The 57,671-nt window shown below is 42.3% G+C and carries 53 protein-coding genes (2 of these 53 cut by a window edge); 33 read left to right on the top strand and 20 right to left on the bottom strand.

Annotated features, from left to right (window positions below):
* Window positions 1-3,212, top strand: partial view of a DUF8696 domain-containing protein gene (locus P2W73_RS07840; protein WP_276501455.1) — the 3' portion only. Its footprint begins 208 nt before the window's first position; the window shows 3,212 of its 3,420 coding nt (coding positions 209-3,420); its start codon lies beyond the left edge, outside the window; its stop codon occupies window positions 3,210-3,212.
* 102 nt (window positions 3,213-3,314) lie between these two features.
* On the opposite strand, the gene P2W73_RS07835 is transcribed toward P2W73_RS07840, so the two are convergent.
* Together P2W73_RS07835 and P2W73_RS07830 are read right to left on the bottom strand one after the other, a co-directional pair.
* A complete protein-coding gene (locus P2W73_RS07835; RefSeq protein ID WP_276501454.1) occupies window positions 3,315-3,698 on the bottom strand; it encodes a response regulator in 384 nt (127 codons plus the stop codon).
* A gap of 86 nt (window positions 3,699-3,784) precedes the next feature.
* Window positions 3,785-4,687 carry a dioxygenase family protein gene (locus P2W73_RS07830; protein ID WP_276501453.1) on the bottom strand — a complete coding sequence of 301 codons (903 nt, stop codon included), beginning with the start codon at window positions 4,685-4,687 and terminating at the stop codon, window positions 3,785-3,787.
* Window positions 4,688-4,982: 295 nt separating this feature from the next.
* On the opposite strand from P2W73_RS07830, the gene P2W73_RS07825 reads away from it, so the two are divergent.
* On the top strand, window positions 4,983-5,375 hold the full coding sequence (locus tag P2W73_RS07825) for a DoxX family protein (protein ID WP_276501452.1): 393 nt from the start codon (window positions 4,983-4,985) through the stop codon (window positions 5,373-5,375).
* A gap of 49 nt (window positions 5,376-5,424) precedes the next feature.
* Here the strand turns inward: P2W73_RS07825 and P2W73_RS07820 are convergent, their stop codons facing one another.
* Complete coding sequence (locus tag P2W73_RS07820; protein ID WP_276501451.1) at window positions 5,425-6,024, bottom strand: c-type cytochrome; 600 nt, start codon at window positions 6,022-6,024, stop codon at window positions 5,425-5,427.
* 232 nt (window positions 6,025-6,256) lie between these two features.
* Between P2W73_RS07820 and P2W73_RS07815 the strand changes: the two genes are divergently transcribed.
* Window positions 6,257-6,790, top strand: a complete 534-nt coding sequence (locus P2W73_RS07815) for a GNAT family N-acetyltransferase (RefSeq protein WP_276501450.1) — start codon at window positions 6,257-6,259, stop codon at window positions 6,788-6,790.
* A 423-nt stretch (window positions 6,791-7,213) separates the two neighbouring features.
* Window positions 7,214-7,762: a hypothetical protein gene (locus P2W73_RS07810; protein ID WP_276501449.1), complete on the top strand. Its 549-nt coding sequence runs from the start codon at window positions 7,214-7,216 to the stop codon at window positions 7,760-7,762.
* Window positions 7,763-7,844: 82 nt separating this feature from the next.
* On the opposite strand, the gene P2W73_RS07805 is transcribed toward P2W73_RS07810, so the two are convergent.
* Window positions 7,845-8,678, bottom strand: coding sequence for a hypothetical protein (locus P2W73_RS07805; RefSeq protein ID WP_276501448.1), 834 nt, complete (start codon window positions 8,676-8,678; stop codon window positions 7,845-7,847).
* Between the two features lie 246 nt (window positions 8,679-8,924).
* Between P2W73_RS07805 and P2W73_RS07800 the strand changes: the two genes are divergently transcribed.
* The 4 genes from P2W73_RS07800 (at window position 8,925) to P2W73_RS07785 (ending at window position 11,022) form a co-directional block, all read left to right on the top strand.
* Window positions 8,925-9,395 (top strand): Hsp20/alpha crystallin family protein, encoded by a 471-nt coding sequence (locus P2W73_RS07800; protein ID WP_276501447.1) that lies wholly within the window; start codon window positions 8,925-8,927, stop codon window positions 9,393-9,395.
* Window positions 9,396-9,463: 68 nt separating this feature from the next.
* On the top strand, window positions 9,464-9,751 hold the full coding sequence (locus P2W73_RS07795; RefSeq protein WP_276501446.1) for a hypothetical protein: 288 nt from the start codon (window positions 9,464-9,466) through the stop codon (window positions 9,749-9,751).
* A 26-nt stretch (window positions 9,752-9,777) separates the two neighbouring features.
* The gene (locus P2W73_RS07790; protein ID WP_276501445.1) at window positions 9,778-10,344 is read left to right on the top strand and encodes a Crp/Fnr family transcriptional regulator; all 567 of its coding nucleotides are present in this window, start codon (window positions 9,778-9,780) and stop codon (window positions 10,342-10,344) included.
* Between the two features lie 225 nt (window positions 10,345-10,569).
* A complete protein-coding gene (locus P2W73_RS07785) occupies window positions 10,570-11,022 on the top strand; it encodes a DoxX family protein (protein ID WP_276501444.1) in 453 nt (150 codons plus the stop codon).
* A gap of 202 nt (window positions 11,023-11,224) precedes the next feature.
* On the opposite strand, the gene P2W73_RS07780 is transcribed toward P2W73_RS07785, so the two are convergent.
* Window positions 11,225-11,776 (bottom strand): hypothetical protein, encoded by a 552-nt coding sequence (locus P2W73_RS07780; RefSeq protein WP_276501443.1) that lies wholly within the window; start codon window positions 11,774-11,776, stop codon window positions 11,225-11,227.
* A 17-nt stretch (window positions 11,777-11,793) separates the two neighbouring features.
* The gene (locus P2W73_RS07775; RefSeq protein WP_276501442.1) at window positions 11,794-12,207 is read right to left on the bottom strand and encodes a hypothetical protein; all 414 of its coding nucleotides are present in this window, start codon (window positions 12,205-12,207) and stop codon (window positions 11,794-11,796) included.
* Between the two features lie 443 nt (window positions 12,208-12,650).
* On the opposite strand from P2W73_RS07775, the gene P2W73_RS07770 reads away from it, so the two are divergent.
* The 6 genes from P2W73_RS07770 (at window position 12,651) to P2W73_RS07745 (ending at window position 21,277) form a co-directional block, all read left to right on the top strand.
* Window positions 12,651-13,382 (top strand): DUF1028 domain-containing protein, encoded by a 732-nt coding sequence (locus tag P2W73_RS07770; protein ID WP_276501441.1) that lies wholly within the window; start codon window positions 12,651-12,653, stop codon window positions 13,380-13,382.
* Window positions 13,383-13,933: 551 nt separating this feature from the next.
* Window positions 13,934-15,919, top strand: coding sequence for a PKD domain-containing protein (locus tag P2W73_RS07765; RefSeq protein WP_276501440.1), 1,986 nt, complete (start codon window positions 13,934-13,936; stop codon window positions 15,917-15,919).
* 28 nt (window positions 15,920-15,947) lie between these two features.
* Window positions 15,948-17,168 (top strand): hypothetical protein, encoded by a 1,221-nt coding sequence (locus P2W73_RS07760; protein WP_276501439.1) that lies wholly within the window; start codon window positions 15,948-15,950, stop codon window positions 17,166-17,168.
* A gap of 357 nt (window positions 17,169-17,525) precedes the next feature.
* Window positions 17,526-18,413, top strand: coding sequence for a subclass B3 metallo-beta-lactamase (gene bla / locus P2W73_RS07755; protein WP_276501438.1), 888 nt, complete (start codon window positions 17,526-17,528; stop codon window positions 18,411-18,413).
* Between the two features lie 250 nt (window positions 18,414-18,663).
* Window positions 18,664-19,113, top strand: coding sequence for a (2Fe-2S)-binding protein (locus P2W73_RS07750; protein WP_276501437.1), 450 nt, complete (start codon window positions 18,664-18,666; stop codon window positions 19,111-19,113).
* A gap of 10 nt (window positions 19,114-19,123) precedes the next feature.
* On the top strand, window positions 19,124-21,277 hold the full coding sequence (locus P2W73_RS07745) for a xanthine dehydrogenase family protein molybdopterin-binding subunit (protein WP_276501436.1): 2,154 nt from the start codon (window positions 19,124-19,126) through the stop codon (window positions 21,275-21,277).
* Between the two features lie 405 nt (window positions 21,278-21,682).
* Here P2W73_RS07745 and P2W73_RS07740 read toward each other — a convergent pair whose 3' ends face one another.
* The 5 genes from P2W73_RS07740 to P2W73_RS07720 form a co-directional block, all read right to left on the bottom strand.
* The gene (locus tag P2W73_RS07740; protein WP_276501435.1) at window positions 21,683-22,159 is read right to left on the bottom strand and encodes a YybH family protein; all 477 of its coding nucleotides are present in this window, start codon (window positions 22,157-22,159) and stop codon (window positions 21,683-21,685) included.
* Window positions 22,160-22,577: 418 nt separating this feature from the next.
* On the bottom strand, window positions 22,578-23,420 hold the full coding sequence (locus P2W73_RS07735; RefSeq protein ID WP_276501434.1) for a hypothetical protein: 843 nt from the start codon (window positions 23,418-23,420) through the stop codon (window positions 22,578-22,580).
* 247 nt (window positions 23,421-23,667) lie between these two features.
* Window positions 23,668-25,119: an alpha-L-fucosidase gene (locus P2W73_RS07730; RefSeq protein WP_276501433.1), complete on the bottom strand. Its 1,452-nt coding sequence runs from the start codon at window positions 25,117-25,119 to the stop codon at window positions 23,668-23,670.
* 188 nt (window positions 25,120-25,307) lie between these two features.
* Complete coding sequence (locus P2W73_RS07725; protein WP_276501432.1) at window positions 25,308-25,775, bottom strand: hypothetical protein; 468 nt, start codon at window positions 25,773-25,775, stop codon at window positions 25,308-25,310.
* A gap of 152 nt (window positions 25,776-25,927) precedes the next feature.
* Window positions 25,928-26,899: a S1C family serine protease gene (locus tag P2W73_RS07720; protein WP_276501431.1), complete on the bottom strand. Its 972-nt coding sequence runs from the start codon at window positions 26,897-26,899 to the stop codon at window positions 25,928-25,930.
* A 285-nt stretch (window positions 26,900-27,184) separates the two neighbouring features.
* On the opposite strand from P2W73_RS07720, the gene P2W73_RS07715 reads away from it, so the two are divergent.
* The 3 genes from P2W73_RS07715 (at window position 27,185) to P2W73_RS07705 (ending at window position 30,682) form a co-directional block, all read left to right on the top strand.
* A complete protein-coding gene (locus tag P2W73_RS07715; RefSeq protein WP_276501430.1) occupies window positions 27,185-27,379 on the top strand; it encodes a hypothetical protein in 195 nt (64 codons plus the stop codon).
* Window positions 27,380-27,782: 403 nt separating this feature from the next.
* The gene (locus P2W73_RS07710) at window positions 27,783-28,643 is read left to right on the top strand and encodes a hypothetical protein (RefSeq protein WP_276501429.1); all 861 of its coding nucleotides are present in this window, start codon (window positions 27,783-27,785) and stop codon (window positions 28,641-28,643) included.
* A 743-nt stretch (window positions 28,644-29,386) separates the two neighbouring features.
* Window positions 29,387-30,682: a hypothetical protein gene (locus P2W73_RS07705; protein WP_276501428.1), complete on the top strand. Its 1,296-nt coding sequence runs from the start codon at window positions 29,387-29,389 to the stop codon at window positions 30,680-30,682.
* A gap of 189 nt (window positions 30,683-30,871) precedes the next feature.
* Here P2W73_RS07705 and P2W73_RS07700 read toward each other — a convergent pair whose 3' ends face one another.
* The 4 genes from P2W73_RS07700 to P2W73_RS07685 all read right to left on the bottom strand — a co-directional run bounded on the left by P2W73_RS07700 (window position 30,872) and on the right by P2W73_RS07685 (window position 36,143).
* Entirely contained in the window at window positions 30,872-31,561 is a 690-nt protein-coding gene (locus P2W73_RS07700) for a LolA family protein (RefSeq protein WP_276501427.1), read from the bottom strand.
* A gap of 230 nt (window positions 31,562-31,791) precedes the next feature.
* Window positions 31,792-32,670, bottom strand: coding sequence for an ABC transporter permease (locus P2W73_RS07695; RefSeq protein ID WP_276501426.1), 879 nt, complete (start codon window positions 32,668-32,670; stop codon window positions 31,792-31,794).
* The gene (locus P2W73_RS07690; protein ID WP_276501425.1) at window positions 32,667-33,584 is read right to left on the bottom strand and encodes an ABC transporter ATP-binding protein; all 918 of its coding nucleotides are present in this window, start codon (window positions 33,582-33,584) and stop codon (window positions 32,667-32,669) included. Before P2W73_RS07690 ends, P2W73_RS07695 begins: the two co-directional genes overlap by 4 nt.
* A 171-nt stretch (window positions 33,585-33,755) precedes the next feature.
* Window positions 33,756-36,143 (bottom strand): serine hydrolase, encoded by a 2,388-nt coding sequence (locus P2W73_RS07685; protein WP_276501424.1) that lies wholly within the window; start codon window positions 36,141-36,143, stop codon window positions 33,756-33,758.
* 299 nt (window positions 36,144-36,442) lie between these two features.
* Here P2W73_RS07685 and P2W73_RS07680 point away from each other — a divergent pair, with 299 nt between their 5' ends.
* On the top strand, window positions 36,443-38,650 hold the full coding sequence (locus tag P2W73_RS07680) for a PAS domain-containing sensor histidine kinase (RefSeq protein WP_276501423.1): 2,208 nt from the start codon (window positions 36,443-36,445) through the stop codon (window positions 38,648-38,650).
* A gap of 109 nt (window positions 38,651-38,759) precedes the next feature.
* A complete protein-coding gene (locus P2W73_RS07675; protein WP_276501422.1) occupies window positions 38,760-39,020 on the top strand; it encodes a hypothetical protein in 261 nt (86 codons plus the stop codon).
* Between the two features lie 42 nt (window positions 39,021-39,062).
* Here P2W73_RS07675 and P2W73_RS07670 read toward each other — a convergent pair whose 3' ends face one another.
* A complete protein-coding gene (locus tag P2W73_RS07670) occupies window positions 39,063-39,293 on the bottom strand; it encodes a hypothetical protein (protein WP_276501421.1) in 231 nt (76 codons plus the stop codon).
* Between the two features lie 127 nt (window positions 39,294-39,420).
* Here P2W73_RS07670 and P2W73_RS07665 point away from each other — a divergent pair, with 127 nt between their 5' ends.
* From P2W73_RS07665 to P2W73_RS07625, 9 genes are all read left to right on the top strand, one after another.
* A complete protein-coding gene (locus tag P2W73_RS07665) occupies window positions 39,421-40,368 on the top strand; it encodes a bifunctional helix-turn-helix transcriptional regulator/GNAT family N-acetyltransferase (RefSeq protein WP_276501420.1) in 948 nt (315 codons plus the stop codon).
* 25 nt (window positions 40,369-40,393) lie between these two features.
* Window positions 40,394-40,717: a cupin domain-containing protein gene (locus tag P2W73_RS07660; RefSeq protein ID WP_276501419.1), complete on the top strand. Its 324-nt coding sequence runs from the start codon at window positions 40,394-40,396 to the stop codon at window positions 40,715-40,717.
* 100 nt (window positions 40,718-40,817) lie between these two features.
* Window positions 40,818-41,675: an AraC family transcriptional regulator gene (locus tag P2W73_RS07655; protein WP_276501418.1), complete on the top strand. Its 858-nt coding sequence runs from the start codon at window positions 40,818-40,820 to the stop codon at window positions 41,673-41,675.
* A gap of 208 nt (window positions 41,676-41,883) precedes the next feature.
* Window positions 41,884-42,108, top strand: a complete 225-nt coding sequence (locus tag P2W73_RS07650) for a putative antibiotic biosynthesis monooxygenase (RefSeq protein WP_276501417.1) — start codon at window positions 41,884-41,886, stop codon at window positions 42,106-42,108.
* A 47-nt stretch (window positions 42,109-42,155) separates the two neighbouring features.
* Window positions 42,156-42,779 carry a class I SAM-dependent methyltransferase gene (locus tag P2W73_RS07645; protein WP_276501416.1) on the top strand — a complete coding sequence of 208 codons (624 nt, stop codon included), beginning with the start codon at window positions 42,156-42,158 and terminating at the stop codon, window positions 42,777-42,779.
* Between the two features lie 93 nt (window positions 42,780-42,872).
* Window positions 42,873-43,217: a hypothetical protein gene (locus P2W73_RS07640; RefSeq protein ID WP_276501415.1), complete on the top strand. Its 345-nt coding sequence runs from the start codon at window positions 42,873-42,875 to the stop codon at window positions 43,215-43,217.
* A 495-nt stretch (window positions 43,218-43,712) separates the two neighbouring features.
* Window positions 43,713-46,319 (top strand): MGH1-like glycoside hydrolase domain-containing protein, encoded by a 2,607-nt coding sequence (locus P2W73_RS07635; RefSeq protein WP_276501414.1) that lies wholly within the window; start codon window positions 43,713-43,715, stop codon window positions 46,317-46,319.
* 97 nt (window positions 46,320-46,416) lie between these two features.
* The gene (locus P2W73_RS07630) at window positions 46,417-46,998 is read left to right on the top strand and encodes a DUF6794 domain-containing protein (RefSeq protein ID WP_276501413.1); all 582 of its coding nucleotides are present in this window, start codon (window positions 46,417-46,419) and stop codon (window positions 46,996-46,998) included.
* Between the two features lie 529 nt (window positions 46,999-47,527).
* Complete coding sequence (locus P2W73_RS07625; protein WP_276501412.1) at window positions 47,528-48,244, top strand: DUF4397 domain-containing protein; 717 nt, start codon at window positions 47,528-47,530, stop codon at window positions 48,242-48,244.
* Window positions 48,245-48,312: 68 nt separating this feature from the next.
* On the opposite strand, the gene P2W73_RS07620 is transcribed toward P2W73_RS07625, so the two are convergent.
* Together P2W73_RS07620 and P2W73_RS07615 are read right to left on the bottom strand one after the other, a co-directional pair.
* Complete coding sequence (locus P2W73_RS07620; protein ID WP_276501411.1) at window positions 48,313-49,674, bottom strand: phosphatase PAP2 family protein; 1,362 nt, start codon at window positions 49,672-49,674, stop codon at window positions 48,313-48,315.
* A 152-nt stretch (window positions 49,675-49,826) separates the two neighbouring features.
* Window positions 49,827-50,714, bottom strand: coding sequence for a helix-turn-helix domain-containing protein (locus P2W73_RS07615; RefSeq protein ID WP_276501410.1), 888 nt, complete (start codon window positions 50,712-50,714; stop codon window positions 49,827-49,829).
* Window positions 50,715-50,916: 202 nt separating this feature from the next.
* Between P2W73_RS07615 and P2W73_RS07610 the strand changes: the two genes are divergently transcribed.
* Both P2W73_RS07610 and P2W73_RS07605 read left to right on the top strand, forming a co-directional pair.
* Entirely contained in the window at window positions 50,917-51,402 is a 486-nt protein-coding gene (locus P2W73_RS07610) for an RNA polymerase sigma factor (RefSeq protein WP_276501409.1), read from the top strand.
* Between the two features lies 1 nt (window position 51,403).
* The gene (locus P2W73_RS07605) at window positions 51,404-52,051 is read left to right on the top strand and encodes a hypothetical protein (RefSeq protein WP_276501408.1); all 648 of its coding nucleotides are present in this window, start codon (window positions 51,404-51,406) and stop codon (window positions 52,049-52,051) included.
* On the opposite strand, the gene P2W73_RS07600 is transcribed toward P2W73_RS07605, so the two are convergent.
* Window positions 52,048-53,997, bottom strand: coding sequence for an adenylate/guanylate cyclase domain-containing protein (locus P2W73_RS07600; protein WP_276501407.1), 1,950 nt, complete (start codon window positions 53,995-53,997; stop codon window positions 52,048-52,050). The two genes, P2W73_RS07605 and P2W73_RS07600, sit on opposite strands and share 4 nt — an antisense overlap.
* 440 nt (window positions 53,998-54,437) lie before the next feature.
* Here P2W73_RS07600 and P2W73_RS07595 point away from each other — a divergent pair, with 440 nt between their 5' ends.
* Window positions 54,438-54,827: a hypothetical protein gene (locus P2W73_RS07595; RefSeq protein ID WP_276501406.1), complete on the top strand. Its 390-nt coding sequence runs from the start codon at window positions 54,438-54,440 to the stop codon at window positions 54,825-54,827.
* A 471-nt stretch (window positions 54,828-55,298) separates the two neighbouring features.
* A complete protein-coding gene (locus tag P2W73_RS07590) occupies window positions 55,299-56,372 on the top strand; it encodes a right-handed parallel beta-helix repeat-containing protein (RefSeq protein WP_276501405.1) in 1,074 nt (357 codons plus the stop codon).
* 12 nt (window positions 56,373-56,384) lie between these two features.
* Here P2W73_RS07590 and P2W73_RS07585 read toward each other — a convergent pair whose 3' ends face one another.
* Window positions 56,385-57,212 (bottom strand): ion transporter, encoded by an 828-nt coding sequence (locus tag P2W73_RS07585; RefSeq protein ID WP_276501404.1) that lies wholly within the window; start codon window positions 57,210-57,212, stop codon window positions 56,385-56,387.
* 331 nt (window positions 57,213-57,543) lie between these two features.
* Between P2W73_RS07585 and P2W73_RS07580 the strand changes: the two genes are divergently transcribed.
* On the top strand, window positions 57,544-57,671 hold the 5' end (the start) of the coding sequence (locus tag P2W73_RS07580; protein WP_276501403.1) for a hypothetical protein. It continues 544 nt past the right edge of the window; only the first 128 of its 672 coding nucleotides appear in the window; the start codon lies at window positions 57,544-57,546; the stop codon falls past the right edge of the window.

Below are 57,671 nucleotides of genomic sequence, written 5' to 3'. Positions count from 1 at the left end.
GGCCAGTTGGTTATGTTTATGCCTCGTACGCTGTTACACCGGGAGATGTAATTGGTATTTACCCGGGAGGAAAAGGAACAGACGGCGCAAACAATGTAACCAATACCGGCGGAGGCGCCGGCGGAGTTTCATCATATAATACCGCTTATAATGGGGGAGTTGGAGGAAATGCCGGGGCATCAGGTTCCTCAGGTGGCGGGGGCGGTGGTGGCGCTGCATCCATAGTTTCTGTTAACTCGGTAATCAAAGTCGTTGCAGGCGGTGGTGGTGGTGGGGGCGGTATGGCTAATTCTCCCAATTCCGGCAAAGCCGGTTCTTCCGCCACTTCTGCAAACGGAACCTCCAATACAGGTGGCAATGGTCAGCCAACTGTAGGTGATGGTGGCGGTGGTGGTGGGGGCGGCGGTGGTCAATATGGATCTGTTGGCGGAACTGTTTACACAGTTGGTGGCGAAAAGGCCGGAAATGGCGGTTACAGGGGCAATAATGATGTTACGGGGACAGCTATAACTTTTTACGATAGTTATGCAACATGGGCCAATGCCGGAAGAATTGAGATCACTTATTCAAGTGTAATCTTCGGCGGAACTACTTCATCTGATCAATCGTTGTGCGGTAGTCAGCAGCCTTCGGAGCTTAGCTTATCCGGGTTCTTCGGCAGTTCAATACAATGGCAATACTCAGATAATAACAGCACATGGAATAATATTTCCGGCGCCACTTATCCTATTCTCAGCACATCACAAATCGGCAGCCTTAGTGCTACACGTTATTATCGTGTATTGGTAGATGGTAGTACAACTTCTACTGTTACCACTATTGCAATAGTTAATCCGGCAGCAGGAATCGCTCCATCAGGTAGTGGAACTGTAGCGGATCCCTATCTCATTTCTTCAATGGGCAATCTCAACTGGATAACGGCTGATGCTTCACGATGGGATAAACATTATAAACAAACAGGTGATATTGACGCCTCCGTTACTTCAACGGCATGCTACAGTCCGGGTGCAGGATGGAGCCCCATTGGTAATGCTGCTACCAAATTTACAGGCTCTTATGATGGACAGGGTTATAGCATCACTGGCTTGTATATTAACAGGCAAACAAATGCCTATACCGGGTTATTTGGATTCTTATCAGGTGCAGAAATAGCTAACCTGGCTTTAGTTAATATCAATCTAAGAGGTGGTAAATATGTGGGAGCTTTATCAGGAGCGGCAGATGGGGCAACAAGTGTTACTAATGTAGATGTATCCGGGAACGTCAATGCAAATTTTTACGATTATGAAGCAGGAATTGGCGGGCTTATCGGATGGTTTTACGGCAACCAGGGCCTTGTTGACCAGTCTTCCTCATCCGCAAACATATCTTGTTATGATAATACCAGTATGGCTACCTGTTACGGAGGAGGGCTGCTTGGTGTATCAGAAGCAACGTGTCAAAATTCATTTTCCACGGGCAATATTACAATGGATGGGTCTTATGATGGAAATGTGAATGCAGGAGGTTTTGTTGGCAACAGCAGCGGACAGATCATGAATTGCTATGCAACCGGGTATGCCGAAATATGGAGTGCTTACAACGCATATTACACATCCATGGGAGGCTTTGCTGCAAAGAACAGTGGCACGATCGCTAATTGCTATGCGCTTGGCTACAGCACCAATTATGATAGCTACTCAGGAGATAGCTACGCTGCTGGTTTTACAGGCGATAACAGCGGACAGATTACAAATTGCTATTCTACCGGGTATGCTAATGCCAACTCAATGTCCGGTGGACTGGTAGCCAACAACAGTGGAACTATTACCAACAGTTTTTATGATATGGATGCTAGTATCGGTGATGATGGCTCAGGCACAGCAAAAACAAATTCTGAAATGATACAGTTGGCAACTTTCTTCAATGCAAGCTGGGATATGAAATGCGAAACATTAAATGGAATGAATGATGTATGGAGGATAAATTCTTCTTACAATAACGGTTACCCTACCCTGTCCTGGCAGAATTATTCAATGAACTGCCCCGAATGGGTGGGAACATCGAATACAACATTTGGAGAAAATAGTAACTGGGGTAATAACTTTACTCCGGCAGAAGGAATGGATATTGTAATAAGTGCTTCCGCAGTAAATAACCTTGATCTGCCACAAAACTGGTTAGCCGGAAATATTACTTTTAACGGGTCCGGTAAACTCATACAGACTGGAAATTACAACCTCACAATTGGTGGCACCGTTTCCGGCGCCAATGCGTCAAATTATATCCGTACAAACGGTAGCGGTCTGGTTCAAAAAAATATTCCGGTCGCAGGCTCCTTTAACTTTCCTGTTGGCAACAGCGATTATAACCCTGTTGCAATAACCAACAACAGCAGTAGCAGCGATGATTTTACCGTAGGTGTACTGGACGAAGTTTATGCCAATGGAAGCAATGGCGCTACCGTTACAGGCACAAGGGTACAGCGTACCTGGAATATTGGTAAAACGAATGCCAATGATGGAAGCGGGATCGACTTTGTATTTAACTGGAGCGGCGGAGAAACAACCGGCACATTGATAACGCCGTCGCTCTATCACTATGGCACTGCCTGGGATATACAAACCGGCACTACATCTTCTACAGCAACAAGCCTTACTTATACAGGCTACACCGGCTCCTTCTCGCCATTTTCTGTAATGGAAGGAAGTTCTATCCTTCCCGTTAGCTGGCTCAGCTTTACTGCACAAAAACAAACCAGCAGCGCATTGCTCAACTGGAGTACCGCTTTGGAGCAGGGAGCAGATAGTTATACCATACAGCACAGCACAGATGGCGTCAGTTGGAAAATGATTGGTCTAAAGCCTGCTGCCGGCAATAGCAGTACAATACAGCAGTATACATTTATCCATCCACATCCTGCTACAGGTATAAACTATTATCGTTTGCTGCAACGTGACATTGATGGCAAAGAAAATTACAGCAAAATCGTATCGCTTAGCTTTGACGATCTGGCAAAGCCGCTGACCATTTATCCCAATCCTGTTTCAAACGGGATGCTGATGGTAAAATTGATAAACCCAGCAACTATAAAAGTATTCAATAGTGTGGGGGCATTGATGCTGCAAAAGAATTTAATGGCAGGAGAAACTCAATTGAAACTTACGCATTTGTCAAAGGGAATTTATACCATTAAAGCAGGAGACGAAACAATCTCTTTTATTATACAATAGGAAAATCTTTTACGACTATTTCTGAACCGAATCACATGACGAAAAAAACCAGCCCTTCAACATGGCTGGTTTTTTCTTGCGTGTAACACAATGTTTTTTATCTCACCCTAAAAGCTTGTACACCCCCTCGTTAAATTCTTCCAGCGAAAAAGGTTTTTCAAAAAACAGGTCCGCCCCGTTTTCCAATGCCACATCACGGGCCGAACCAAAACCTGAAATCATAATGATCTTGAGAGAAGGATATTTTTTCTTGAGATAGCTGATAAAATCAACCCCATATCCATCAGGAAGTTTATTATCTAAAATGATAGCCAAAGGCTGATGTTTCTTAAGATATTCATCCGCGGACAAAAGGCTGTTGACATAATCCAATTCAAATTTGCTTTCACTGAGGATCATATCCAGCACTAAACCCATTTGGCCATCGTCATCAACAGCCAATATCTTGTTTGTTATATGCTGATTCTTCGAAGCTGCTTTTGCCATAAGTTTTTTTTGATCGGTGAGCACAACTACTCAAATTTAGGGCCGAAGTTTATCGCACAGCATCTTTATTATAAACCTCCTTCCACTTAATACTTAAATCGTTTGACACCTTCCAGCCTGCTGTCCTTTTCACTGAAACCATCATGATGATCTATGTTAACTTTTACTGATCCTCCTTCCTGCAGTTCGAACACCGCTTTCAGGTTATCCGTTCCCTCTGCTCCGCCGATAAACGTATTATTACCGCTGTACCGTAGCCCTTCTATAATCTGCCCGTTTCTTTTTACAAACAGCATGTCGCCATCTTTATAAAACTCTAACAGCGATTGGTCATCCATCCTATAAATACCACTGATCTTTCTATACACTTCCGGGGCCGGTTTAAATTCTTTTTGCATCACCACGTCGAACTCAACCATTTTTTCTTTTTTGCTGTTCTCCTTCACCTGCAGGATGCGGTTGATCGCATCGGGCGATTTGGATGAAGGATCTTTTTCGATATAGGGATCATTTTTGAAATAGACCTGGGTGATCAGGTCCTGTTGCCCCTCCCCTGAAATACGCATGTGAATATGGGCGGGACGATAGATGCCGTCTCCGCTAATGGGATAAGGCACAGGATGTGTAGTGACAAAATGATATTTGCCATTCTTACCTACCCGTTGTGATCCCCGGTAGCGGAAATCATCCGTGGTATTATCATATACTTTGTGTTCGTCGCATTGCCATATCTCTACCAGGCAATTCGGGAAAACAGTTTTGCCATCTGCTTTATATATCGTGCCGGAAAGATGGAACAGCGGCCCACTATAGCCTGCCGGATTGATATTTACCCGCAGCGGCGCATTGGGACGATAGAATGGTCCCAGCATATCCGTAGTGGTAGCGGTATCACCTATATACTTTTCATTGTCCCAGCTGATTGTTCCAAACACACCAACACCGAAAGCTACCATACCGGTATGCTGAATAAATTTTCTTCGTTGCATAAAACTGTTTTTGAAGTGAAGAATAACTTTTACTTTTCAGCTGGTACCGCCAATCAGTTTCATGGGGAAGAGCGGGAAAGAATATGCAGCGACTCGCCGGAAAAAAGAAAGCTTACTGAAAGTAATAAAAAATTAAAACTTGCTTTTATTTTTTTTTATTTCTCTGCTTGGTTCCTGAGTAAACTGAACCTGTCGGACGCTGAAACCCGGATTTACTATCAGGAATAATACAGCGGAGTACAACATCATAGCAGGAGTCAAAAAAGAAATAATTAAATTGATCATTAAAAAAACTATGACTTCAAAAACAACCAACCTGCTTTACTGGATCTTTACTATCCTGTTTGCAGGGCTTATGACATTCACAGCCGTGCCCAACCTGTTGAAATCGCCTGAATCCATACAGTTGATCCACGACAGTTTGGGATACCCAATTTATTTTATTCCCTATATCGGTTTGACCAAGTTATTAGGCAGCATTGCCATTTTAATTCCCGGATTGAAAAAAATAAAAGAGTGGGCCTATGCGGGTTTGTTTTTCGACCTGGTCAGCTCGGTTTATTCAGGTATAGCCGCATCCGGCAAATTTGATCCAATGATGCTGATGATGTTGATATGGTTTGTACCCGGCATCTTATCTTATATTTTCTGGAACAAAAAGATGAATGCTACTACTACAACCACATAAACGAAACCCCGCAATCATTTGCAGGGTTTCGTTTATCATTTTTTGAAATTTAATTGGCCGCCGGTGGCATATAAGCCGGCACCGTATTCGATATAGGCTTTATACTTTTGAGGTAGGCAAAAATTGCTTTCAACTCATCATCAGAAAAATGTTTAATGCTTGGCCATGGCATCGGTGGCAATAAAGGTCTTGAACCGGCAACGCCCTTATAAATACCATTCCGGAGAGCATAGATAAATTGTTCTTCTTTCCATGAGCCGATTCCCGTTGAATCGGGAGTAAGATTGGCAGCAAAAGAAACGCCCCATGGGCCCACCCATGCGGTCAGTGTTTGACTGGCAAATACTCCCTTCTTTTGAAGATCTACCCTGTCTACAGGTGGTATCGGCATTTGAGCCGGGTGTCCTGATAATAACAATGTGCTGTCATCGGCAGGACCACGATCGGTCATCTTCTTAGGAGTGTGACAGTCACCACAACCACCAGTCAGGACAAGATGTTCACCCCATTTGACCTGGGTGCCATAACCGCCAAACTCAGCGGTGGTTGTTGCAGTGTTTTTATCATCCTCTTTTTTTTCACTGGCACATTGCGTTAAAAAGAAAAGTGCACCCGTTAGTGCACAAACGATGGTGGTGATTCGTTTCATAAATTTTTAGTTTTAGTTGATGGGGATACTAAAAGATATGATTTTTTTTTACCCGTATTGAAATTTGGTCGCCGGAGTTTAATTTTTTTTGACTTCATTTTGCACACCTCCTTTTGAGCCTGCTGCTAAAGCAGTCATCAATACCATAACTTCATAGTTGCAACTACATTTTTTGAATTGGCCCTTGAGCTTCTGTACCGGCAACTGAATAACTTAATAAATTGTTTTTAACATGATCCAACTTAGAAAATTCGACCAGGGAGACTACGACAACTTAATTTCCTGGATTGACAGCGAAGAAATGCTGATCCGCATCGCCGGCCGGCAGATGTCATTCCCGGTAACTAAAGAACAACTGGATATCTCCCAAAGCGATGCCAAAAGAAATGCGTTCAGCATTATTGATTCAGAAACAGGTAAGTCCATTGGTCATTGCGAGCTTTACCTGTTGGAAAATTCCGCCAAAATTGACCGGGTAATTATTGGCGACCTTTCGATGAAGGGAAAAGGTCTTTGCTACCCACTGATGAAACTGCTATTGGACTATGGGTTTAATATCTTAAAACAATCCGCAATCGAATTAAATGTCTTTGACTGGAACACTGCTGCAATAAGCTGCTATGAAAAAGCCGGCCTGAAAAAGAATAACGATAAAACAATGGAATTCGAAACCAATGGTGAGAAATGGATCGCTTTTAATATGTCAATTGACAGAAAAACCTATGAACAAAATAAGATGACCTCCGCTACACAGGGTGTTTTGTAATCAGTACTACATGAAACTCCCAGCGCCTCTTTTTCGCCATTTATCAACCTTGTCCTGTCGTAAACACTGCAGGCGAAAAAGCAGCGCCTCCTACAACCTCGTCTGGCACGATAAAGAATCTGCGTCCTTTTTATCCGAAAGCGAAAACGACTTACAATTCATCAGGGTCTTCAGGTGCGTTGGCCTGGCAAAGCCCGCGGAGCGATGGCGTTTGCCTAGACTTTTTTGTTCCTTTTTGGGGCAATGCCAAAAAGGAAATAAGAAATATATAATTGGAAAAACTTGTTTTCGAAAAAACTAACATCTTCTACAATTTATAGCGGCCCATTGCTATATTTTATTATCCCAAAAATAAAATTCCCCACCATATTAAGTTTGGCTAACTTTTAGTAACCTTATTCTTTAAACCCTAAATCAAAAACTATGTTAGACAACTTAATGGATCTTGTCCGCAAATATACCGGCAGTGCTGTCAACAGCAATCCGGCTGTACCCAATGAAAAAAATGAAGCGGTGACAGAACAGGCCGGTAACTCTATATTGGAAACACTAAAGAATGCATTGAGCTCAGGAAGAATTGCCGATGTAATGCGGTATTTTAAGAAAGGCGGCGCTGACAACGATGATATCGTCAACGAAGCCACTTCCAACTACGCACAGGACCTGCAAGCTAAGCACGGACTCGATGCTGTGCAGGCACAGGAAGTAGCGGGTAAAGTGGTTCCGCAAACGATGAACGAACTGGCTGCCAAAACAGCTGACCCCAATGACAATAGCTTCAACATCCAGGATATCTTTAATAAACTGAGTAGCGGAAAAACAAGCGGCTTCAATATGGAAAAAGCCATGAATAAATTTACCGGTGGTAAATTCGATAAAGATGGTGATGGCGACCTGGACCTGCAGGATCTCAAAACAATTTTCTCTGGCAGTGGTAGTATTGTCGATAAAGTAAAAGGTTTCTTTAGTTAATGCTTGTTGTTATAAATGACAATGAGAAAAGCGGGGTACATGCACCCCGCTTTTATATTAAATCCACGAATGATTTCTTTTTTTACAAGGCGCCCAGTAAATATTGCAAAGCCACCGCTCCCCTGATGGCCCATGTTTGCCGGGTCTTTGGCTGACCGGCAAAAATAACGCCGGTAAAGCGATAGACCACCTGGTCATTGGCATCCCGGAACTTACCAAAAACAGGGGCACCGGAATAACCCTGTGCAGCATAGGGCTTGATAAAATAATAATAGCGGGAAGTGCCGCCGAGTATGATCCTTGCACTATCCGATGTAGTGGGAAAATTTAAACGCAGCGAAGCATCATAATCTGTAAAGCCATCGGGATTCACTTTGCCCTCCAGCCGTTGCTGCTTCGAATAAAAAGGCGGAATACTGTCGGGATTGGTAGGATATCCAAACACCACAATTTCCTCCGGCTCAGCATCCAGGTATTGTTCATCTACCAGTTCATTGATAAAAGCTATATCAGCATCGGCGGGAAGCTGTATAGGAATTTTTAACAGGTCAATACGGTCCACCATGCTGAATATCTCCGTCTCACCGGTCACCTCCTCGCTGATATTAACCGGCATGATTTTCAGCTCACCTGATTTTTTTAACGGGTATTTCAGGTACAGGGTATCGGCGGTGAAAGTGATAGCCTGCTTCAAAGGACTCATGCCCTTTATCGCATGATAATTACTGACTAAAAAACTCGTGTCGCCAGATTGAAAGAAAAAAGCGGTACCGGTATATTGCTGGCCGCCGGTAACAACAAATATAGGATAGCTGTATTTAGCCAGTTCATCTCCCTCGTTCATTTTTGCGGCCGAAATATGGGACTGCGCCAATGACGCCAGCAGGCTAAAAAAAGGAAGGTATAAGGTTCTCATAGTGCGATGTAATTTACCGGAACACCAATCGAAAAAAGGTTATGAAAATGCAAATATTGCCAGCTGCTTTTCTATAAAACTCAAACGCAAAAGGCCTTTGCTCTGGTATGCAGCATCCCTATCTTAGGCTGTATTTTTTTCACGAACACTGAAAAATTGGCAAGTGGATTTGTCTTTTTTTCATTTCAGAAACGGCTGGCATTGAATTGGCTAACGCATTTTTAAAACTAAAAAAAGGAGGTTTGTATGACAACCGCAATTGCAAAAAAACAAAATGGTAATCCATCCGTTAGTTTTGGAACTGTAGTTGATAACATCTTCCAAAACAGCTTACGTCATTTCTTTGATGACAATTTTTGGGATAACCGCGGTAGCCTCGCCAATGGCCGGGTGCCGGTGAATGTCCGGGAAACAGAACAACACTATGAAATGGATGTAGTGGCTCCGGGTTGCCGCAAAGAGGATTTCAACATTCGCCTCGAGGACAACCTGCTTACCATCTCCATGGACCGCAAAGAAAAAGATCGTCAGCAGGATGAAAAGACAAGCTGGGTGCGCAATGAATTCCTGCAACCTTCTTTTTCAAGAACATTTACCCTCGATGAAACAGTTGATGTAAATAATATCAACGCTACTTACATCGATGGTATCCTGCACTTACAGCTTCCAAAAAATGAAAAGGCAAAAAAAATTGCCCGGACCGTTGAAATCAAATAGCTTTATTAACGGATGAAACACCAAAGGTGGGAAATACCTTCCCACCTTTTATTTAACTTGTTTCGGGCATGAAAACGGCTTTCTATATCGACCTCTCACTTAAGACAACCAACGGGCCTGAACCTTATGCCCGTTTTTTTATCGGTGACGACCGGAAAAAAGCACAAGAATTATTCGACCGGCTGATAGGCAACCAAGAGGTTCAGGACACAGATATGCTGTATCTGGATTTTATGGAAATGAAACAGGACCTGCCCCTGAACCTTAAAATGATCTCCTGCACACTGGAACAACTCTGCGAAAATTGTAAGATCATCACCCGCGGACTGTTTCAACTGGCCAACCTGAAGGTCTGAAGAATTCATTCCCTGTATTACTCATCATGGAGCAAATCCGGAAATATTTTGAAACGATCACGACCCTCACTGATGCCGACTGGCAACTATTTTCTTCCAAACTCCGGCACCAGGAGTTTCCCAAAAAGACAGTTGTCTTAAAAGCGGGACAAACGGAAAACTATCTTTCTTTTATGGAAAAAGGTATCATTCGCTTTTATTTACCAAAAGAAGAAAACGATCTCACCTTCAGCTTTACTTTTCATAACAACTTTGTAAGCGCCTATGAATCCTTTCTCACACAAAATGCTTCGCAATACCAGGTTGAAACATTAACGGATACCATTCTCTGGCGGGTAACTTATGAGGACCTGCAGGAGATTTATCGTGAATCAGCAGCAGGCAACCGCATCGGCCGCCACGCAAGTGAAGAGCTTTTTCTGAAAAAATCAAAACGGGAACTTTCCCTACTGAATGATACAGCCGAAGAGCGGTACTTAAAATTATTGAACGAGCAGCCCAACTTAATTCAGCAAATCCCATTAAAATATCTCGCCTCTTATATTGGCATCACAGCACAGGCATTAAGCAGGATCCGGAAACGAATTTATTAACCCGGGTTCATTGTTTCATGTTGCCCGGCGCCTGACATTTGCTACGACAAATAAGATAAGCTCAAGGAATATTCCCTGTTATAGTGCCTGAACATTTTTAAGCGATCAGGATTTTATCAATCAAAAAAATAAAGAAATGAAACGCCCAGGTAAAATTGTTGACACACAGGGGGATGTTGATAGGGCGTTCCATCTGACCAAATTAAAACAATAAAAAATAAACAGATGAAACCGTTAATTGTTTTATTGGTCGTATTTATCATCGCAGTTGTTGTGTTGAAATTAACAACCGGCAACTACCAGTTTTCACTATCGGCCCGCATTGCCATGTGTGTCATGCTTTGCTTTACCGCCATCGCCCATTTTGTATTTACCAAAGGCATGACGATGATGATTCCCGATTTTATCCCGTATAGAAAAGAACTGGTTTATTTTACCGGCATCCTGGAAATAGTGTTGGGAATTGGCTTATTGACTCCTTCGTTCAGGGTGGTTGCTGCGTGGCTATTGATTGGATTTTTTATCCTCATGCTTCCCGCCAATATCAATGCCGCGATACATAAAATAGATTATCAAAAAGGAACTATCGGCGGCCCCGGTCTCACTTATTTATGGTTCAGAGTTCCATTGCAGGTATTGTTTATTTGCTGGACCTACTTTTCAACGATCGTGAAGTAGAAAAAAATTGGATGATCGTTAATGCATACAGGCCTTGCGAGAAACTACTTTTGATTTCACGCAACGAACGCAAAGTGAACAGCGACGCAAAGAAGAATGAATAGTTTTCTAATCGTTGCGTTCTTTGTTTTCTTTGCGCCCTTTGCGAGAAATACTCTTGACAGCTTCAATACTGCACCGCTTTTCACTTGTGGCCTCCATCCTAAAACTTTTGCAGGAAGCTAAGCGGGTTGCCTGTTCCATTCAGCTTTAAGTAAATAGCATTGGTACCACTGGCTTCTGTACCGGTTGTGTAGGTATAATTGGAAGTGGCCGTCAATTCGCTTTGTGCCAAATCTCTTTCCTCCAGCGTTTGCCCGTTTTTAGTTCTTTTATAATGAGCAGAAAAAGCATGGGTAATAATGGAGTGATTGGCTTCATTGATTTCTGCCGTGCCCCTGGTTACCGATTGCTGGTAGGTAGTAACACCGCTGGTGACGGAGCTGGAAGTAAAATACTGCTCATAAGTACCATTGGCATTAAACTTAAACGCAATGGCAAACTGAAGAGCGTTGCCCAAATAATCACCGGGATTTTGGTTCCAGTATTCCGTCATGGAGAAATTACCATACATCCAGTTGCCCTGTAAACTGGCAGGTACATTGGTTCGGGGACCATCGCCATAATTATCCGTCGGGGATTTTGTTTTGTCCTTCTGGCAGGAGCCTAAAAAAGTGGTAGCCACTACGGCTGTTAATAATAGAATTCTTTTCATTGTCGATAAGGTTGTTTTTATTTTGATAGGTTGTTTACGATCAGATCATACTGCTCCTGCTGCCCTTTATGATTCCGGGTCAGCGCTTCCGCTTCTTTTGTAAGACCCAATTGCTTTTTCATCATTTCCACCTTATCAATATAGTTTTGATATTTGTCGAAATTGGTTTGTACAGCTTCCGGTAAAGATGGAACAGGCGCCGGTATTTCTTCCCAAATGGGAAACAGGTTCATTTCACCGGGCTTATGATTGTAGCCGGGTTGATAGCTTTTCCTCCGCCTTGGCGTGTGTCCGCAAATGTGAGGCTGCCTCGGTGCGTGTCTCCACGCACCGAAACTTCCGCCCTGGTTGGTATTCCCAAACTGTAAGCCGCCTTTGTTGTGTGTTGCGCTGGGCGTTTGTGGCTGGGCTATCACCAACAAAGCTGGCATAGGGCACTAATCTTTACTTGTTAATTAAATCCTCCGCCTTGGCGTGTGTCCGCAAATGTGAGGCTGTCTCGGTGCCTGTCTCCACGCAACGAAACTTTCTTTGTTAATCTGGTGCGTGAGACACGCATCACGGCAATAGTATATTTTTGATTTCTCTGCCTCGGTTGATATGGCGGGAGGAAGAAAAACACTCACCACGGCGTAAGTAAAGATATTAGTTTCCTTATTTCGGTTGTTGGTGTCCGCCTTACACATCCCCCATGCGCAACACACAACAACGGCCGCCTATGTTTTCGAAAAAGCAATGCCTCATGTGTTAGCCATGAACCCGGCGGCAAATCTGAAAGAAATATTATGAAACAAAATACCCGCCACGGCGTAAATGCAGTACAGTTCATATATTTACCTACCTGCATATTTTGATCATCATCTAAATATTGAAAATGAAAACAACAAGGCGTCTTTGCCTCTTCATTTTTTTATTGGCGGTTCTGCACTTTCCTTCTTTCGCCACCTGGTCGATTATCGTGATCGATCCCAAAACAAAAGAGATAGGGATAGCCGGCGCTTCCTGTACAAGCAGTGTTTATGGCATCGGCGCCATCGTTCCCGGCAAGGGTGCCATCGTAGTTCAGGCCATGAGCAATGGAATGGCAAGATTACAGGGATTCAAAATGATCATGGACGGGGCCACACCGGCGGCCATCCTGGAAGAAATCAGGAAACCGAACTACAATCCTGAGCAACAACAGTATGCCATTCTCTGTATGAATGACATCAAACATCCCGCAACCTATACGGGTACAAAAACCACATCACATAACGGCACGTTAACAGCAAATGGCATTTCTGTGCAGGGCAACACGCTGACTCATCCCGAAGAATTACAGGCGATTTTCGATGCGGCTGTAAAAGCGCAGAAGGATTCTCTGCCTATCCAGGATATATTGATGCTTGCATTGGAAGCAGGTGCAAAATCCGGCGGCGACAAACGATGCGGGGAACGAAAAGCATCAAGCGCTTTTGTAACCGTGTCTAAGCCTGGCGAAGTTGAAAAGCACTGGCTAAACCTGGTTATTTATGGAAATGATGACCATACCAATGCTGTGGAGGCGCTGCGTCAAAAATTCGATGACTGGAAATCCAAAGAGAAAACTGCTATCAGGACGCCATGACCCCGATCTTCAACCGCCCCGGTTTGTGTCTCACAAACCGGAATCAATTAACTTCATTGCAGGTAAGAATACATATGACTATAAATATTCTTCTGCCCTGCCGCCGTGGTAAGTGTCCGCATAAATGAACGCCCCGTTGCGTGTCGCCACGCAACGGAACTTACGAACTAAAGTAATGTTTAAAAACACAAGCCGCCTTGTTCGTTTCGGTTTGTCCTTGATGTCAGAGCATGGTGTGTGAAGACACGCACCTTGGCAAAGGAGAGAACATAAAAAATGAACTATGAAGACCTGATACAATAATAGCCTTTATGTAATTTTTTCTCCCGGGCAAAATACTTAAATTCACAATGCGTACTGCAGGAAAAAGTGATTGAAAAAGTAAAAAAACTGTTTCCTTTTTTTATTATAATCCGACTCAACTAATACTACCCCCGTCTCCTTCGTTTACTATCCCTGAAAAATTTACTTACAGCTCATTCTTACCCGTCAAAAAGGAATAGAATAAGCAGCAGAGAATAATTTTTTTAATGATCAAAAAGCCATCATAAATGAAAAAAAAATACTTTAAAAATAATACTGCAATACTTATTGCTTTACTGATTATTTTATTCGCCTGCAAAAAAACAAATGACATTCAATCAACCCCCGGAACCGGAAATGGTTCTGTACAGGGCGTTATAACCGATTTGAATAATTCTCCTGTCAGCAATGCAACCGTTACTGGCGGCACCGCTACTGCCACCACAGATGCCAGCGGAAAATTCACACTCACCAAAGTACAATTCACCGCTGATACTGTAGTGGTTACAGCTACTAAGAATGGATTTTTTGAGGGTTCAAAAAAATTTGCAGCAAGTAACAATGCTGTCAGCAATGCAAAAATTCAGCTGATACCTAAATCTGTATCCGGAAGTTTTACGGCAACATCAGGAGGTAATGTTACAATAGCAGGGGGCGGTTCCGTTAATTTCGGCTCCGGGTTTGTTACTGCATCTAACGGTAATGCTTATACGGGAAATGTTTCCGTTTCGGCGCATTACCTGGATCCTGCAGATCAAAATTTCAGCGCCTATGCTCCCGGAGAGTTGAAAGCTGCCGGAGCCAATAACCAGCAGGGAACACTTCAATCCTTCGGCGTTGTTGCAGTTGAAATGAATGATGCTGCAGGTAATAAGCTGCAATTAGCATCTGGCAAAACGGCCACCATTACAATACCTATTCCTTCAACACTACAGAGCAGTGCGCCATCTTCAACACCGCTTTGGTATTTTGATGTTACCAAAGGCGCATGGAAACAGGAAGGCAGCGCCACCAAACAAGGCAGTAATTATATTGGCGTTGTTAACCATTTTACATTTTGGAATGTGGGAGATATTGCAGGCAGCGTAGTAAATCTTAGCGCCACTTTTATTGATTCCATTAGCGGGACACCATTTGCAAATAAGCTGGTTACTATCACCAGGCCTGATTCTTCAAGTAAAAACAGCTATACCGATAATTCCGGAAAGGTAAGCGGCCTGGTGCCTGCCAATGAAGTTTTGAACATGAAAGTATTTGACACTTGTGGCGCTATTGTGTATTTAAAAGATATTGGCCCTTTTAGCACCGATACCGATCTGGGTAATATTTATGTTCGTAATTGTAACCAATCTACTGTGGCTGGTTTTACTTATTTTGTTTCAGGTTCCGTAGCGCCTGTAACCGTAAGTTTTTTAGATATATCATCAAATGCTACCGGTTGGATATGGGATTTTGGTGACGGTGGCACTTCCACAGTTCAAAATCCTGTACATACTTATTCAACTGCTGGGGATTATACCGTTACATTAATTGCATCGGGAGCCGGCGGTAAAAAAGATTCGACTTCTCAAATATTGCATTTGCTTAACCAGCCTACTGTGGCCGGTTTTACTTATTCTGTTTCATCAGGTTCCATTGCATCCAATGTACATTTAACCGTAGGTTTTTTAGATACATCAACAAATGCTACCAGTTGGGTGTGGTATTTTGGTGACGGCACTACTTCCACAGTTCAGAATCCTGTACATACTTATTCAACTGCAGGAGATTATACCGTTACATTAATTGCATCGGGAGCCGTTAATACAGATTCGACTTTCCAAATATTACATTTGGTCAATATAGCAAATGACACTTATATCAATCTTACATTGAACGGAACTAATTATTCCTGGGCGCCTCCCGATCGAATTAGTGGCTCATATATAGTATATTATTCAGGAGGAACTTTATTAAAGCAGACTAATATAGAGGGGTACAAAAATGGAAACGCTGCCGGTATTTATATTAAAAATGGTAACGCTACTTCGCCCGGGAATTATAATGGTTCTGTCGGATTTGAAATTAACGGCAAATTTTATGCTCATAACGGTTTTATAACAACCCCTGTTACCGAATATGGTGCAGTTGGGGGATACATTACCGGATCAGCTTCGGGGCAGGTTTTCGCAAATAGTGATACAGCTACAAAGTTTCCTTTTTCATTGCAGTATAAAGTAACAAGAATTCAATGATAATATTTTCATTTTAAAACTAAACAAAATGAAAAAGCCTTATTTAAAAAATGCCATTTCAATAATTATTACTTTAATAATTATTTTATTCGCCTGCAAAAAAAATAGTCAACCGGATCCAGGAAATGGTTCTGTTCCCGGAACAGGAAACGGCACCGTTCAGGGCGTTATAACCGATTTGAATAATTCTCCCGTAAGCAACGCAACCGTTACAGGCGGAACAGCAACTGCAACCACTGATGCAAGTGGCAAATTCACCCTCACCAAAGTGCAGTTCAGCTCAAATACTGTATTGGTGATAGTTACTAAGGATAGATTTTTTGAGGGTTCAAAACAATTTGCATCAAGTAACGACGCTGTCAGCAATGTAAAAATTCAACTGATACCCAAAACAGTTTTGGGAACATTTGCTGCCTCATCCGGCGGCGATATTACCCTTCCGGGGGGTGGTTCCATCAATTTCAACCCGGGGTTTGTTACTGCATCTAACGGTAATGCTTATACGGGAAATGTTTCCGTGTCAGCACATTATTTAGATCCTTCAGATCCCAATTTCAGCGCCTACACTCCCGGAGATTTGAAGGCAGCCGGCGCTAATAATCCGCAGGGAGCACTTCAATCATTCGGCGTAGTGGCAGTGGAGATGGATGGGGCCTCCGGTAATAAGCTGCAATTAGCAGCAGGCAAAAAGGCCATTATTACCCTGCCTACAGCATTGCAAGGCAAAGCTCCTCTTTATGTTCCTCTTTGGTATTTTGATGCTACCAAAGGCGCATGGAAACAGGATGGTATTGCCGAAAAACAAGGCAGCAATTATATCAGCACTGTCAGCCATTTTACATCCTGGAATCCCGGAAACATTGTAGATACCAGCCAATATATCAGACTTACATTAAATGGAACTAATTATTCATGGTCGCCTTCTGATTCAGGTGGAATTGATGTGCAATATCATGAACCATACGATGCATTTCATGATGCTACTATATTACGGGGCGGAGAAATGAATAATTATTTCAAGGGTAAAATTGTTAACAATAGTTCTCATTCGGTTGGCAATTATCCTTTCATCCTTTTGGCCGTCCTAAATGGCAAAAACTATAGCACCGTTAACAACCCTCAGGCAACTGTTACTGAGAATGGCCCGGTAGGTGGCTATGTTAAGGGGTCGGCATCGGGCTGGATTAAATCGGCCGATTCATCTGCTGTTGCTTTTACCTGTTCATACAAAGTAATAAGGATACAATAAAATTATTTTCAATTCAAAAATTTCCGCCTTGGCGTGTGTCCGCAAATGTGAGGCTGCCTCGGTGCGTGTCTCCACGCAACGAAACTTTCTTTGTTAATACTGGTGCGTGAGACACGCACCACGGCAATAGGACATCGGCTATGAAGCGTTAATTCCGCTTGTGTTGGTGTTTCATAAAATAGCACGCCGTAACCGGTGCACTGAGCCTGCCTGTCGGCAGACAGGCTTGTCGAGTATCTCCGCCGGCCACACGAACTAAAGACTAAAAACCGCTTAACAAATTATTGCTGAAAAAAGCCGGGTTAATTCTGTAAGCTGATATATTTGAACATTCGCATTCATTCAATCTTGTTATCTATGTCAACCCGTTCATTACAAAATATATTACTTGCTGCTGTTTTATCGTTCACATCATCATTGGTTGCGGCACAAAAAGTAAAAGAGCCCAAAACCACGGCGGAATGGGCAGCACCCTATAAGCCTTTCCGCATTGCCGGCAACCTGTATTATGTAGGCACGTACGATCTGGCTTGTTATCTCATTACAACGCCAAAAGGAAATATACTGATCAATACAGGGCTTGCCGCCTCGGCGGCCCAAATAAAAACCAATATCGAAACCTTAGGCTTCAGGCTTGCTGACACCAAAATACTCTTAACAACACAAGCTCACTACGACCATATGGGTGCCATGTCAGCCATTAAAAAAATGACCGGTGCACAACTGATGGTTGATGAAAAAGAGGCTGATGTATTAGCAACAGGTGGCAGCGCTGATTATGAATTGGGCAAGTATGGAACTTCTTTTAAACCGGTAAAACCCGACCGATTACTAAAGGATGGCGATACCATCCTGCTGGGCAATATGCAACTGGTAATGCTGCATCATCCCGGACATACGAAAGGCTCCTGCAGTTATTTGTTTACAGTTACCGATGAGCAGCAATCTTACAGGGTGCTGATCGCCAACCTGCCGACGATCGTTACAGAAAAGCCATTTGCCGCTATTACCACTTATCCCGGCGTAGCCGCTGATTATGCTTATACATTTAAGGCAATGAAAAATATCTCCTTCGATATATGGCTTGCATCCCATGCCAGCCAGTTTAAACTGCATGATAAACACCAACCCGGAGATGCATACAACCCCGCTGCCTTTAAAGACCAGCCCGGGTATGACAGGGCAATAAGCGATTTGCAAAAGCAATATGAAGAGAAAGTTGCATCCGCCCGGGGTTCCCACTAAACTATCTTCAATGGCTAAAACATTTTTCGCCTGACGAGATAAAGATATTGGTTTCCTCATTCCGGTTGTTGGTGTCCGCCTTCACAGATACCCATGCTCAACAACAACGACTATCTGCTTTTCCGAAAGACCAGCAAAGCCTAAACACTAACAGCGGCGTAAAAAGATAAAGCTGACTATTTAACGAACGCTGCAGGATCGGTTTTACTTTCCTATTGTGTAAATTACCATCACATAAAAAACCTTAATCATGGTTTTAACTATTAATGGTGTAAAGCACGAAGTAACGGTGGATCCCGATACCGACTTATTGACCGTATTACGTGACTGGATCGGGTTAACCGGCAGCAAATATGGTTGCGGTGAAGGGGCTTGCGGCGCCTGCACGGTGCTGGTCAATGGTAATCCTTCACCTTCCTGCATTACTCCTGTCAATGCGGTAGCTGGTAAAGAGATCACCACCATCGAGGGCCTCGAAATAAATGGAAAGCTTCATGCCGTGCAGGAAGCGTTTTTGGCGGTAGATGGTTTTCAATGTTCCTACTGTGCTTCGGGCATGATCATGTCGGCTGTGGCACTGCTGAAGAATAATCCTTCACCTTCTGAAGAGGCCATTATAAAAGCCATGAACAGGAATATCTGCCGTTGCGGAACCTATCCCTATATTATCAAAGCCATTCAACTGGCTTCTAAATCATAAATAACTGACGATGGAAAATCCGGATTATTTATCTCATCCGTTTGAACCAACCAAAGATGAACTGCCGCCTGCCCCACGCTTTCAGTTTGCACTGGATCGGCGTAAATTTCTTAAACTTACCGGTGGCGGTTTAGTCGTTGCGTTTGTATGGCAGGATATATTTTCAGCTAAGAACAAAACTCTATTACACGAATCGTCGCCGGATCCGGTGAGTGGAGTAGACGCATGGATACATATTGGCGAGGATGGAAAAGTGACCGTGTACACAGGTAAAGTGGAAGTGGGACAGAACATACGGACATCCTTGTCTCAATTGGTTGCGGAGGAACTGATGGTGCCTCTCTCATCTGTCATCATGATCATGGGCGATACGGACCTAGTGCCTTACGATAGAGGTACTTATGGCAGCCTCACCACTCCGCAAATGGGCCCACAATTGCGTAAAGCTGCGGCCACAGCCCGCGAAGCCATGATTGAAATGGCGGCAAAAAACTGGAACACTCCCGCTGCTAATTTAAAAGCAGAAAACGGGATGATCATTGATAACGTCGCCAATAAAAAAATAGGTTATGGTGAATTGACAAAGGGTCAGCAACTGCTGATGCCGGTTTCAGAAAAAGTTCAGTTGATCGCTGCAAAGGATTGGAAGGTCGCAGGAAAAACAGTGCCCAGGGTAAATGGACGGACTTTTATCACAGGTAAACATGTATATGTCTCGGATATGAAGTTGCCGGGTATGCTGTATGGTAAAGTGTTGCGGGCTCCTTCCTACGGAGCAAAATTGCTGGAAGCGGATACTACAAAAGCAAGTAGTATACCGGGTGTAACGGTAGTGAGGGATGGAAATTTTGTTGGCGTAACAGCACCGGATGTAAAAACTGCAGCAAAAGCGTTGCAGTCCATTAATGCCAAATGGGAAGAACGCAAAGGGCAGCCATCGAATGAAAACATATTTGACTGGCTCGTTCAGGATGCAGTACGTACCGATGGTGGCAGAAATCCTGGCGACCTTAAAGGAGATATAGAACGCGGATTAAAAGAAGCCGACTTCAAACATTCCAAAACATACAACATCCATTATATAGCACATGTACCACTGGAACCAAGAGCGGCAGTGGCAGAATGGGCTGATGGAAAGCTGACTGTGTGGACCGGTACACAACGTCCCTTTGGTGTTCAGCAGGAACTGGCCGAGGTTTTTAAAATGAATAAAGAAAAAGTGCGGGTAATAATGCCCGACACCGGATCGGGCTATGGAGGAAAACATAGTGGTGAAGCGGCCATTGAAGCTGCCCGTCTTGCAAAAGAAGTAAAGAAGCCGGTTAAACTGGTCTGGTCAAGAAAAGAAGAATTTGTCTGGGCTTATTTCAGACCGGGTGGCGTCATTGAAGTAAGTGCTGGTGTCAATAAAGATGGCACCATCACTGGTTGGAAATTTACTAACTACAATTCCGGTGGTGCCGGTCTCGATACGCAATATAAAATCAGTAACCAGCGAATAACACATCTTCCTTCTGATTCGCCATTAAAGCAAGGCTCCTACCGTGGATTGGCCGCGACAGCGAATGTGTTTGCACGGGAATGTCATATGACCGACCTGGCAAGATTGATTAAAATGGACCAGCTTGCTTTCCGGATAAAAAATTTAGAAGACGATCGTTTTATCGCGGTGCTGCAAACGGCCGCTAAAGCCTTTGGCTGGAATGGTTCCAAACCCAGCGGACATGGATACGGTATAGCGGGAGGTTTTGAAAAAGGCGGTTATGTGGGTTGTTGCGCAGAAGTAATGATCAATAAGGATAAGGAAGTAAAGGTGGTTCGCATCACGCAGGCATTTGATTGCGGCGCTATCATTCATCCGAAACATTTGGAAAACCAGGCGATGGGTTCCATTGTTCAGGGCCTTGGCGGCGCTTTATTTGAAGCGATTGGTTTTGCCAATGGTAAAATCCTTAACTCAGGTCTTTCTGCTTACAGGGTTCCCCGCTTTAGTGATATGCCAAAAATTGAAATCGTTTTAATAGACCGGAAAGACAGGCCATCAGCCGGCGCAGGCGAAGCATGTATCGTTGGTATCGCTCCTGCCATCCGCAATGCCATCGTGGATGCCACCGGTATAGCGTTGAATACTTTGCCCATGTTACCAAAGGGAGTATTGGCTTAAACTTCGTTAGCGAATTTAAATATCCATTCGTCATTAAACTATGCAAAATTTTCAGTTTCGCGGTTTTATTCTTTGTCTGTTGTTCATCTATTTGCATATTACATTAGTAAGATATCACAGCAACAAACGAATTTAAGAAGTTTACAGATCGAAGATTTTTTGTAAAACCCTGATAGCAGACGCCGGGTTCCTAAACCTTAGTAGAAAATGAACCAGGAGATGAGGCTACCTTATTTCCTTATTCCGTTTTCGTCCGGTCTCAGAAGGTAATAAGGTTGGGACATTGGTTGATAATTTTCTACTAAGGTTTGTCGGATGAAGCCTTCTATATAGTCACTATTTTTACTTATTCAGCAGATCCTAATTACAATTAAAAGTAAAAGGGAAGATTGGGGGATAAAGGATTTACTTCTTCTCTGGAGCAGCCTGTGTCATTTCGCACAGCGATAACCACCCGGTGGGACTATCCTTGTCGCGAATATATATTACCATGGATCGCCCTCTTGAGATTTCCGGTTTGCCACCGTTTTTTGGTGTATTCTTTATTGAAAAGATGCAGGTTTGGATCGCCGTTTCCCCGTTAAAAACGGTGCTTTCCACTGTGTTTTCGACAAATTCAACAGTTGCGTTTTTAAACCAGGATTCCGCTCCCTTCCGCAGCGCATCGCGACCAGTGACTACATTATCGCCCCCAAAGTATTTTACGATGCTCGGGTGATGCAACCTGGCGACTGCTGCTGCATCCCCTTTAGCGAACGCTTCACCCAACCCTGCGATATGTTTACCCAATGATTTCATTTCTTCTTCTGTACCATTCGATATCTGTGCGTGTAAATCCGTCGTAAAAAGGACAACGAAAATCAGCCTTACTATAAATTTCATAATTGACCAGTTTATTGTTTAGTGATTAAAACTATTCGTTTCTGTTCTTTCTGCGATCATAATTTGACCACTAACCATTAATTATTGCCAAGTAGCACCTGAAGGAATATGAAACGCTAAACCAAAAGATGTATACATTGGAAGATTTTCAATCAAAAAAACAGTATGGTGTACTGTTCTTGCGTTGTAAAAAATTTTTTGGATGAACGGTTGGCCGGGCAGGGGTTTCTTAGTTAAATGCCTTTACAATCTTATACCAGCTGTTTTCCAGGCGCTATTTCCCAGCCGAGTCTCATCCGAGCCATTGCGAGTTAGCCATGGACTCGGCGTTTGAATGAAGGGATATCACATCTTACAACGACGAGTCCGCCGATACGCATACCCACGCAATAAGAATCTCATCTGAAAAAAAGAAGATTTAATAGTATTCAATTGTTCTTTTGATTATTGACATAAGCTTTCCCCCAGAATAATCATACTTGCTGATCCAATTCAATTGTTTGTCGTATTCATAGTCGAACCTGTAAGTGGCTTTAAGCGTAGGTAGAGATTCTTCAACAATGTTTGAATGATTATCATATTTATATAAGGTCGGAAATATATTATCCGGATAGCCAATAGTCTTTTGCTTTAATAGTCCGTTCAGATAATAAGTAAATACAGTTCGTCCGTTGAGATGAATTATTGAATCAAGTTGGTTTTTAGAATAACGATAATCACTTCTGGCAACACTATTAAACCCATCACCAAACTCAAACTCCTGGCTCAGTCTTCCGCTGTTATCATAGTTAAAAACTTTTTTTCTTGATGTTTTACCATTATAAAACTTTTCTTCCTTTATCAAGAAGCCATTGTTATTATAAGTGTAGTTAATACTATCGGTTCTACCGCTTTTTGTTTTGAGAATGACTTGATTTAACAACCCCTTTTTATATAAAAAAAATTCATCGGAATAAATAACCGTATCAAAATAATTTTGCCTTCTTATAAGCTGGCCTTCTTTTGAATACCAATATTTATAACAGTTCCCAGGTACTTTGAGGCCAGGCCGTTCGATTTTTTCGCCATTTAATGTATAATAATCCTCAATTATAAATTTGACTTTACCATTCAGGTTGTCTAATTTTTTTTCTTTATTCTTAATTGGTGCAGAGTTAGACTTTATTAAACCATCCATGCTTTTAAAAATTGCATCCCTGTTCACCTGTGAAATCGAAACCATATTACTCAATAAAAAAAACGTAACTAAGACAATCTTCATCGAGTTAATTTTTATTAAAATATAAACTTTTGTTTGAAGTTACTATTACTTCCCCCGCCGAGTGTCCTCACCCTTCACAGGCGACGTCCCGGCCAGCAAGGTTTACAAACAAAAAAATATGGCGGCCGGATTCGCCGCACTACTATTATCTTCACGCCGCGGTTGGTGTTTTTCTTTCACCAACCGCACAATCAAAGCTGATACTTATAACCGCACTCAATTGAATACTGCGAAGCGTCCCGAAACCTTACAAAGCGTTTTTAAGTTTAATAACAAACAACTCTGCCAACATTTCACCGGGTTGCATGCCGGAAAGATCGATGATACAATCATTACCGGTTTGTTTAAAGGGCAATGATTTACTGTTGCCCAAAATGCTAACCGTAGTTCCTGCCGCTGGTTTAAAATTGCGCAGTTTTATTTTTGAACGATAGCCGGGAACAATACAAAACAGGTCTTTGTTTTTGGTAGTGAAAAATGCCTCGATAGATGCATTGTCTTTGCTGGGTTTTACAAGTTGGCTTACACTGTAACCTGACATAAAACTCTCATCCTTTTTTTGGGGTATTTTACCTTCACTCCATTGATAAGATTGTTTGTACGCTTTTGTTCCATAAATAGCTTCTCCATTTGTTTGCAGCCAGGTTCCCATATCCGCCAAACGTTGCTGCATAATGACGGGGATGCGGCCATCTGCCGTTGGGCCTATATCCAGCAACAGGTTGCCACCCCTTGATACAATATCTACCAGTACTAAAATAAGATCATGGCTGCTTTTATAATCTTCCAGTTTTTCATTGCGGTTGTATCCGTACGAGTGGCCGATACCCTGGCTTTCTTCCCAAATTACACTCGCATCCATACCGCTTCCGTATTCGGAAGTAGTGTAGGTAGCCCCGGTATTTTTTCCACGGGTATTGCTTCCCCAGCGATCATCCACTACTACTTCCTTTGCTACCGGTGATTCATTGAATAACCAGGCCAGTAACGCTTCACTTTTCCAGGCTGTATCAGAAAGCTCCCATTCACCATCAGAAAATATAACAGCCGGTTTATATTTTGTTACCAGGTCTTTGAACTGGGGTATCATATGCTCGTTTACATATCTTTTTTTATCGGTCAGCCATAGCGGATTAAACCATTCATAGAGCGAATAATAATAACCCATTTTTAAGCCGGCTGATCTCACCGCATTACTAAGGTCGCCCAAAAGATCACGTTTGGGTGTACCTGTTACAGCGTTCCAGGGTCTTTGCCATGTCCGGTCTGCTTCAGCGCTGTTCCATAAGCAATAGCCTTCATGATGTTTGGATGTTAAGACTACATAGCGGGCGCCTGATTTTTTAAACACATCGGCCCATTGCTGCGGATCAAACAGTTCGGCTTTAAACTGCGTTTCAAATTGCGGATATAAAAAATCAGGTCCGTAATGCTTATCATGAAATTCTTTAAATCCTTTTTTCTTTTCATTAATACGGTACCAATACCATTCTGCATAACTGTCCCCGCTGTTAGGTATCACCGGCGCATAAGAAGGCACTGCATACAGGCCCCAGTGGATAAATATGCCAAACTTATCCTGGTGGAACCATTCCGGTATCTTCCGTTTATTGAGCGAAGCCCAATTAGCTTCGAAAGGCTGCGAAGAAGCCAGGTAAAAAGCGATCAACGCCGTGATAAAGGAGAATGTTTTTTTCATTTGTTTATTTTTTATTGTTTTTGGCCAAATGGAATTGATGAGTTCATTTGTTATTTTATTTTGGCCTCATCGAACTTTGTTTCGCCAAATAATCATCCCGGTTGGTGACGGCAATCGTCCTGGCTCATTTCATCTGCTGAAGTTGGTAGGATCAATCGTTTTATTATTACTATTCATCGAAGTAACAACTAAAATTGAATAGTTCCGTGGGTGCCGGTTGAATCAACGGCGATAATGTTTTTGCTGCCGGTCTCTTTTATTTGAATCTCATATACTTTCCACAATAGAAAAGATTTTGTAAGAACGGCATGTTGTGCCTGGGGCGGGTAGGGGAAAACTTCACACTGACCACGTAAACATATTTGAAAGCCTTGATTAGCCTGGGGGCTTCTCATGTTGACCAGTTCAGATAAACTAATTTTTGTGTTCGGAATAAGTTGAAATTGGTAACCCTTGCACGAATCGTTTTCTGCTACTTCGAAATTGTGAATGACTTTGCTTCCTGAATACCTTGAAAACCTGTGATCATTCGCAGTAATCGCCGACCCTTTATAAAACATAAGGCTGACCGGCTGATTGTTACTGGTTTTATTATTGATATAATACAGTTTTGTACAGCCGCTAAGAATTATTGATAGTATTAGAATTCTTGTCATCCCGGCTAAAGATATAAATTAGAAAGGGTAACCCGACAGCGATGTTATTTGGGAGTCGCTACACGCACCATGTCACCCCGGAAATAAATTGACTATGAAAGACTATTTCGCCAATGAAAGTGATGCAGGACAAACCTACTGATACTTCATCATCAGTTAGCTGAATACTCAGGAACAATCAACTCCGTCATTAATTTTCCTTCCCTTAATAAGCCAATGTGCACAGGAATTCCAATCGTTTCTTCTGTCAGGTGTTTAAATAAGCCGTCTATTGTTTCAACAGTTTTGTCATTGAACTTTACAATGATGTCCCCATATTGTATTCTGCGATGGTTCAGCGCATTTATCTTCATCACTTCAAAAACAAAAACACCGGTTTTATTAGTGATCCTGTTAAACTCTCTCATCCGGTTGCTCAACTGCACTGTCTGGCCGGCAATACCGATCAGGGCTCTTGTTACTTTGCCTTTCATAATTATTTGCCCGGCTATATAACCCGCCAGGTTGGATGATACCGCAAAACAAATTCCCTGTGCTGAAGAAATAATGGCTGTATTTACTCCTATTACATAACCTCCTGAATTTAACAAGGGCCCTCCTGAATTACCGGGATTAAGTGCGGCATCTGTTTGTATCACATCATCAATCAACCTTCCATTGCCAGCCCGCAGGCTTCTGCCCACAGCGCTTACCACCCCGGCTGTAACAGTTTGCTGCAAGCCATAAGGATTTCCAATAGCAATAGCGATTTGACCAGGCCTGATGGCATCCGAATCTGCAAATGATAAAGATCTGAAGCTTTTGCCATCTGCTTTAAGAACAGCTATATCAGTTGAAGCGTCGCTTCCTTTTAGTTCTGCTTTCAAAACATTGCCGTCATCAAGTGTTACATAAAGTTCCCTGGCCTTATCAACAACATGATGATTACTGATAATATAGCCATCGGAGGAAATGATAAAACCGGAACCCATCGAATCATTTTTATCCGCCCGTCTTCTGTTTTCTGTTTTATCACCGACATTTTTTATATGTACTACTGAAGGTGCAATCCGTGTGTAAACATTACCAATAGTTTCCGAATAGGCATCTAAAAGCTGCGCATCTGAATTTATTGTTTCTAACATACCGGTATGAGCTCAATGCCTGTACCGTTTTTAAAAAGCTGACAAATTGGAAATGTTTAACAAAATAATCAGTCATACTTAACTCTTCTGAATTGAAAAAATGCCGGCTTGTCATTTTCCGTCTGTGTTGGCGTTATCTTCCATTTCGGCCTATTACCCTGCATTTTTCAAAATTATCGGTGTCTTCAAATCGTTCTGCTTTTAGTCTTATACGCTGCCTGTCATTCCGTATTGATAGATAGAAAATCACAAAGCCATTTAGAGCCTGTTTCGTAAATTTGATACATGCCAAAAGCTAAGAAAACAACTCCCCCAAAGCCAGCAGCCGATAAGAACGACGAAAAACTTACCGCCAAAGGCAGGTCTGCAGACCCATCTAAGATTATCAAAAAGAATAAAGAGGATAAGAAAAAGCCTGACCCCTACGACTTTGAAGATGACCAGGCATTAGATGAAAGAGAATTAGGTGGTGAAGGATAATCAAGGCAACTATATACCCCCTGGATTTTTAAAACTCTACGATAGAAAGATCCCCATAGTCTTCGCAACCGATAAATAAACCAAAAGCCATAGGGTTGTTGTGAAGAGACAGGGCCTCCGTACCGGCTTGCCGTGAATGATTTTGTAAATAGCAACAACCCCGCTGTATAGAAATCTTCGTTATAGATTATGATAGCGGTTAACACCCGCTGTCTTTACCGGCCACGCAAATAAACGACCAACCTTTTAATTTAGCCGATACCTGTATTCGCTATAAAACTGCAGACGATTAATTGGATATCCTTCTACCTTCAATAACATAATACTGCCGGTCATCGGGAAATTGTAGCTTTCAAGGTAATTCACTCCGTAAATTGATAAGACCATTGTAACACTGCATATCATGAACAACTTACCTTCTCCACGGCGACGATTTATAAAAAGTTCTGCATTTGGTTTAATAAGCATTACTGCATTTGGTTATTCATCTGCGCAGGGTACTGCTGCTATGCCACCTGCGGTCATTCATGGAGAGCCACTTTTTTACCGGTATCCAGGTATGAATGATGAAATGGTGAGCAGTATAGTTGGCGCTTCGCATGGAAATTTTGACAAAGTGAAAGAACTGGTGAGCCAGCGACCCGAACTGGCAGGCGCTGCCTGGGACTGGGGTTTTGGAGATTGGGAAACTGCGCTGGGCGCCGCTTCGCATGTGGGTCGCAGGGATATTGCAGAGTTCCTGATCAGTAACGGCGCCAGGCCTGATATTTTTACTTTCACAATGATGGGCATGCTCAAAGCTGTGCAGGAAATGGTTGAAACCGTTCCGGGTATTCAAAGCCATACAGGCCCGCATGGGATCACGTTGCTTCAACATGCAAAGAACAGGCTTGAAGCTAAAAATATTTCAGCATCAGACCGGGACAATGTAAATAAGGTGATCAGTTACCTGGAAGGGCTGGGCAATGCAGACATGAAACCAAAGAGCCTCGCGATGACGGATGAAGAAAAGAAAATGTTTTTTGGTGAATATCGCTTTGGAGCCGGCGAAGCTGAGATCTTCGTTGTTGATCAACACCGGCTGGGTTTTTTACAAATTGGTCGCAAAGGATCATCTCCAAGAAAATTAAATAAAGTGGATGAAAATACTTTTTCGCCGGCAGGCGCCGCTTCGGTTAAGATCATTTTTAAGATGAACAATGACAAGGCCATTTCATTAAGTGTTCATGAGCCTGAACCATTAGTGGTGGCTACAAGGATCTGAACCTTTGGTTTGGCCGGTATCACCGAAAAAAATAAAGATAAATTCCGTTACTGGCTCTACGCAAGGGAATTAAAGTGATGCGTGAAGACATGCATCACGCCAACAGGAAAAAGTAATATTCAAATTCTACTGTTTCTTGCAATGACTTCCATCTACTAACGATCTATTGGAAATCCCCGGCGCCTCTTTTCGCCTACTAAGTTCACTCATTACTATAATGGCTTCCGGCGAAAAAGCAGCGCCTTTCGTTGCCACGCATAACACGAAGCGGAGTCCCGAACCTATCACTACAAACAAGAAAACGACTTTCAAACAATCAAAGTCTACCCTGTGCGTTGGCCCGGACAAACAGCGGAGTATTTGTTTGTCCTTGATCCTTTTGTTTTCCATCAAGGGGAAAAGAAAAGAAAGAAGAAACCGGCAGCAACAATAACTGGAATAAGATTGCGTCGGGATGCTTGAGCTATCTTTTACACAGAATATTCAAAATGTATCGTTGTTGTGCGGAGGCTGCGTCTCCGTACCGGCTTCAAAGAAGCCGTAGAACCTCGGCTCCCGCCCCCGGTTCATGTCACGAACAGGAATATTGAATAGTCTGAAAGATGTATCCTATATTTCCGCAAGAGCACATTGCACCCCTACAGGGTGCCAACAATATTGGTGTACTGTAAACTACCAACATGCAGCCCCGCTGGGGCTCAATCCGGTACCAATGTTAACGTATGCAGGATAGGTCCGGCATAATGAAAACCCATCATCTGAAATTTGCCTTTCATACCATCCTTCGAAGAATACTATCATTTTGTAGTAGCTTTAAGTGTAAAGTGTATGAGACGTTGAAGCATTTTGGTTTCATATTCATCATTCTTCCCTTCGCCTTTGTATCGAAAGCGCAACCGCCCAACTGCATCTTTAAACCATCCCAATACACCATACACTTTGGCAGGGGTAATGTAAAAGACCTGACCAGGCCTGGCCTTTCCTATTATGAACGGGTTACAAATTCATGCCCAACCGACGGCCATTATTCCTATGCTTCGTATACGCAAGCCTGCTTTCGTGACGATTGGCATACACTTTTGGAGGATCACACTCCTGGCGATGTTGACGGGAATATGCTGCTGGTAAATGCAGGGCCGCGTGGAGGTGTATTTTTAAGCACCTCTTTTGGTGGACTAAAGAGTAACACCACATATGAACTCGGTGTGTGGCTGATGAACCTTTGCAGGCCCACTAAAAAATGTCCCTTCCTGTTATTGCCCAGTCTCAACATCCGGCTGGAAACACCGGACGGTAAGTTCATCGCCGATATGGTGACAAAAGATCTGCCCAGGGTGGACGAGCCCCGGTGGGCACAGCATCGTGTTTATTTCACCACCCCTGCTTCCATATCAACTGCAATCTTGTTTATGACCAACAATGCGCCGAGTGGTTGTGGAAACGATTTCGCCGTAGACGATATTACCATCCGCGAATGTGTGAAGCAAGACCCGAAACCCACAGCCGCGCCAACAACAAAGCCTCCCGCAAAACCATCGGCTGTTAAAAAAACACCATCCAAAAAAGTTACCGCCACGCCCCCAAAAAAAGTTAACCCATCCCAGGTGATCAAGCCGCAAAGGGATACGGCCTCCAAAACAATTGCTGCGCTAAAGCAACCGCCGAAAATATTTCCTCCACCTCCCCTGGTGTTAAAGACCAGGGAAAATGCACTGGTCAGGAAAATTGAGACCAACGCTGGTGAAATCAAAATTAACATCTATGACAATGGTGAAATAGATGGGGATACGGTTAGCATATATCACAACAATATCCTAATAAGATCGCATATACGCCTTTCTCAAAAACCAATTTCCTTCAGCATCGGTCTAAATCCATCTCAACCCCACCACGAACTGATTATGGTCGCTGAAAATTTAGGTTCTATTCCACCGAATACTTCAGTCATGATCATCACTACACCAGCCAATCGTTATGAAGTTTTTATTTCATCCAGTGAGCAAAAAAATGCGAAGGTTGTTTTTGACTTAAAGAAATGAGTGGGATTCCGGCCGTTCTTCAATGCGACAATCATATGGTTGAGCTGGTAACATGGGGTCGGCAAACTTTTGCGCCTATGTTGGCGTTCCCATAAAATAACACGCCGTGGCCGGCTAACTGCCTTCCCGGCACCTGTAAACATAATAAGGAAAGCAATCTGGCTATATGGTCCAATCTCTTCCCCCGGCTTATCTAAATATTTCATCCGGCACCCCCTTATTGATAATGTATCCTGAATAGCTAATCTCCACCTTTCCTTTTGTGCCTGCTGTCTTATCAGCAGCGGGTTGTTTTGTATTGCCATTATCATAATCAAACGTAACACCCTTCGGCAACTTATAATCTTTGATATTAAAAGAAAAGACAACCCTATCAGGCAAACCATAGGCGACATAATTTCCATAACTCATCTCCAGTTCATAGGTACCATTGTCTTTGGTAGTGTTCTTCGCCTTCCGTATTACCAATGCAGCTTCATCTATATACAGGGTGGATAAAACGATTTCATTATTTTCATCCGTTGGTAACAACTTGAGGATCCTGAAACCGGTTGCGGCTTCTTTGCCGGCATCAATCACATCGAAACGACCAACTTCTGCCAGGAATTTATTGAGGCTGATATTTACCGATCCTTTGGGGATTAATGAAATACCTTTTTCATTAACGATCTTCAACTTGTCCGGTTTTTTATAATAAATTTTTACAATCGCTACCGGGGCTTTGATAAAAACAACATTGGTCTTTAGTTTTCCCTTCGCTTCATAGTCTTTCACAATCTCCAGTTTAGCTTTTACTTTATTGAGCAACTCTTCTGCTGATTGGGCCAAAGCCGTACTAATAAAAGCAAAAGCTATTATGGATAATAAAAACTTCTTCATACTTAGAAGTTGTTTTGAGTTATTTATTTTTTGCTACCAGCTACATATTTTTATGGCCCGCCCGAACGTACCGTTTATGTTTTTAGTTTTTGATACCAGCGTTCGCTACGGGCGGGCATCGCCTGTTGTGTCACTCTCTTGTACGTCCTGTTTTTCATGGCACCTGCCTGCCGGCAGGCAGGTCAGTTTAACGTCATAATCAATTTTATGCAATTAATTCAAACAGTTTCTCAGCTTAAAATGTCTTTCTTCCTGAAATAATAAATGGCGACTGCCAAAAAGCAGGCAGTATAACCCAGCAGGATAGCGGCGCTTTTTATGATGGCAGTAATATTTTCAATAGAACCATCAACCGTTACCCCATCCTGCCCTTTTACATAAAAAAAACCCTTCCAGCCCAGCATGTGGGTTGTAAAAAGCCAGGGCTTTATGGTCTCATCATAAAAAGGTATCTGCATTTGTGTAAGGATGGTAAATACAATGATGACACAAACCGTTGCAACAATGGGGCCAACGGAATTATCAGCAAAAACAGAAAACATAAATGCAAGCGCTGCCACGCAAATAAGACCGATAGCGGCAAATGCAAATGCTGCGAGGTATCGCCAAAGAATATCATGTTCTGAAATAATATTAGACTCAAACGCACGGGCAACCACCAGGCTATTTGTTTTAAATAAAAAAAGACTTAGCAACAAAGAAAGAACCGCCACCCAAATCAATAAAAGCAATGTATAAATGGCGGAAGCGATAAATTTTATAATCAGCAACCGGGTACGGCTCAGCGGTTTTGAGACCAGTAACCGCAATGTACCCATATTTGCCTCTCCCGCCACTGCATCGCCGGCGACCAACGCTACCAGTATCGGCACATGTATCAGCAACAGGTTAAGTATAATAAAACAAACAAGATAACCATTTAGTATTTGAGAAGCCGGCACTTCAAATGTTTCCTTTAACCCGCCCATCATTATGTCTGTATATTCTTCGCCGCCGAATTTGAACCCGATCTGTATCAATAAAATGATCACGGTTATTACGGCAAAAGCGATAAAGGTCCGCGGCTTGTGAAAAATCTTAAATAGTTCTAGCCATAAAAGTTTGATCATAGTTGCTGTGCTGTAATGGAAAGAAAATAATCCTCCAGTGAATGTTTGTTCCTGATGGAATAAACCGGTGTCTCCATGCTGCCAATGGCCCGGATAAGCATTGGTATATCTTCTCTTCTGATGTGAACTAAAATTTTACTGCCATTAACAGGAGTAATTCCGTTTGTCCATTTTGTATTTTTTAATTGACCTGTCAGCTCTTCTACCGAACTGGTTTCTATTTCTACGATGGATGATCCGGGATTCAGCATTTCGTCCATTTTTCCCCCGGCCACTTTTTTCCCCCGGTGTATGATCAGCAATGAATCCGCCACCTGTTCCATTTCCGATAGCAAGTGAGAAGAAATAAAAACTGTTTTTTTAAAGTCCCTGCCCAGGCGTAGGATCAGGCTCCGGACATCAGCAATTCCCTGCGGATCGAGTCCATTCATTGGCTCATCGAGTATGACCAGTTCGGGGTCATGCACCAGGGCTACTGCAATTCCCAGTCGCTGCTTCATTCCCTGTGAGTAGGTTTTTACTTTGCTCTTTGCTCTCCCCGCAAGTCCTACTTTATCCAATTGATCCATCAATTGTGATTCAGTCAATTTTATCCCACTTAATGCAGCGAAGATCTTCAGGTTATCAAGGGCGGTCAGATATTTGTAAAGGTCAGGACGTTCAACAAGGGCACCGACCTTTCTCAAAATTTCTTTGCGATGTAAGCGCAGATTTTTGCCGAATATTTCAATTTCGCCACTGTCAGGATTGATAAGTGTCAGTAACATTCGTATGGTTGTAGACTTGCCAGCACCATTTTGACCCAGGAAACCATATACCTGCCCGGGATAGACTGAAAAGGAAAGCTGGTCAACCGCTTTAAGTTCCCGGCCAAAACATTTTGTAAGATCCGTCGCTTTTATAATAGCAGACATCCCTGAAGTTTGCGTTCAAAGGTATAAGGTTTAAGCTGCAACCAGGAATCGTAAGTTTTTAAATATTTATTTCCCATCCGGGTCTCATTCCTCTCCTATCTCACAAAAACGTCTGCATACCCTACAGACGTTTTGTTATACTCTTGGTTTTATTTGAAAAAATGCTGAAGCCTACTCTATCCTTGGCAATTCGCTGTTTGTATTATTCATATTCAGTTTGATCTTTGTAGCCTTACCATCTTCGCCTTTTACAAAAGAAAGTTTTGCATTGATCTCCAGTATTACAAAGTCTGTGTCAGACTGGGGCAACATTTCAAGCCTGGGCTGATCGGTTGGATGCGCATACAGTTTATTATTTTCTTTTAAAATAGTAACAACAATATTGCTGTTCAGCCTGTATTTGCCGGTATAATTATCAAGAACCGACGGATCAATGGTTGCAATTTTTTCTTCCGGCAATTTGTTTAACACCATTTGCTGTCCGTTTTGAAATAAGGTAGCCTTGTTGATAATACCTTTCTCATCTTTATCAAATTTCAATCTTGCCTCCACCACCTTCCAGAAAAATTCATACTCGGAAGCAGGAAATATTTCAAACTTCGGCTGGCCGCTTAACTGTGCATACAATTTTCCTTCGGCAGTGGTAACAGTTAATACGCCCATACCAGTCAACTCATACCGGCCGGTAAATCGTTCAAGATTAGTTGGCGCTACGGATGAAGAGGAATAGGAAGACTGTGTATCCATTTTATTCCACAGCCAGGCTTCGGCAATTTTATTAGGATCAAAATTTACTTCAGGGTCGGAAGTATTGGTAAACATTACTACCGTCATTTTTTCTTTGGGATAATACAAAAGTTGCGTCAGAAAACCATGCAGCCCGCCGCTATGCCCGATATTGTCAAGGCCCCGGTATTTATTCAATCCCAAGCCATAGCCATATTTCATGGGTGGCTCTTTGCCATCTTTTAAAACAACAGGAGTAATGGCAGACTGGTAACTTTTTTGATTCAGCACTTTGCCATTATACAATGCCTGGTTCCATTTCAGCAGGTCATCCACTGTAGAATACATGGCTCCTGCTCCCCCGGCCCAGGACATGTCCCAGTTTAACGATTCATCGTACTTACTGCCGGATTTGCTATATCCTTTTGCTTCCTGTTCCAATTTTATTCCCGCATGATGAACACCGGTGTTATTCATCTGCAGCGGACCAAAAAAAGTTTCTTTCAAATAGGTTTCATAAGGTTTGCCCGATACTTTGCTGATGATATAACCCAAAAGAAAATAGGCAGAGTTATTATACTGGTATCGTTCACCCGGGTTGAAATCATAAGGATCATTCCTGAAATAAGCAATCAATGAATCAGGCGATATGGGTTTTGTCACCTTATCAGGAAAATCCGGTTTGCCTGTATAACTGTGTATCCCCGATATATGTGTCATTAACTGGTGAATGGTAACCTCATCACCTCTTGGAAAATCAGGAAGGAATTTTGACAGTTTATCATTTACACTTAACAAACCGTTTTCCTGCAATTTTAAAATAGCGGCAGCCGTAAACTGTTTGGTCACAGAACCAATCCTGAATTTTGTACCAGGAGTGGCCGGTACTTTATTCTTAATATCAGCATAGCCAAATCCCTTTTTATATAAAACAGCTCCATCCTTTGCTACGAGGACTGCAATACCGGGATAGTCTTTTGTTTTTAGAGATTTATAAAAATTATCAACGATGATTTCAGAAGAAGGAACCGGTTTATCTTGAGCGCCTTTCTTTAAAAGTAACTGAACCATTTCATTTCTTCCGCCGATTTTAGCGGCTACTACAGGTGTAATACCATCCGTTTCTGTATTGACATCAGCCCCATGCTCAATAAGCATTTGTATTTTATCCAGGTTACCATTTGCCGCAGCGGTATTCAACTGTTTGCCGAATGCAGCCTTATCAAGCAACCGGGCGGCAAAGCCCCAACCGCCTTCCATATCCTGCACCTTTAAAACTATCTGGTTACGTCCCTTTACCAATTTCAATGGAACCAGGTCATCATCTTTATTTACTCCTCTTGGTATCCAGTTTTCATGTACCAGCTTTCCATTCAGCCATATTTTTATTCCATCATCGCTGCCTACAGCAAGCATTACGTTGGCCGGAGCAGTGGCTTTGATCTCTGCCATGGCATAGGCATACACAAAATCTTTTCCTTTATAAAACGTATCGAGATCTATAATATCACCACCGGTAATGAACTGCCAGTTATATTCTTTTTGATCTATCGGAAATGATTTACCCGCTGCAAAATGTAATCCTTCGGTGGCATCTGCTTTGAATGCTTTCTCCTGCAATGCCGCATCAGGCTTCAGCGTATCTTTTTTTACTGAAACAGGACCTGCCACAAGCCATGTATGCATAAACTTTCCGGCTTGCGAAACATGATAAGATGCTTTACCGTATCCGGTAATCTTGTCTTGCGATAAAACTGTAAGCTGACTGATAAAAAAAAATAAAACAAATAGCAAACCAGCATGCAGGGTTTGGCCAGAAGATCGTGTTGTCATGGAAGAAGGTTTTACTAAAATTAGGACTTTGTTTCTTTTGATAAGCTGCCTGCATATCTAATTCCTGTCGTTAAACAATAATTTAACGATCATGCTAATTCATTAATAGTATATATCCCAACGGGCTAACTGCAGCTAAACCCGACTTTGCCGGGACAGGTTACGCCAACTCCAACGAACATTCCGCTGGTCAGTTACTTTTTACACGTGTAATTCATACACTTATTTTTGGATTTATCTCTTTTTTTTTGCACCTTAGGATCACGAGCCTTATCCACAACCTATAAAAACCACTTTTCATGCGAACCGAAAACCACCGTTCCGGATCAAGGCGTCGTTCTAAACAGGTTCTGAATGCACATGGAAAAATATTTCCTGCGATACTCAATACACTGAAAGAACCACTCTTTCTCTTTGATGATAAATTTAAAATGGCCTGGCACAACAAGGCTTGTAATGAATTGTATCAGTATGTTTCCGGAAAGCAACTGGATAGCAATTTTGATTTTAATGAATTACTTACCATAGAGCAACAACTTGTATTCAGAGATTACCTGGAAAAAGCACTGGGCGGAGAGCAGGCTCATTTTGAATGGAAATATATGCAGTCCATTACAAAATGGCTAAGCGTTTCATTATATCCGTTTATTGCAGATAACGGCGCTTTCGTTGGTATCTGTGGCAGCCTTCGTGATATTACTGACAAAAAAAAATCTTATGAGATTATAAGGGAGAACGAAGAGAAATACCGGACACTGGTAGAATCATTGAACGAAGGTGTCATTTTACAAACACTTGACAAGAAAGTATTGACTGTAAACAAAAGCGCAGAGCTCATATTGGACCTGCCAGCCGATGAGTTGATGGACAAAGGGTTTCCTTACCCCGGCTGGAAACTCCTGGATGAAAATGAAAAAGAAATACCCGGTGAAAGACTTTTTTATAAAAAAAATGGTAAAATAAATGCTGTTAAAAGTAAAAATATCGGCCTGCAGAAAACTGATCACATACAATGGCTGAGAGTGAGTGTATCCTGCGTCAGGAATTCTCAGAATAATGAACCTTATGCGCATGTCATTTCCTTTGAAGACATCACGGAACAAAAAAGAATTTCAAAGGAAATGGAAGTATTGTCAATGGTAGCCAGGGAAACCCTGAATGCAGTGATGATCTTACAACTTAGTGGAGAAGTGTTGTGGATCAACGAAGGATTTACCCGGCTTACTGGTTACCAGCCTGAAGAAATTCTCGGTGGAACTTCGGGGGAAATGTTGAACGGTCCGGAAACAGATATGCAAGTCCTGGAAGAAATGAAATATTGCAGGATAAATGGCCTTCCTTTTACTACGGAACATGTGATCTATACAAAGGAGGGCAAAAAGGTTTGGGCGAAAATAGAAGGGCAACCTATTAAAGATGAAAAAGGATCCATATCAAGGTTTTTTGTGATCGTAACCGATATTACTGAGGGGAAAAAGATAATGCAGGAAATGGAAGTGCTGTCATTGATAGCAAAGGAAACAACTAACGGTATAATAATTTTTGATAAGATTTCCAGTGAAGTTTTATGGATAAATGAAGGCTTCACCCGTCTTACGGGATTTCCGGCAAAAGATGTTATTGGTAAGAACCCCGTGCTGCTGTTACAGGGACCTGAAACAGATCAGCATACTTTGAAATACATGAGCAGGCAGATACAAAACAATTTATCTTATAATGGCGATCTGCTTATTTATGCAAAGGATGGCAGCAAAAGACTACACAACGTTACCGGGCAACCTATTAAAGACGCAAATGGGTTTGTCACCAAGTATTTTGCCATTTCCACCGATATCAGTGAACGGCACAGGCTGGAAGAAGAAAGGTTGCAAAAGGAAATTGAACAGCAAAAGGAAATAACCCGTGTAACATTACAAGCCAGGGAGGCCGAACGAAATGAATTGGGAAGGGAATTACATGACAATATTAACCAGATACTGGCGACTGTAAAATTGCAGTTATCTCATTGTCTCGAAAACTACAAAACCGGCAAACCGGTTATAGCAAATAGTCTTAAAAATATACAGGAAGCCATGGGGGAGATTCGCTCTTTATCCCACAAAATGGTTATGCCCCGGTTTTCAGAAAGTTGCCTGAAAGAAAAGCTACAGGGGCTGATTGCAAACTACACTTACCAACAAACTATTGAACTGGTGGCAAAGGAATGGGACGATAAAGGAATGCCTCCTGCCATTAAAGAAACTTTTTTCCGGATAGCTCAGGAGCAACTGAGCAACATACAAAAACATGCGAAGGCGAACAAGGTAGTGGTACAAATAAAAAAAGATCCGGGAGCTGTAGCTATGTCCATTGAAGACAATGGTATTGGTTTCAACACGAGGCAGAAAAGAAACGGGATTGGCCTTACCAATATTATCAACCGTGTAGAATCGTACAATGGGGCTGCCCAATTTATTTCTGCTCCCGGAAAAGGATGTATATTATCTGTTACGATCCCGCTACTATGATAATAATCCGGCCCGGTAAACAACGAGGTCAATAAATCTATTTTCTGGCCACTGGCTTAATTAGGTTACCTTGCAGATGACTGCCGACCCGTTCAATCAAACTTTTACCATGAAAGATTTTTTGGCAAGAACATTCAGGGGCTATCACTTTGAATTCACAAGAGTACTTTCTTCAAGTTTTGATCCCTGGTATCATATTTTAGTTCACCTGGCTGAAAGGGATATCAAATTTAGAATGCACAGTAATAAATCAGGCGAATGGAAAATAACCGAGGGACGTTTACCGGCCTTGCTCTATTCACTCGAGCCAGAATTTGCGGAACTAATACAATTGAATGAAAAACCGCCTGCTCCCGGCCACACCCGTTGATTCTCTTCTTTAGACTTCATTGTTCATAGGTAACAATACAGGTCAATATAAACGACTAAGCTGTTCTCCCCTTTCGGCAATACTCTCTCCTTCCTTTAGCAATCGCATCGCCATTCCCGTCAGTTGACGGTACGAAGCATGCTGTCGTTGACCATCATGCAAAACCCTGTATAATAAGGCCAGCACGGTGCTTCTTTCCAAATCCACAGCATCAGAATTTGCCGGATTACCATTCTTTGAAATATCTCTTTTTTGAAAGAATGGAGCTATCATGCGTTGTACATCAAGCTTATAGAAATGATTTGCCAATTATAATACCTACTCCATAATTTAAACCTTATTCGACGGAATAAAAAAACATATACATTTGCGTAATCAGTTACGTAAACAGTTACTATAAATGGAGTTTTTCAATCAACTCGGGAAAATGGCAATTGGCAGCCGCCTTCGCCTGCTTACAGATAAAATAACAACCGATGCTGCCGGCATTTACAAACTTTACAATATAGACTTACAACCGAAATGGTTTCCTGTTTTTCATGCTCTCTCACAGGAAAGTTTTACGATTACAGAGATTGCCCAGCAAATCGGGCATTCTCATCCCTCGGTTAGTAAAATCGTTACTGAAATGTCTAAGAAAGGTTTAATAACAGAAAAAAAGGATAAGCAAGACGGACGTAAGAATGTGATAAGCCTGTCAAAAAAAGGCAAGGAATTGACAGAGAAGATCAAAGAGCAGTATATGGATGTAACAAATGCAGTAGAAGCTATATCAGGTAATACACAACATGATCTTTGGAAAGCCATCGAAGAATGGGAATTTCTATTAAACCGCAAAAGCTTGTTTCAGTATGTACTGGAACAAAAGAAACAACGTGAAAGCAGAAAGGTAAAGATTGTACCGTACAAGCCAATCTACGCTGATGCTTTTAGAAAGCTTAATGAAGAGTGGATTACCACTTTTTTTAAAATGGAGAAAGCTGATTACAAAGCATTGGACCATCCTAAAGAGTATATTTTAGACAAGGGCGGCAAAATATTGGTGGCTTTATACGACGAAGAGCCCGTTGGTGTTTGCGCACTTATTAAAATGGACGACCCGTATTATGATTATGAACTGGCTAAAATGGCCGTATCTCCCAAAGTACAAGGCAAAAATATTGGCTGGCTATTGGGACAGGCGATCATTGAAAAGGCAAAATCGCTTGGCGCTAAAAAATTGTACCTGGAAAGTAATACTATTCTTAAGCCTGCCATTAACCTTTATTACAAATTAGGTTTTAAAAAAATTGCTGGCCATCCGACACCCTACGAACGCTGCAATATTCAAATGGCGCTTGAATTATAACACTTAAACTTTTATGCTTAAAAAGATGAGAAACATAGTAAAAAAAGAAGACGGTACTCCGAGACAATTTTTAGGAGTTGATTTTGTAGTTCTTTCCATTGGTAAAGAATCCATGGTAACAAAGATGATGTATAAGGCAACAGATTCAGTTCCTTTTCATAAACATCCGAACGAACAGAGTGGTTATGTTATTTCGGGTAAATACAAATTGAAATTTGGGGGAGAAGAATTTTTATTGTCTGAAGGAGATACCTATTCTATTCCTGCTAATATTGAACATTCTATTGAAATCATCGAAGCGGGTCAGGTTGTTGATGTCTTTACACCAATCAGGCAGGATTATCTATAGATTATAAGATCGAATATGAAACAAAACGGTCTGACAAAAATTACTCCTATAGAAGATCATGGAATTTTCCTTCTATTAAAACAGCGATAATTAAATCAAAATGAAAACAATCCCCATCAGGTCCATAAAGGCAACCCAAAAAGAGCCGGTTTTTTCCGGCAGCTTTAGCATCCGGGATCTGGGGGATCTGCTTGGCGGAAAAGACATGGTGCAGGAGCTTCACAGGCATGACTTTTTTTTCCTGCTTGTCCTAAAAAAAGGAACAGGTAGTCACGAGATTGACTTTACACCGTACAAAGTTTGTGACAATGCTGTTTTCCTGATGCGTCCCGGCCAGGTACATCAGCTCACCCTGCAAGCAGGAACTACGGGCTACCTCGTGGAATTTAAGCCGGATTTCTATTCTCCGCATGATAAGTCATCACTGCAGCTATTACGCAGGGCTGGTAACAGAAACTTTTATCAGCCGGATGACGATAGCCTCAGGAAGATACTTGCTGCATTAACTTCTATATTCCGGGAGTATTCCGGCAAACAGGAAAGCTACCAGCAGGTCATTAAAGCGAACCTGGATATTTTATTTATCGAACTGGTTCGCCAACATCATAAAGGCCCCCCAAATAATGTTAATCCTTACACGCAGGAACGCCTGGATGAATTGTTAGCACTGCTGGAGACGCATATTGCCGATTACAAACAAGTGTCACAATATGCTGCCAGGCTGAATCTTACCCCTTACCAGCTGAATGCTATTACCAAAGCAACACTCGGCAAAACCTGTTCAGCACTTATCGATGAACATATCATCCTGGAGGCCAAAAGATATCTTCTTGCAACAACTAACCAGGTAAACCAAATAGCCGATCACCTGGGTTACGAAGATGTTTCTTATTTTATCCGGTTTTTCAAAAAGCAAACGGGATATTCACCCGAGTCGTTCAGGCATAACTTTAGATAAATCCAATACAACTACATTTTTGTCCTATCGGACTACTTTCTTCTCCGGATATTTTTGCGAACAAATAAAACAATTGTTCAAAAAAAGCAACTAACATGAAACAGAGCATGATAATTTTTTTCTCCCACAGGGGAATGATTATTTGCGAGGTTCCATCCCGAAGCCAGTTCGGGACAAGTACTAGCCAAAAACAATAAAAAATAAACAGATGAAAACAAAAGCAAGATTAATCGCATCGTTAAAAATCTGGGTAGCCATCTATCCATCCATTACGCTGTTTCTTTATGTATTTGGTGAAGCATTATCCGTCCTGCCCTTGTATCAACGGACCTTGTTGCTGACACTGTCATTAGTTCCCTGGATAGTGTTTGTGGGTGTGCCTTTTTTAGATTCAATTGTCCGTTTGCTTTCATCAACGAAAGAAAAAAGATAATCTGGGATGCTAGCGATAATTTAATAAAGCCTATAAATCAGCAAAACATGAATGAACCCTGGATCGAACGATGGGATGAGCGATATCGTAAAGACGAATTTGCGTATGGCGAACAACCCAACAACTATTTAAAAGAGCAATTGGAGAAGTTAGCAATTGGGACAATACTTTTCCCAGCAGAAGGAGAAGGACGTAATGCAGTGTTTGCAGCCAAATTGGGCTGGACTGTTTCAGCGTTTGATATCAGCGCTGAAGGTAAAAAGAAAGCCGATCGGCTTGCAGCAACTAACAAAGTGACGATTGACTACCAGGTTGGCGAATTACCAGCATTGAATTATAGCGCCGGACAATTTGACGCTATTGCACTCATCTATGCACATTTTCCGGCACACAGTAAATCACTATACCACCGGATGCTTGACAAATATTTGCGTAAGAACGGCATAGTTATTTTTGAAGCGTTTAGTAAAAGGCATATCGACTACGTCTCTAAAAACGAAAAGGTTGGCGGACCAAAAGAGATAGCAATGTTATTCTCCATTGACGAATTAAAGTCGGACTTTGCCAACTATGAAATCATAGAATTAGCAGAGAAAGAAATTGAGTTGAGTGAAGGACTGTTTCATAACGGGAAAGGTTCGGTAATAAGATTTGTCGGGCGAAAAAAATAATTATCGCTGCCATCGGGTTTTGTGCAAGTGGGGGCTTGTCGTAGCGATCGAATCGCTTTTCTGCTTATATTGGTATTCCCATAAGTATAGAAAATGAAAATAGTAATTTCAATACTCGGTCTTCTGAATGGCGCATACATGCTGCTTGATGGAATATTTGTACTGCTTAAGGGTAAATATATCGGGCCTGAAAAACCCGGCCCCTGGGCAAATCTTTTTTACAAACTTAACATTGACGTTTTTAAGCTGGGTCCGCTATTTATAGTGTTTGGATTACTTTGGCTGACTTGGCTTTACAGCTTATGGACCAATCAAAGTTGGACACATCCGTTTGGAATTGTGCTGAGTATTCTCACACTTTGGTATTTGCCGGTCGGAACAATTTTCTCACTCATTATTTTACTGGCGCTAATCTTTGCCCAACAAAAGCCCGGATGAACGGTTATTGAATTCTCCGTCTGTGATGCTGTTCCGATAAAATAACATCCCGGTCAGTCATTCTCATTAAGGCGGCATTACTGTGGTTCTAACGTAGCAGGTACAGCAATGCCGCTTTTATACATCTTGCTGAACGAGATCAAAGATTTGTGGCTTTGCTTTTTTGGATTCAGGAAAATTTAAAAATATCCATGCATGTGCCATGTCTTCATATTCATAATAGTCAACTGTGATACTTAAGAAAGTCACAACAGGACCAAAAGACGGGGATTTCAATTGTTGTAACCTTTGGCATCTTAATTATAATTCTATCCGGATTTCTGTATTGGATTGCAAGTACTGTCCGGTCGTAAGGCTGCTCCACGACACAATTACTAATCAAATACATAGAACACCAAATTTTATACTTTTTATACTGTTTGAATATCAATATATTTATCGTAACGATTGCGCACGCCATATATTAAATGATTTAAAGGCTCAATAGTATATAGCATGGAAGATGTGCGCCTCTCCCAATCCGACAATAATAAAAACTGGAAACGCTGGGGGCCTTACCTGTCCGAACGACAGTGGGGTACCGTCCGGGAAGATTATAGCCCAGAAGGAAATGCATGGGGTTTCGTGAACCACGATCTGGCACGCAGCTATGCTTACCGCTGGGGCGAGGAAGCCATTGCCGGCTTTTGCGACAGCGATCAAGTGCTATGCCTGGCTCCTGCTTTCTGGAATGGAAATGATACCATTTTAAAAGAACGGCTTTTTGGACTCACCAATAATGAAGGCAATCACGGTGAAGATGTCAAGGAATTGTATTTCCATTTGGATTCTTCGCCTACGCATTCGTATTGCAAATTTTTGTACAAGTACCCGCACAAAGCCTATCCTTATCTCGAACTATTACAGCAAAACAAGAAAGGCCGCCATAGTCCCGAACACGAATTGCTCGACACCGGCATCTTTAACGAACATCGTTATTTTGATTGCTACATCGAATATGCAAAGAATGATATCAATGATATACTCCTGAAGATTACGGTGTATAACCGCGGACCGGAACCGGCTGTCATTCATGTGCTCCCCCATCTTTGGTTTCGTAATTTCTGGAATCATAACGGCCGGTTCAGTAAACCAAAAATTGTATCGGTTTCAACCAACTGCCTGCAAAGCACATCAAGCCGTAGCGGCAATTTTTTCTTTTACCACCAGGGTGGTGAACAATTATTTTGTGATAACGAAACCAACAACGAACGAATGTATCACCGGCCCAATGAGGCGGCCTATGTGAAAGACGGAATCAACAACTACGTGGTTAACGGCGAGGATACCATCAATCCTAAAAAAGAAGGCACCAAAGCCGCTATTTGGTTAAAGCAAGAAATAGCAGCAGGCGGAAAGGCAGTCTATAAACTTCGCCTGAGCAAAACAGAACTGGATGCCCCCTGGGTTGATTTCGATACAATCGTTGCAAAACGATTGATCGAAACCAATCATTATTACGAAAAATTAACACCCAAAAAATTATCGGGCCAGCATCGCTCATTATTGCGCAGTTCCGTCGGCGGCTTACTATGGACAAAACAATTTTATTACCTCGACGTGTTTAAATGGCTGTTTGGCGAACCCCATGAGAAGCCACCTTTCCGGCATCAGAAACGAAATTTTGACTGGCAACATCTCACCTGCCGCAATATCATTGCGATGCCCGATAAATGGGAGTATCCCTGGTTTGCCGCCTGGGATCTTGCCTTTCATGCAGCCACCTTTATCCATGTAGATCCATTTTTTGCGAAGCAACAATTGTTGCTCGTGCTGCGGGAATATTATATGCATCCGAATGGACAGATTCCTGCTTACGAATGGAATTTCAGTGATGTTAATCCACCCGTACATGCCTGGAGTGTGTGGTATGTGTTTGAAGCGGATAAGAAAAAAACAGGCACTCCCGACTGGGACTTTTTGGAAAGAGCTTTTCAAAAACTGTTGATGAACTTTACCTGGTGGGTAAACCGGAAAGATGCCAGCGGTACCGATATATTTGAAGGTGGTTTCCTTGGCCTGGATAATATCGGTGTATTCGACCGCAATCATATGCCACCCGGCATCCGAAAATTGCAGCAAGCGGATGCTACCAGCTGGATGGCGATGTATGCCATCAATATGTTGCGCATCTCGCTGGAGTTGGCACAGCATAATAAGGCCTACGAAGAATCGGCGGCAAAATTTTTCCGGCATTTTCTGAATATCGGCTGGGCCATGCATCATATCGGCAAAAAGGATATTTCGCTATGGGATGACCAGGATGCTTTTTATTACGACGCCATTCAGTTTGAAAATGGAACAAGCCAGCGATTGCGCATCCGTTCGCTGATAGGCATTATTCCTTTGCTGGCCGTAGAGATCATGCACAAAAGCATTTTTGATAACCTGCGGGAGTTTAATACCCGGTTGGAGGTGATCAGGCTTACCCGGCCAGATCTGACCCGCATCATTTCCGATATTGAAAAAAAGAATAAGGATGACAATTATCTCTTTGCCATTATGATCGGTGACAGGCTCGAGCACCTGTTGAAACGCCTGTTGGATGAAGCGGAGTTTTTATCAGACTATGGAATCCGATCCTTGTCAAAATGCTACCAGGATAAACCCTATGAGTTCGGCTACCAGGGCAGCAACTATGTGATCCAGTATGAACCCGGCGAAAGTTCCAGCGCCATGTTTGGCGGCAATTCGAATTGGCGCGGCCCCATTTGGTTTCCGTTGAATTATTTGATCATTCATGCCATCCGAAAATATTATACCTATTATGGCGATGCTTACACCTTTGAATTTCCGGCCCGGTCAGGCAATAAGCTTACGCTGAAACAAATTGCCAATCAACTGACCAAAAGGCTCTTGAAAATTTTTGAACAGAATGACAAAGGACAATTTCAATATCATGCACCTCATCATTCCCATTGGACAGATGATCATTTCAAAGAACATCACCTGTTCTATGAATTTTTTCATGGTGATACCGGCCAGGGTTTGGGAGCGTCGCATCAAACGGGATGGACGGCGCTGGTAGCTAATTTGTTATTGGAGATGGATGAGGAGGAGTAGTTGATTTGTTTTAACAACCCTTATTTGCTGACGGTGAAATTTTGAATAGCAAATCTTATAGTATAAATTAACGTGTTGGCTGCAACACTTTTCGCCCATGCAAAAATATTTATCTATCCTATTTGGCCTGACAGTTACTTTCTTAAATGTTGTTGGACAAACTCAAACAAAAAGGGAAATTAAGGAGGCCTGGAAAAATATTCCTTTAAATATTGAAGAATGTATAAACAGGCTTGATATAATTTATTCTGACTCCGCCAAAATATACTTTGCAAGCAAAGACGAAGCAAAAGCGGTATCGGAATTTAACATGATGCAAGGAGTGTCAATTCGTAACAACTGGAACCTTTGGACAGGCTCTGAGCTTTCCAAATATTTCAACAGTTATAGTGTCTATCATCCGGAGGACATGACCTATTTTATCTTTACATCTTATCACAGAAAATTAAACAACCAACCTATCGACTTCGAGGGACAAATAACTGAATATTTTGCTTTAATCAAACGACTAAAAGCTAACCCTCCAAAACCAACCGATAATTTTAATACCGGTGACACTGTTGTTGCAAATCGCTTCGAATCAAATGGCATAATTAAAGATATGCTTGGAAAACAACGCGGTTACGAAATTACCGCACTCGTTCAGGCCATCGACACTACTAGTCAAAAATTTAACTAACCATTTTAGAAATGAGAAGTACCACTACCAAAGACAAAGGGGAAGTAGCCCAACTAAGCTTTAACAAACAACTCATTTCAAAAGGTTCTGAACTTTGGACTGATGTAACTCGGTGGAGAAAGAAAGGCCAAATAATTCAACTTCATATTGAACAATAGTGCTGCGGAAACAGCGAGGTTTTGCGTCAGCGGGGAGTGGCGAATAAATCCTCACCTTAGTGCTACTATCAGCTGCATATCAAGCTGACGGAACACAGGTGAGCTATAGAATATGCTCTCAGCTTTTGTATCTTCGATCGGAAAAACAAAGAATAAAAGGATTGCTTCCGAATTGTGTAATTCACTTCTGACAAATCCAGTATTGCCAACAGCTGGGTCATGCAACGAAACCTGGCAAGCGGCTGTCATTCGGGTTGCGAATAATCAATACACAAAAGAACAGTATTTTTGACCCGCTTTACGCAGCAGGTCATTCGCCTGTTTTTAAGATGTACCTTATTTTATAAACAATAACGATAATGTCACAAAAAATGAAACCCAATATCTTAGGATGGAGTTGTACAATGATCGCAGCAGTTCTTGTATTGACCGGATGTTTAAAATCTCCTGACAACATCACCCAGCAGCCTGCTACGGCCTATGTTTCAATTATGCATCTTGCACCCACGGCACCTTCCCTTGATGTTTTTTTTAATGATACCAAAGTGTCCAATGCTGCCTTTGCTCCGGGAACTGTCACCACGGGTTATAATGCCGTAGAGAAAGGCGCTTTTGCGGTAATATTTAAAAAAGCGGCCTCGGATAGCATCGTTGCATCTATATCACCGGCGCAATATGATTCGCTCAATTATTATACGTTGCTGATTTATAACCAGCAGGCAGGCGGCGCGGCAAGCGCCACCCGCATCAGGGATGATTTTTCGACGTTGACAAACGATAAAGCGTATTATCGTTTCTTTCATACCAGTCCCAACACAGATGCTGTGGATATCTATATCGATAATGTAAAAGTGCAGAGCAATCGTATGCTGGCCGATAACACCGGCTATGACGTATTGAATAAATTTTCAGCCACTACTTCCACAACCCATGACATACAGGTCAAGCTGGCCGGCACCGAAACAGTGATTGCCAGCCTCACGTATGTAGACTTGCAGCCGGGCAATGCCTATACTTTTTATTTAAAAGGACTGGAAGGCGGCACTGGCGCCAACCAGTTATCGATCGGGTTACTGCGGGCTAATTAAAGGAGGACCGCTACCACCATGTTTTAACCTACTTTTTTTTAGCAACACAAACCTGGAAATGCGGCAAATCATTTTGCCGCATACTCTTTTTTCCCTTTTGTGTCCATAATGTATTGAGCCAAACTGGCGCCAACCTTCAGTCCGGTTTCGTTGTCCGTCTGAAAATGAATGCCTGCATAAAATCTTGAGTCCGCACACTCCTGTGCCCTGGCTCTGAAGAAGGCAGCATCGGCCGGGAAAAAAGATGAAAGTATACCGGCCGCCGTAGCCGAGGCTGTGGCGTGACCGGAAGGATAACCGGGAAAAGGCGGTGTTTCAACTAATGGCGTATAAGTGGTGTCGTATTGAAAAGGCCGTATTCCCCAATAGGCATATTTGGCATCCATAATGACGATGGCTGCTTCATGAAATGCTACATGAAGCAACGTATATAGCCGGGCACATTCCGGTGTATTTCTGTCGAGCCGGTACTCAAATATTTTTTTGCTGGCAAGATCCGTCCAAAAATCCAGCCCGCTGAGGGCATGCCAGCGAAGGGCCTGCTCATCTGTTTTAAAATTTCTTTTAAACTCTTTAAGTGCACGCATGTCCTTTGCAAAATCCGGCGGTGCCGGCGGCCTGAACTGGTCAGGAGATTTCAGTACAAGAGGTTTGAAGCCTGCCACATTGATACCAACAGGATGAGGTCCACGCCATAGCCCCGGATCGCTGGGCATAGTGCCATTCCATACTTTATCCGATCCATCTTTTTTGGCTTCTTCAATCACAATAGCCGCCACTTGTTCGCCAAGTTTCCATCCGGCCGACACATCGCTGGGAAACTGTACCCCTGCGTAAACTCTTGACTGCGCCGCTTCATTCGCCAGTTTCAATATTGAATCAGCTTTCTCAGGAAAAAAATAAGCAAGTACATATGCGGCCGCGGCTGCTGTCACGGAATGTTCGCATGGATATGAAGGCGTGGCTGGAGCTGCAATTACCGGTTTTAACGAAGGGCTGGTTTCACCCGGACGTTTTCGCTGGTAATTGTATTTTGCTTTCCAGGCTGCAACAGTAGCATCGTAAATGGCCATATTCATCCAGGCAGCAGGCTCACGGGTAAAAGCATTAAAATTTTCAAAAGTGATGAGTTGACAAGCTATTTCATTCCAACGGTACGACGGAGCACCTGCATCCCAGTACTGTATCCGGCCCAATACCTTCTCATCCTGCTTTGTCATTTTATCCTTTATTTCTGCCAGCTCTTTTTGTGTTTGCGTTTTATCCGGCGGAGCGGCAACACTCACCTGGTTTATGTCTTTGAGCACCCAGGTTTTCCAATGAGAAACATTCCTGGAAGATTGTGAAAAGGCATAAAAAAAGACTCCGGAAAATAAAATGCTTAAAACCGGTTTTGCTATCATAAAAACGAATCGACAAGGGGTATACATGGCTTAAGGTTTTTGTTATTTAAAAAATAGCCGCAAGAAGAACTTCGTCAAATGAAAAGGGAGAATGATGGTTACACAAAGCTATTTTCAATACACGGAAATGGATACGCTTTGCAGTTCAAAAATTTTACCGTAGAGTTCAATATTCCGGGTCAGGATAGAGAGATACTGTTGGCAAAAAATTGTTTCCTGTATTGCAATGGAGATTGACCGAATTGTTTCTTGAATACTTTGTCAAAATGGGCGATGTTTTTAAATCCGCTTTCCTGTGCCACGTCCATCACCTGCATACCAGATTGTCTTAAAAGTTTTGCCGCAGCACCCAGTCTTTTCTCCAGCAGCCAACGTCCGGGTGAATGGCCAAACCTCGCCTGGAAATCCCTTTTAAATGTAGATAAACTCCGGTGACAAAGCCGTGCATATTCCTGTAACCGCAGATTATAAAGACAATTAGTTTCCATAATCTCCTGCAGATCGTCCATACCGGTCATTGCCAGCCGGTAGAAATAAGCTGCTAGTTCCCTGTTTTCCTTATTGGTGATAATATGAAGCAATAGCTCTTTGAATTTTAATTCCACCAGGTTTTCGGGAGGTTGCGTGGTCGATGAAAAATAGGCAAGCACCGATTGATAAAATGCTTCCATGACCTCTGTCGTATGCACTGGCAGCACCTTCTGTGCTGAAAGCAGTGCCAGGTCGACAGGAGGAAAGAGGGCTATATTTTCTCTGACAAAGGAACAAATGTATTTGTCGGGAACATAAAACATCAATGCACAAAAACTATCATCGTCTACTCTTTCTATTCCCAGTCCTCCTTTCTTTACGAACATAGTGGAACCGGCTTTTAAATGCCACTCATGTTCACGACTGTACAGGTTGTGTCGCCCGGTCATCACATAAATAAAAACATTATGCTCCGCCCACTCCTCCCCTTTTGTAAACTCAGGAGGACATTCATTGATCAGAAATAATAAATCTTTACAGGAAAATTGCTTAAGCTGTTCCGGGTGGGCTCTTACATGGTCGTAGAAGTTTAGCATAACACCGGCTTAATTGCTTATACTAAGTTAAAAAAATGGCCGTAAATAGCCGCCCTTTTGCAGCAGTTGAACTTTCTTGCCTGACCGTTTCACCGCTATCAAATTGTTAGCCTGCATTTAATTTCCCGATAATTAATAAAATCCCCTGAAACTGTAAGAAATTCATTGCGCAGGCGACTAATGTATAAAGCCACAAACCCGGATGGAAAACAAATTCATTGAACTGGTCAACGATTACAGGGCATTAATATTTAAAGTATGCAATTTATACTGCCGTGATCCCGAGAGTTGCAAGGACCTGTTCCAGGAAGTAGTGTTACAACTTTGGAAATCGTATGCCGGCTTCAGACATGAGTCCGCCAATAGTACCTGGATCTATAAGGTGGCACTCAATACTGCTATCTCCAATCTCCGTAAGGAAAACCGAAGCCTGCACAAAAAGCCCCTTGACCTGGAAGAATTGGAGATACCGGATCTTTCAATTGCAACTGATGAAAATGAAAGCAGGATGTTGTTGCATCAGGCCATCGACAGGTTATCGGAAATAGAAAAAGCCATCATCCTGTTGTACCTCGATGAAAAGAGTTATGATGAGATTAGTGAGATCATCGGTATTTCCACCAGCAATGTGGGTGTCCGGCTCAATCGAATAAAAAATAAATTAAATAAAACCATTAAAACAAATTAATATGACCATTGAAGAATTAAAAGGCGCATGGCAGCAATACAATCAAAATCTTTTGTTTTCGCAACGGCTGAATGATCGCCTTATCCTGAGTATGCTGAAAGAAAGATCCCGGTCAAGGGTATCGGGAATCAGGCGGGAAAACTGGCTCTATATGATATGGATGACTTTCATACTTGTATTCCTGGGCGGAGTTTTTGCCGGCAATCCTTTTGATTTCACTCATACATGGCAATACATACCTTATGGTGTATTGGCAGTGGGTGTGATCCTGGCCATCATCTCGCTGGTCAACAGCCTTCGAAACTTTACAGTCGATATAAACAAAGCCGACCTTGGAACTTTCCTAAAGAGAACCATTGAAGAGTATGAGAAAAACAAAAAAATACAAACCGCATTTGGCATCATTATGTTACTGGCGGGCATTTCAACTGTATTCTCTTTTTTACCAAAAAAATTGGAGCATAAGGAGCTATGGCCGGCATTGGGAGAAACGGCATTGATGATCGGTATAATCTTTCTTATTTATTTCCTGGCTTTTAAATTCGGAGCGTTTAAAAACAGGAAAAAAGAGGCTTTTGAAAATGATCTGAAAGAGCTGAATGAACTAAAGGCGCTTTCTTCAGAACTGGGAGAACAGGCAACCAGCTAAGCAATCCGTTCTTTCTCATAATATTTTCTTAACCCGATCTTGTCGAGCATTTGCCAATAGCGTTCGTCTGGCTGGAATAGTTGGTTTAGCGGGTAGCGAAGAGCATACACAATACTGCCGAGCCGCTTTTCATAACAGGCATTGAGATAGTAAAATGCTTTATCCAGATCGCCAAGCGCCGCATAGCTCGTAGCCAGGTCGCTATCCAGGGATATTTTCGAATCTGCTTCGGCGCGGCGATGCAATTGCTCCAGGTAAGGATAAGCTTCTTCTTTTCTGCCAAGAAGGCTAAGAGCGATGATGTACCCGGTAACGCCCTTACCCGGTTGATTGACTGCCCGGCGAATCTGGTCCCAATAGTCAAGAGATTTTTCAAAGTCTCCTTTAGCCTGGTACACCAAAGCCAGTTTCTCCAAAGGTGTACGCCAGGCAGGATCCATTTCACTCGTCTTCATCAGTTGCTCCCCGGCCTCGTCAAACCGGCGTGCATACAGCAACACTTCGCCAAGCTGGTTGTTTTTCATCAATGATAAAGGATCAGCCTGTAGTGCCAGCCTGGCTTGCTCTACCATGAGCTGCTTGTCGTTGATAATGGCATAATAATGTGAAGCCACATAATGCACATCGGAAGAATTGGGTGCAATCTGGAAAGCCTTCCGGATATTGGAATAAGCATCATCGAAGTTAAACTCAAAATACAATTGCAGCATGGCCATGCTCAGGAACGATTGCGGTAACTGGCTGTTATACTGAATGGCATTGCGTGAGGCTGCCCTTACTTTATCAATCACCATCGCTGGGTTCACATGACCGATAGAGGCCAGTGCTGTATAAGAGGTGGCTATCATTGCATGGGCATTCGCAAAAGAACTGTCCAATGAAACAGCCTGGTCAAAAAATTGTATGGCCTTATAATAATCAGCAGGCGTTGCTTTGTTGAAGAAAAATAAACCTTTCAGGTAAAGCTGGTACGCTTCGATATTGGTAGAAGGCTCTGTTGTTTCCACCGGCTTGCCCATCATTTGTTCCCGCATCCGGTTACAAATGATGCCGGCAATTTCGTCCTGCAATTCGAAAATATCGTCGAGATGCCTGTCAAATGTTTCAGACCATAGCTGGTAACCATCCGAGGTGTTCACCAGTTCCGCCGTGATACGAACCCTGCTGCCTGCTTTACGTACACTTCCTTCCAGCACTTTGCTAACGTTAAGGGTCTTGCCTATTTCCCGCACATCCTGGTTCTTTCCTTTAAAACTAAAGCAGGACGTACGGCAAGTTAATTGTATACCATCAATTTTAGAAAGTACATTAATCAATTCTTCTGTAATGCCATCACTGAAGTATTCATTGTCGGCATCATTACTCATGTTCACAAAAGGCAACACGGCCAGTTTGTTTTTTGTACCGGCTGTCTTGCCCTCGAGATCAGCTGGCTTCGGCACTGCGATTCCTTCGTTGGCAATGGCAAAAACTTCTACCGTTCTCGACACATTTTTCAGGCTAAATAGGCCCATCGAAACGGTACGGATACCGGACTGGTTTTTTATTTCATCAAATACTTTGTCGGAGATAAAAACGGAACCTGCTACTCCAAGTGATTCTATCCTGGAAGCAAGGTTTACCCCGTCTCCATACACGCCGCTATCATCAATGGTAATATCACCGATATGGATACCGATACGCAGTGGCACCTGCGGAGGTTTGCAAAAAACCTGTTGCATTGATACGGCTGCCTGAACCGCATGGATGGCACTGCTAAAAATGCTGAGGGTGCCGTCGCCATAATACTGGATGATCTTACCGCTATAACCGGCCATTGTTTTTTCAAACACTTCGCGGTGATGGTTGCGACGTTCAATAGCCGCCTGCTCATCTTTTTGCATGAGTGCAGTATACCCTTCGATGTCGGTAAACATAATGGCAGCTAATTGGCGGGTGGCATCCATAACGGTATTAAAAATAAATAAAAATACTTAGGCTATCACCGGCAGGACCAAATCGCCGGCACCAACTAAACCTATTCCCCGGGTTGGTTAGAGATCCTAATGCCCATAGGTCTCCACATGCGTATAGGTTACACCATTTTCTATAAAGATGGAATTGTTGATATTAACTTGAAAAAGAAAGGACCAACCGCATTAAATCTGTTGTTTCAGCAGTTAAAAACGGAGACTTATTAGAGCTTTCTCTACATTCATCAACTAACTACTGAGCCCGTCACATATAATAGATTTTTCCCTATCGTGTTCCCGGAGAAAGCCATAACATTGATTGATGATAATTTTTTGTTTGAAAACCGCTATTTTATTTACTTTTTATTGGAACTACCCGATTTTTTTCAAATATTTATTGGACAAAGAACACGAACCGAAAAGTTATCTTAATCATGTACCTCAACAAGCACCTCATTTGCTGGCTCACCCGCTATCCAAAAGCGATGGATCTCACATTAGAAGACCTGGTGGAAGGCTTACAATATAAATTGCCCGGCACAACAATGGAAGGCACCAAATTTAATGGTGGCTTCGAAATCTTCATTCCTATTGAAGGAGTAACCTATATCAATGACGATGGTTTAGAACGCCAGCATTATTTTATCATTACCGTCGATTCTATCAAATGTGCCATCCGGACGTATATCTACCGGGAAGAAAAATTAAGTGCCGACTTTTCCCAGATCCGGGCTCCTTTCTGCAACATTATTGATGCCATAAAAGAATACGTGAAAGAGCATCGCAGCATTGACAAATTCCTAAGTAAAATAATTTCAGTTTAACCAGTTGTAACTATTTCTTCCGTGCCCTTTTTGACTTCAGCAAACGGTTATGTTGTTGGCGATGCAACTTATATATATACTTTCGACAGCAGGGATAGAATTAGCATGAAGAAAGCAGTTGGCAGCGACGGAAGCGTCGTGATAAAAACCTACACTTATTTTTAAGTAAAGACGTATTAAGGTTGCTATTTTTCTTCTCAAAAGATAGCTGAGATCTTTTTACTGAAAGAGCTTTTAGGGAACTACTCTCCTGGTTAAAAAATAGGCAGGTAATCCAACCGAGTCCGATCATATTACAATTATTTTCCAGACAAAATCAAGGAACGGAAAAACTTATTCACCTTTTTTTATCGCAATTAATATTTTTCGTTACTTTAAAACTTTGTCGATTCTACCCCCTGAAAGAAGTTATCCGTCTGTACTCCTCTGCTGATTAGTGTTAATCTTATAAAAATTCAAAACTTTCTGTTTATGTTTTTACACCTGAAGTTCTTTCGGTTGCAAACCCTTGTAACATTTGTCTCGCTTGCTTTATTCTTAGTATCCTGTGGTAAATCTTTGGAATACAAAAGGCGAAACCCAATAAGTCCCACACCGAATAGCCCTACACCCAATAACCCGGCCCCTACTCCAGCCCCAACAACAATCAATTACCTGGCATTACCCAAAGCAGGTCCGAAATTTATTTATCAGCAATCAAATGTGGTAATTGAAAATTTACAATTTGAACATAGTGGTCGTATGTCCATCTATATAAAGAAGAGTTCCAACATTACTGTACGCAATTGTTTTTTCAATAAGTCAGCGCTGGAAGCGATCAACGTGGAGAGTTCATCGAATATTACCATTGAAAATTGCTTATTCAACGATGCACAGTCAGGAGTGTATGTAATGCAGTCGCAGGTGATAAAGGTTGTCAACAATCAGTTTGTAAATGTGCGCAAAAGAGAAGACGGAAGCCGGGGACAGTTTGTGCAGTTCAACCAGGTGGCCGGTGAAGGCAATATCATTGAAAACAACAGGGGTGAGAATTTCCTGAATGAAAGTAATCCGGAAGATCTGATATCGTTATACATGAGTAATGGAACTGCCGCAAGCCCGATTATGGTACGCAATAATATTTTCAGGGGCGGTGGTCCGTCGATCTCCGGCGGCGGTATCATGACAGGCGACCTGGGAGGAAGTTATTTCATTGTGGAAAATAATACATTAGTAGATCCCGGTCAATACGGCATAGCGATAGCAGGTGGCAGCAATATCACTATTCTCAATAACAAGATATATGGCCGGCAACAACCATTTACCAATAACCCTTTATATGTTTGGGCACAAACTGGTATTGCCTGTTCCGATATTAATGTAAAAGGAAATAAAATTAACTGGACTGATAAAACAGGTTATATGAACATGGGCTGGAACGCTGGCAACTGCGCCGGCACCTTATGGGAGCCCCCGGTTGTAATCAGCCTGGAAGAAATGAATGTTCCCTCACATCTCATCACTTTTATTACTCCTGAGGAACTGCTGCAGATTAGAAAGCAATAAAACAGGGTGCATTTACTCCCCTGCATGCCCGGTATGATCCAACGGCCCGCCGCAATGCGGGCAAACATGCTTTTTTGGTGATTTCATTTTCCTGATCTCTTCGAGAAAACCGGCTGTAATGATACCCGCCGGCAGAGCAAAGACGGCTAAACCGGATAACGAAACAAGGCCACTCAGGATTTTTCCCAACGGAGTTATTGGCACCATGTCACCATAACCAACCGAGGTAGCGGTGACAACAGCCCACCAGATAGTAGCCGGAATACTTGAAAATACTTTGGGTTGTGCCAGGTGTTCTGCAAAATAAAGCAGGCAGGATGCCATGATGATAAAAAATAAAATCAGCACCAGGCTTAATTTTAATTCATTGGCCCTGGTTTTAAAAACATTCTTCACCATCTGGGCCGATTTCATATAAGCCGTTAATCTAAACAGCCTCAGAAAACGAAGTAAACGGAAAATACGCAGTACCCGCAGATCGAACCCGATAAAAATATGTACATAAAAGGGAAGAATAGCCAGCAGGTCAATCAGGGCATCGGTTGAAAGCATATACCGGATACGCCCATGCAAACTGTGTGAGTATCGTGGGTCATGATTACTACTCCACACCCGGAGCACATATTCAATGGTGAAAATAATCACAGATACCACGTCAAAGACATGGAAGAACTTTGCATGGGGATCGTGAATAGACGGAACAGTTTCCAGCATGACAGCTGTTATATTCAGAATGATAAGAGTGATAATAAAACCATTGAGAATCTTATCCCATTTTGTATCACCTAATTCAGGATGAAGGAGGATATGGACCTTCCTTTTACTTTCATGATATCTCACCGAAGACAGTTTTTGGTTGTCTTAAAGTTAGTGAATAATCGATCCAAATATTATTGTGCCTTAACTGCCGGTAAAAATTAGCTGAGTTGTTTTTTGTCTCTACCTAATAAAGACATCGTAAGTATCCTGAGCCCGATTGAAGACATTAAAGATTTTCTGTAGCAGGGTGGTTGTATTATCGAGACTCCGGGAGTAATCGGGAAATTTTGAAAAAATTAATCGGATAAGCTGGTATTCAGAGCGACATTTTTTTGGTATAACAAAATGTTTAGTTCGTATATTCGAGAATACACACGTTGGCGGTTATGCCGACACTACATCAAAAACGACTATGAAATTTTGGGAACTGACATCAGCATTTAGAAGTGAAACAGATAACTTAAAATCTGTTCTTTTAAAAGACAGTTGGACAAAATTCAAATCTCATTACGACAACTTAAACGAAATTATTCAAAGACA

It is taken from the genome of Terrimonas pollutisoli (genome assembly GCF_029360765.1).
GTDB classification, from domain to species: domain Bacteria; phylum Bacteroidota; class Bacteroidia; order Chitinophagales; family Chitinophagaceae; genus Terrimonas_B; species Terrimonas_B pollutisoli.
Note: the sequence above shows the minus strand (reverse complement) of the source record. Positions and strands in the feature narration are given on the sequence as shown.

Bases quoted from the DNA above. Each gene is read 5' to 3' on its own strand.
- P2W73_RS07835 (WP_276501454.1), bottom strand. From the start codon at position 3,698: ATGGCAAAAGCAGCTTCGAAGAATCAGCATATAACAAACAAGATATTG.
- P2W73_RS07830 (WP_276501453.1), bottom strand. From the start codon at position 4,687: ATGCAACGAAGAAAATTTATTCAGCATACCGGTATGGTAGCTTTCGGT.
- P2W73_RS07825 (WP_276501452.1), top strand. From the start codon at position 4,983: ATGACTTCAAAAACAACCAACCTGCTTTACTGGATCTTTACTATCCTG.
- P2W73_RS07820 (WP_276501451.1), bottom strand. From the start codon at position 6,024: ATGAAACGAATCACCACCATCGTTTGTGCACTAACGGGTGCACTTTTC.
- P2W73_RS07815 (WP_276501450.1), top strand. From the start codon at position 6,257: ATGATCCAACTTAGAAAATTCGACCAGGGAGACTACGACAACTTAATT.
- P2W73_RS07810 (WP_276501449.1), top strand. From the start codon at position 7,214: ATGTTAGACAACTTAATGGATCTTGTCCGCAAATATACCGGCAGTGCT.
- P2W73_RS07805 (WP_276501448.1), bottom strand. From the start codon at position 8,678: ATGAGAACCTTATACCTTCCTTTTTTTAGCCTGCTGGCGTCATTGGCG.
- P2W73_RS07800 (WP_276501447.1), top strand. From the start codon at position 8,925: ATGACAACCGCAATTGCAAAAAAACAAAATGGTAATCCATCCGTTAGT.
- P2W73_RS07795 (WP_276501446.1), top strand. From the start codon at position 9,464: ATGAAAACGGCTTTCTATATCGACCTCTCACTTAAGACAACCAACGGG.
- P2W73_RS07790 (WP_276501445.1), top strand. From the start codon at position 9,778: ATGGAGCAAATCCGGAAATATTTTGAAACGATCACGACCCTCACTGAT.
- P2W73_RS07785 (WP_276501444.1), top strand. From the start codon at position 10,570: ATGAAACCGTTAATTGTTTTATTGGTCGTATTTATCATCGCAGTTGTT.
- P2W73_RS07780 (WP_276501443.1), bottom strand. From the start codon at position 11,776: ATGAAAAGAATTCTATTATTAACAGCCGTAGTGGCTACCACTTTTTTA.
- P2W73_RS07775 (WP_276501442.1), bottom strand. From the start codon at position 12,207: ATGCCAGCTTTGTTGGTGATAGCCCAGCCACAAACGCCCAGCGCAACA.
- P2W73_RS07770 (WP_276501441.1), top strand. From the start codon at position 12,651: ATGAAAACAACAAGGCGTCTTTGCCTCTTCATTTTTTTATTGGCGGTT.
- P2W73_RS07765 (WP_276501440.1), top strand. From the start codon at position 13,934: ATGAAAAAAAAATACTTTAAAAATAATACTGCAATACTTATTGCTTTA.
- P2W73_RS07760 (WP_276501439.1), top strand. From the start codon at position 15,948: ATGAAAAAGCCTTATTTAAAAAATGCCATTTCAATAATTATTACTTTA.
- bla (WP_276501438.1), top strand. From the start codon at position 17,526: ATGTCAACCCGTTCATTACAAAATATATTACTTGCTGCTGTTTTATCG.
- P2W73_RS07750 (WP_276501437.1), top strand. From the start codon at position 18,664: ATGGTTTTAACTATTAATGGTGTAAAGCACGAAGTAACGGTGGATCCC.
- P2W73_RS07745 (WP_276501436.1), top strand. From the start codon at position 19,124: ATGGAAAATCCGGATTATTTATCTCATCCGTTTGAACCAACCAAAGAT.
- P2W73_RS07740 (WP_276501435.1), bottom strand. From the start codon at position 22,159: ATGAAATTTATAGTAAGGCTGATTTTCGTTGTCCTTTTTACGACGGAT.
- P2W73_RS07735 (WP_276501434.1), bottom strand. From the start codon at position 23,420: ATGAAGATTGTCTTAGTTACGTTTTTTTTATTGAGTAATATGGTTTCG.
- P2W73_RS07730 (WP_276501433.1), bottom strand. From the start codon at position 25,119: ATGAAAAAAACATTCTCCTTTATCACGGCGTTGATCGCTTTTTACCTG.
- P2W73_RS07725 (WP_276501432.1), bottom strand. From the start codon at position 25,775: ATGACAAGAATTCTAATACTATCAATAATTCTTAGCGGCTGTACAAAA.
- P2W73_RS07720 (WP_276501431.1), bottom strand. From the start codon at position 26,899: ATGTTAGAAACAATAAATTCAGATGCGCAGCTTTTAGATGCCTATTCG.
- P2W73_RS07715 (WP_276501430.1), top strand. From the start codon at position 27,185: ATGCCAAAAGCTAAGAAAACAACTCCCCCAAAGCCAGCAGCCGATAAG.
- P2W73_RS07710 (WP_276501429.1), top strand. From the start codon at position 27,783: ATGAACAACTTACCTTCTCCACGGCGACGATTTATAAAAAGTTCTGCA.
- P2W73_RS07705 (WP_276501428.1), top strand. From the start codon at position 29,387: ATGAAAACCCATCATCTGAAATTTGCCTTTCATACCATCCTTCGAAGA.
- P2W73_RS07700 (WP_276501427.1), bottom strand. From the start codon at position 31,561: ATGAAGAAGTTTTTATTATCCATAATAGCTTTTGCTTTTATTAGTACG.
- P2W73_RS07695 (WP_276501426.1), bottom strand. From the start codon at position 32,670: ATGATCAAACTTTTATGGCTAGAACTATTTAAGATTTTTCACAAGCCG.
- P2W73_RS07690 (WP_276501425.1), bottom strand. From the start codon at position 33,584: ATGTCTGCTATTATAAAAGCGACGGATCTTACAAAATGTTTTGGCCGG.
- P2W73_RS07685 (WP_276501424.1), bottom strand. From the start codon at position 36,143: ATGACAACACGATCTTCTGGCCAAACCCTGCATGCTGGTTTGCTATTT.
- P2W73_RS07680 (WP_276501423.1), top strand. From the start codon at position 36,443: ATGCGAACCGAAAACCACCGTTCCGGATCAAGGCGTCGTTCTAAACAG.
- P2W73_RS07675 (WP_276501422.1), top strand. From the start codon at position 38,760: ATGAAAGATTTTTTGGCAAGAACATTCAGGGGCTATCACTTTGAATTC.
- P2W73_RS07670 (WP_276501421.1), bottom strand. From the start codon at position 39,293: ATGATAGCTCCATTCTTTCAAAAAAGAGATATTTCAAAGAATGGTAAT.
- P2W73_RS07665 (WP_276501420.1), top strand. From the start codon at position 39,421: ATGGAGTTTTTCAATCAACTCGGGAAAATGGCAATTGGCAGCCGCCTT.
- P2W73_RS07660 (WP_276501419.1), top strand. From the start codon at position 40,394: ATGAGAAACATAGTAAAAAAAGAAGACGGTACTCCGAGACAATTTTTA.
- P2W73_RS07655 (WP_276501418.1), top strand. From the start codon at position 40,818: ATGAAAACAATCCCCATCAGGTCCATAAAGGCAACCCAAAAAGAGCCG.
- P2W73_RS07650 (WP_276501417.1), top strand. From the start codon at position 41,884: ATGAAAACAAAAGCAAGATTAATCGCATCGTTAAAAATCTGGGTAGCC.
- P2W73_RS07645 (WP_276501416.1), top strand. From the start codon at position 42,156: ATGAATGAACCCTGGATCGAACGATGGGATGAGCGATATCGTAAAGAC.
- P2W73_RS07640 (WP_276501415.1), top strand. From the start codon at position 42,873: ATGAAAATAGTAATTTCAATACTCGGTCTTCTGAATGGCGCATACATG.
- P2W73_RS07635 (WP_276501414.1), top strand. From the start codon at position 43,713: ATGGAAGATGTGCGCCTCTCCCAATCCGACAATAATAAAAACTGGAAA.
- P2W73_RS07630 (WP_276501413.1), top strand. From the start codon at position 46,417: ATGCAAAAATATTTATCTATCCTATTTGGCCTGACAGTTACTTTCTTA.
- P2W73_RS07625 (WP_276501412.1), top strand. From the start codon at position 47,528: ATGAAACCCAATATCTTAGGATGGAGTTGTACAATGATCGCAGCAGTT.
- P2W73_RS07620 (WP_276501411.1), bottom strand. From the start codon at position 49,674: ATGTATACCCCTTGTCGATTCGTTTTTATGATAGCAAAACCGGTTTTA.
- P2W73_RS07615 (WP_276501410.1), bottom strand. From the start codon at position 50,714: ATGCTAAACTTCTACGACCATGTAAGAGCCCACCCGGAACAGCTTAAG.
- P2W73_RS07610 (WP_276501409.1), top strand. From the start codon at position 50,917: ATGGAAAACAAATTCATTGAACTGGTCAACGATTACAGGGCATTAATA.
- P2W73_RS07605 (WP_276501408.1), top strand. From the start codon at position 51,404: ATGACCATTGAAGAATTAAAAGGCGCATGGCAGCAATACAATCAAAAT.
- P2W73_RS07600 (WP_276501407.1), bottom strand. From the start codon at position 53,997: ATGGATGCCACCCGCCAATTAGCTGCCATTATGTTTACCGACATCGAA.
- P2W73_RS07595 (WP_276501406.1), top strand. From the start codon at position 54,438: ATGTACCTCAACAAGCACCTCATTTGCTGGCTCACCCGCTATCCAAAA.
- P2W73_RS07590 (WP_276501405.1), top strand. From the start codon at position 55,299: ATGTTTTTACACCTGAAGTTCTTTCGGTTGCAAACCCTTGTAACATTT.